The following is a 56,062-nucleotide window of genomic DNA, read 5'->3' as shown; positions in this document are numbered from 1 at the left end:
GGGCCGGGCCGCGTGACTCGCGGGCACTTCCCTGCTAGAAGCGCGTTCGATGACCAAGCGTGTAACACCCACCACGACCACCACCACCCGGCGCGCCCGGGCACGGCAGGTCGTGGGCTGAGACCACGCAGCGCCGTTGCCCGGGCTCGGGCGATGTGGCGTCATTCTCCCGATCCCAAGCCAAAATAGCCGACGCCGGACCTTCCGCGAGGCGTGCGCTTGTGCCAAAGGCCCAAGGCACCGCCCGCGCGGCCCAGGAGCGAAAGACGAGTTCGATGTCCGAGATGTTCAAGATCAGCCTTCCCGACGGTTCCGTGCGCGAGATGCCCGAAGGCGCGACTCCGCTCGACGTGGCCGCGGCCATCGGCCCGGGCCTCGCCAAGGCGGCGCTCGCCGCCCGTGTCGACGGCGAACTGGTCGACCTCACCCGCCCCTTCCAAGGCGATGCGCAGCTCGCGCTGGTGACGGCCAAGGATGAGGCCGAGGCACTGGATCTCGCTCGCCACGACTACGCCCACGTGCTGGCCGAGGCGGTGCAGGCGCTCTGGCCCGGCACGCAGATCACCTTCGGCCCCTCGACCGATGACGGCTTCTACTACGACGTGATGGCGCCTGCAGGCCGCGCGCCCTTCTCGATGGACGATCTTCCCGCCATCGAGGAAAAGATGCGCGAGATCATCAAGGCCGACAAGCCGCTGGTGCGCGAGGTCTGGACCCGCGAGCAGCTGATCGCCAAGTGGACCGCCGAAGGCGAGACCTTCAAGGCGGAATGGGCCGCCGAGCTTCCCGGCGACGAGGACCTTACCGTCTACTGGTCGGGCCAGCCCCATTCCGAAGGCGCCTGGCTCGACATGTGCCGTGGGCCCCACCTGCCCTCCACCGGCAAGCTTGACCCGGCCGCCTTCAAGCTGATGCGCGTGGCCGGCGCCTACTGGCGCGGTGACCAGAAGAACGCGCAGCTGACCCGCATCTACGGCACCGGCTGGCTCAACAAGAAGCAGCTCAACGCCCACCTCACGCGCCTCGAAGAGGCCGCCAAGCGCGACCACCGCAAGCTGGGCGGCGAGATGGACCTGTTCCACCTGCAGCAGGAAGCCCACGGTTCGGTGTTCTGGCACCCCAACGGCTTTACCATCTACCGCGCGCTGGAGGACTACATGCGCCGCGCCATCCACGGCGCCGGCTACCAGGAGGTCAAGACCCCGCAGGTGATGGACGCGCGCCAGTGGGAGCAGTCCGGCCACTGGGGCAAGTACCGCGAAAACATGTTCGTCATTCCCGACGAGACGCCGAACACCGAGGACGAAGGCCCGATCGTTTCCGACGATGCGGACTGGATGGCGCTGAAGCCGATGAACTGCCCCGCGCACGTTCTCATCTTCCGCCAGGGCATCACTTCGTACCGCGAGCTGCCGATCCGCCTCTACGAGAACGGCTGCTGCCACCGCAACGAGCCTCACGGAGCGCTGCACGGGCTGATGCGCGTGCGCCAGTTCACGCAGGACGATGCACACATCTTCTGCCGCGAGGACCAGATCGTCGCCGAAGTGCGCGCCTTCTGCGAACTGGCCGACAAGATCTACAAGGACTTCGGCTTCACCTACTCGATCAAGCTGGCGCTGCGCCCTGAAAAGCGCTTCGGCACCGAGGAGATGTGGGACAAGGCCGAGGACGAACTGCGCAACGCGGTCATCGAGGCGGGCCTTGCCACCGAGGAATACGGCTGGGAGGAACTGCCCGGCGAAGGCGCCTTCTACGCGCCCAAGCTGGAATGGCACCTGACCGACGCGATCGGGCGCACCTGGCAGGTCGGCACGATCCAGTCCGACCGCGTCCTGCCCGAGCGCCTCGATGCCGCCTACATCGGCGAGGACGGCGCCAAGCACCGCCCGGTCATGCTGCACCGCGCGATCTTCGGCTCCTACGAGCGTTTCATCGGCATCCTGATCGAGCACTTCGCGGGCCGCCTCCCGGTCTGGCTCGCCCCCGTGCAGGCGGTGGTTGCCACGATCATCTCGGACGCCGACGACTACGCCAAGGAGGCCGTCGCCAAGCTCAAGGCCGCGGGCATCCGCGTCGAAGCGGACCTGCGCAACGAGAAGATCAACTACAAGGTGCGCGAGCACAGCCTGGCCAAGGTCCCGCACCTGCTCGTCGTGGGCGCGCGCGAGGCCGAGGAAGGCACCGTCGCGATCCGCACGCTGGGCGAGAAGGACCAGAAGGTCATGCCGCTCGACGAGGCCATCGCGATGCTGCGCGAGGCCGCCACGGCCCCGGACCTGCGGTGATCCTCCGGCCGGGCGAGCCCCGCGACGTTTCCCGCGCGCTGGATATCTGGCGCGCGGCCGTCGTGGCCACGCACGGCTTTCTTTCCCCGGACGAGCGCGCGCAGATCGAGGTCCAGGTCGCGGCCATGCTCCCCGAGGTCGCCCTCTGGGTGGCCGAGGACGCCAAGGGCATGGTTCAGGGCTTCCTGGTCTTTGACGGCGACATGATCGAGGCGCTCTTCGTCCACCCCGACGTCCACGGACAGGGTTTCGGCTCCGCGCTGGTCGGCAAGGCGCTCGAGCTGCACCCGGCCCCGCGCGTCGATGCCAACGAGCAGGCCGACAACGCCCTGCCCTTCTACCTTGCGCGCGGCTTCGTGCGCACCGGCCGCTCCCCGACCGACGCCGAGGGGCGTCCCTTTCCCATCGTCCACCTGTGCTATGAAGGCTGAACCATGATCCAGCGCGAACTCCTCGATACGGCATGGGTGCCGGACGGCGAAAAGCTCGAACTCTACCGCCACGACAAGGACTTCATGATCGTCCTTGGCCACAATGAACTCATGTCGACCCGCAAGTGGGGCTCCGAAGAGGCGCTGGCGACGATGAGCTTCGAGCGCATCAAGCACGCCAGGCGCCCGCACATGCTGATTGGCGGCTATGGCATGGGCTTCACCCTGCGCGCCGCGCTGCGGGTCCTGCCCGAGAACGGCAAGGCCACCGTGGTCGAGATCGTGCCCGAGATCATCGAATGGGCGAAGGGCCCGATGAAGGAGCTGGAGGCAGGCTGCCTCGATGATCCGCGCGTCAACCTGATCCTCTCCGACGTGGCCCCCTTCATCGCGGGCGCGGAAGGCGATTACGATGCCATCCTGCTCGATGTCGACAATGGCCCCGACGGCCTTGTGCGCGAGGACAACAATGTCCTCTATTCCAAGTCCGGCCTGCGCGCCGCCAAGCGCGCGCTGACGCCCGACGGCGTGCTCGCGATCTGGTCCGCCGGGCCCGATCCCGACTTCACCCGCCGGCTCGAACGCGCCGGTTTCGCGGTCGAGGAGCGCAAGGTCGCCTCGCGCTCGAACGGCAAGGGGCCCAAGCACGTCATCTGGTTCGCCACGATCCGCGAATAGCCCTGCATCTCGCCATCTTCGGGGCGATGCTGTTGCGCCGATAGAAAGACTTGCACGCCCGCGACGCAACATCGCTGGCAAATCGGCGCAGGCGCATTAGGTTGCCCGGCATGACGCTCAGCGACCTCACCATCCGCGCCATGACCCGCCGCGAAGCCAACCGCCTTGTCGAATGGGCGGCGAACGAAGGCTGGAACCCGGGCCTGCACGATGCCGACCTGTTCTGGGAGGCCGAGCCCAACGCCTTCATCGCCGCCGAGATGGACGGCGAACTGATCGGCGGGGGCACCATCGCCTCCTACGGCGGCGAGTTCGGGTTCATGGGCTTCTTCATCGTGCGCCCCGACTGGCGCGGGCAGGGCCTGGGCGACCGGCTGTGGCAGAACCGGCGCGAGATGCTGCTCTCGCGCCTGAAACCGGGACGCCCCATCGGCATGGACGGCGTCTTCACGATGCAGGACTACTACGCCAAGGGCGGCTTCGTCTTCGCGCACCGCGACCTGCGCTTCCAGTTCACGATCCCCACCGACTGGCCGACAACCGAGGCCGCGATGCGCGCCGATGCCGCCCTGGTCCCGCTGTCCGAAGTGCCTTTCGCCGAGGTCGCAGCCTACGACCGCACCTGCTTTCCCGCCCCGCGCGAGCCGTTCCTCGAACGCTGGATCGCGCAGGAGGGGGCCCTTTCGCTGGGCTATGTGAAGGACGGGAAACTGGCCGGCTTCGGCACGATCCGCCCCTGCCGCGAAGGCACCAAGATCGGCCCGCTCTTCGCCGATGACGACGAGGCCGCCGAAGCGCTCTTCTGCGCGCTGGCCGCACATGGCAAGGACGGCCTCGTCACTCTCGACGTGCCCGAGACGCACCCGGGCGCGATGGCGCTGGTGAAACGCCACGGCCTGCGCGAGGTCTTCGGCTGCGCGCGCATGTACCTGGGACAAGCGCCCGCGCTCGACGAGAAGCGGATCTACGGGATCACGACATTCGAGTTGGGGTAGAAACAGGAAAACCGCTTCAAGGGGCCATCGCTCCTTGACCCCACAAGGGGCAACCTCACCTCTTTCAGCCACCGAGGCGCACGCAAGGTGAGCCAGACAGGTTGGGGAGCCCGAGGGCGATGGCCCTCGGACCGACCTTACTGATCCTGTTCCAGCCGCGCGAGCCAGGCCTGCGCCTGCTTGGGCTCACCCACCGCATGGGAATTCACCGGCCCGCGCGCGGCAAGGAACTCGGCGTGGAGCGCGAAGGGTTCGAGGTCGAGCCGTTCGCGCAGGTCCGCGATCTCGTCGGCCAGCTCCTCCAGTTCGGCAAGCAGCGGCTTGGCCTTGGCCACGTGGGTCTTGTCGCGGGTGTGCCCGAAGAGGCCCCACTGCCCGGCGGCGGTCACCTTGAGCGCGCCAATCAGCGCGGCGGTGTATTCCTCTTCGGCCTCCTCGCGGCGGCGGTCCATGCGTTCAAGACGATCTGCTCGTGCCATGGACCAGCCTATGCGCCGAGGGCCCGCGCAGGGCAAGCGCTTACCAGAGCACGCCGTCCTTCCCCGGCTTGAGCGGCTCGGGCGCCTCCTCGCCGATGCACTGCAGGAGGTCGATCTCGATCGTGCGGCACATCTGGTTGAGCGGCAGGTCGTGGACGTCGTTGGCAAAGGGATCCACCAGTTCATCGCCGATGGTGAGGACGGCAAGGAACATTGCGCCCGCCAGCGTGGAGCCGAGCGGCGTTGCAAACTGCAGCGTCTCGACCAGCCCGATGGGGAGCAGCACGCAGAACATATGCGTGAAGACCGTGGGCAGCCAGCGGTACTGGTGGGGCAGCGGCGTGTTCTTGAGGCGCTCCATGCCCCCTTGCGAATTGGCGATGTCGACCAGAACTGCCTCCATCTGGGCCTGCTGGATGGTGTCGATCCAGCCCTTGCGGCGCGCCTCGTCGATGCGCTGACCAGTGCCATCGAGAATGCCGTTGGCGACGTTGGTGCGCTGGAGCGCTAGGTCCGCCTCGTGCCGGGGAAGGAGGCGGATCACTTCTTCGTCGGGCTTCTGGCGCCTCAGCTGGCAGCGCAGCGCGTGAACATAGGCAATCTGGCGCAGGACAATACGCCGCTTGTAATCCTCCCCTTCCGGGTCGGGCAGGAAGTTGCGGGCCCCGCGCGCGATGTTGCGGCTCGCGTTGATCATCAGGCCCCAGAGCTGGCGGCCTTCCCACCAGCGGTTGTAGGCCGAGTTGCTGCGAAAGCCCAGGAACAGCGCGAGCGCGGAACCAAACAGCGTCACCGGCAGCTCGGGAGCGTCGAAAGGCAGGACGTAGTAGGTGAACGTGACGATCACGTCCCACACGAACAGGACGGCCAGCGGCTTCCAGACTTCGCGGATGATGCGGGCCGGACGGGGGGCCGAAGTAACGATCATGGGTTTCGGACGTCTCCTTTGCGCGGTTCGGCGCGTTCGATCAGGGGCACGGATGCAGGCTTGGCACCGGCCTGCGCCATGGCAGCTGAACTGCCGCTGGCCGGACGGATGCGCAGCCAGTCGACCCGGTCCACCGAGACGAAGAAGGCCAGTACCCCGCACCCGAACAGGAACAGGAGAAAGTTGCCGACGAGCGCTTCGCGCCCTGCGGCGCTTTCGGCTTCACTGAATTGGCGCATGTTCACACTCCCAGATGTGGTGTCGAGGAGGGAAAGTGGGAAGCCTTGGTTACGCCTGCATCAGCCGATTGCGACGAAATCTTGCTGCACTGCGATAGAGAGGTTGTGCAGTGCATCAGACGCGGCCAACAGCGCGCCGGAAGGCCCTGTGCAAAGACCTTCCCCGTCAATCCGATGAAATGTCCGAAAAATGCCGCGGGCTCAGAGCCCGAGATCGACCCCGGCGAGAATCAGCGCGAGCGCACAGCCCGCCACGACCAGGCCGCGCGCCACATCCTGCGCTACGCCCTGCGCCACCGGCAGGGCCGGGCGCCGCGTGAACGGGAAGGCAAGGGCAAGGACTCGGGCCATGACGCTGCTATGCGCCCGAGCCCTTGCAAAAGCGTTAATCACCGCTGGGAAGCGAGGGCATCTGCTGGCTCGAACAGTGGAACGAACCGCCGCCCGCAAGCACCGCATCGGCCATTACGCCGACCGTATCACGGTCGGGGAACAGCTCGGCGATGGCGGTGACGCCTTCCTCGTCGTACTTCGTACCGTAAATGGGCACGACCACCAGGTTCGAGGTGATCGCAAAGTTCATGTAGCTGGCGGGCTCGATCCGCCCGTCCGTTTCGACACGGCCCGGCGAGGGAACTTCGGCCACGCGCACGCCCATCGCCTCGGCGCGGGCCTTGGCATCGGCGTAGATCGCCGCGTTGGGATCGTCCACGCCGGTCGCGCGCGGCAGGGCGAGGACGCCCGGGGCGACGAAGCGCGCGAGGTTGTCGACATGCCCGTCGGTGTGGTCGTTGATGAGGCCATCGCCCAGCCACAGCACCTTGTCGTAGCCCAGATCGCGCTCCAGGCGCAGTTCCAGATCCTGGCGTGTGAGGTGCGGGTTGCGGTTGGGGTTGAGCAGGCACTGCTCGGTCGTGGCGACAAGGCCGGTGCCATCGCCGTCAAGCGCGCCGCCTTCAAGGACCCAGTCCGCCGTCTCGACGGCCAGTCCGGCATCACGGGCGAGCTCGGCGCCGATTTCCTGGTCGCCGTCCATCAGGTACTTGCCGCCCCAGCCGTTGAAGCCGAAGCGCATCGCCTTGCGCGCGCCCTTGGCGTCCATCGTCACCAGAGGCCCTGTATCGCGCAGCCAGACATCGCCGTAGCGGCGCACCTCCAGCGTGACCTTGTCGGAGATGAGCGAAGCCGCACGCGCGCGGTTGGCCTCGTCGCGCACGATCAGACGCACTTCCTGGCCCGCTTCGGCCACGACGCTGGCGAACTGCGCCATCTGCTCCTGCGCAGCCTCCAGGAAGCCGGGCCATTCGACCGGATCGTGCGGGAAGCCGATCCAGATCCAGTCCTGCGGGTGCCACTCGGGGGGAAGGGCGAAAGACAACTCAACAGCCTCCTTGGGATGCCGCGCATGCCTTGTCGCGCACGGCCCTAAATTCATCGTCCTCGTGCCAGTTCGGCCAACTGTCCGAATCGGCGAGATCGCGGCCGAGCCGATAGAAGAGCGACACCTCCTGGACAATGCCATCCCAGTTCCAGTCCGCCGAATATTCGTCGGACGGGGCGTGGTAGCGGTTGGTGACATAGTCTTCGGAAAGCGCATCGCCCGCCGCACGCCCGCCTTCGACGAGGTCGGTGCTGCGCTCGAAGTTGAACATCGGCACGCCCCGCTTGGCAAAGGAGAAGTGGTCCGAGCGGTAGTAGCTGCCCCGCTCCGAGTGGTCTTCGGGCACTTCGCCCAGCCCCTCATCAGCCAGCGCTGCGCGGAACAGCGCGGTCAGGTCCGACTTGTCGCCCCCCACCATCGCAAAACTGCGCGCACGGGGGCCGGGCAGCAGCGCGTCCATGTTCACCCCGCCCACCGTATGATCGAGCGGGAAGACCGGGTTGGCCGCATAGTATTCCGAGCCCAGCAGCCCCGATTCCTCCAGCGTCACGGCGAGGAACACCTGACTGCGCGCGGTGGCCCCTGCCTCGACGTTGGCATTCGCCAGTGCGGTCAGCGCGCCAATCCCGGTCGCGTTATCGACCGCGCCATTGCAGATGTCGTCCCCGCTCGCATCGGGCGTGCAGTGGCCTAGGTGATCCCAGTGCCCGGTATAGAGCACGTATTCATCCGGGCGCTCGGTGCCGGGGAGCACGCCCACCACGTTGTGCGAGGAGGACTTGCGCACCGTGTTGTCGAACCCGAAGCGGACCTTGAGGCCCAGCGGCACCGGCTTGAAGCCGGGCCGCCTCGCCGCTTCGCTCAGTGCCGAAAGGTCCTGCCCCGCGCTCTTCAGCAAGGTCTCGGCGACCGCCTTCTGGATCCAGCCGTTGGCCTTCGTCGCGCTCGCCCCGTCGTCCGGGGTCTGGACGTAATACTGCGCGCCGGTCCAGCTGGAGTTGACGACGTTCCAGCCATAGGCGGCCGGGAAGGTGTCATGCACGATCAGTGCGGCATCGGCGCCCTGCCGGGCCGCTTCCTCGAACTTGTAGGTCCAGCGCCCGTAGTAGGTCATGCGCCGCCCCTTGAAGAGCCCGTCCTCGGTTTGCGCAGCGTAATCGGGATCGTTGACGAGGATGACCGCGGTCTTCCCCTTCATGTCGATCCCGGCGTAGTCGTTCCAGCCCAGTTCGGGCGCGTTGATGCCATAACCCACGAAGACCAGTTCGCTGTCCGCGATGCGCGTCTCGGGCACGACGCGGTAGCTCGCCGCGACGTAGCCATCGCCGTAGCCGAAGGTCTGCGAGGTGCCCTTGCCCGTCACCGCCATCGGGGTGGGATCGGTCGCGGTGATCTCGACCGTGGGGACCTCCTGCAGCCACTCGCCGTGATTGCCCGGCTGCAATCCGGCGGCCTTGAAGCGGGTGATGATCGCATCGAGCACCTTGGGCTCGATCGCGGTGCTGGGCGCGCGGCCCTCCAGCGCATCGGAGGAGAGCGTGGCGGTCACCTCCGCCATGATCGCCCTGGCCTTGCTCGGCAGCGCGTCCGCCGTCTCGTCCGCGACAGGCCGCTCGGGCGGGGGCAGCGCGGTGCCCTTGGGCATGTCGGGCCCGGAGTAGGACGTGGAGGAGCAGGCCGAGAGGCCCAGCGCGGCAAGGAGGAGAAGGCGGTTCTTCACGGGAAGTCCCCTGGATTGGCAATATGGCGCCCCGGCGGCGCCCCTGGCCCAGAGGTGCCAGAGGCGCGCGCGGTGAACAAGGCGCTTGCCCGGCCCAGTCCAAGACGGCAGGACAGGCACCATGACGACGACGACCGGAGAGGACTGGAGCGGCGCGCTCGCGCGTGCACGTGCCCATGCACCGTTTCTTGCAACGCTGCTCGAGCGACGCCCCGAACTGGCCGACGTGCTGGCTGCGGGCGATGGCGAGGCCGCGCTGGCGATGGCGCGCACGGCCGGGGACGGCGCGCCCTCGGTGGGCGCGGCGCTGCGGCGCGAGCGTCAGGCCCTCGCGCTGACGCTGGCGATCGGCGACCTGGCCGGTGCCTTCCCGCTCCTGAAAGTGACGGGCGAGCTGTCCGCCTTTGCCGACCGCGCGCTCGACGCCGCCATCGCCGATGGCATCCGCCGCCGCGCGCCCGACGCCGAGCCCGGCGGATTTCTGGCCCTGGCGCTCGGCAAGCACGGCGCGGGCGAGTTGAACTACAGCTCGGACATCGACCCGATCCTGCTGTTCGATCCCGAGACCCTGCCCCGGCGCGAGCGCGACGATCCGGGCGAGGCCGCCCAGCGCGTCGCGCGCCATGTCGTCCAGACGCTCTCGAACGTCGATGGCGAGGGCTATGTCTTTCGCGTCGACCTGCGCCTGCGCCCGGCCTCGGAAGTCAGCCCGCTTGCCATCTCGATCAACGCCGCGCTCACCCATTACGAAAGCTCGGCGCTCGCCTGGGAGCGCGCCGCCTTCATCCGTGCGCGCGCCTGTGCGGGCGACATCGCGGCAGGCGAGCAGTTCCTCGCCGCGATCCGGCCCTTCGTGTGGCGCAAGAGCCTCGACTTCGGGGCCATTGCCGAGATCGGCCGCCTCACCCGCCAGATCCGCGCCAGCGCACGCGGCACAGAAGCTGTCGGCCCCGGCTTCGACCTCAAGAAAGGCCGCGGCGGCATTCGCGAGATCGAGTTCTACGCCCAGACCCACCAGCTGATCCACGGTGGCCGCCAGCCCGCGCTACGCCTGCGCGGCACGCGCGCGACGCTCGATGCGCTCGCCGGGGCTGGCCTTGTCCCGCCCGAGGACGCGCGCCTCCTGGGCGAAAGCTACGACCGCCTGCGCACCATCGAGCACCGCCTGCAGATGCTGCGCGACCATCAGACGCATTCGCTGCCCACCGACCCCGACGCGCTCGACGCCGCCGCCCGGCTCGATGGCCTTGCCGATGGCGCCGCGCTGGTGGAGGAAGTCGCCGCGATCACGCAGGAGGTGGGCGCGCGCTACGACGCGCTGGTCATGGCCAATACGCCGCTCCAAGCCGACGCGGCCGTTGCCATGCCCGCCCAGGCCAGCCTTCGCGACGAGCTGGAGGACCTGGGCTTCGCCGATCCGGCCGCGCTGGCCGAACGGATCGAGGGCTGGCTCTCCGGGCGGGTGCGCGCCCTGCGCTCGGACGCAGCGCGCGCCGCGTTCGAGGCAATGCGCCCTGAACTCATGGCCGCGCTGGCGCAGGCGCCCGAGCCCGAACGCGCGGTGCTGCGCTGGGAGCAGCTTCTGGGCAACCTGCCCAGCGCCATCAACCTCTTCCGCCTGCTGGAGGCGCGCCCCGCGCTGCTGGGCGTCCTGGTCAACATTCTCAGCCTCGCCCCCCCGCTCGCCGATGCCCTTGCCCGCCGGGCAGACCTCCTCGATCCGCTGATCGACGCCAGCGCCTTCGAGCTTCCCGGCGACGTCGACAGCCTCGTCGCCAATTTCGCGCGCCTTGAGCCGGGCAGCGACTACGAGCGCATTCTCGACACGGTGCGCCGCCGGGTCAGCGAGGCGCGCTTCCGGCTTGGCGTCCAGCTGATCGAAGGCGTCAACGATCCCATCGCCATCGGCCAGGGCCTCGCGCGCATCGCCGAGGCCGCCAGCCTCGTCCTCACCCGCGCGGCGAGCGAGGAGTTTGCCCAGCGCCACGGGACAATCCCCGGGAGCGAAATGGTCGTGCTCGGCCTCGGTCGCTTTGGCGGCGGGATCCTGACCCACGCCTCGGACCTTGACCTCATCTACCTCTTCACCGGCGATTTCCAGGCCGAGAGCGACGGCGAACGCCCGCTGGGCGCCACGCTCTACTACAACCGCCTGTCCAAGCGCGCGATCGCCGCGCTCTCGGTGCCCACCGCCGAGGGCGCGCTCTACGAAGTCGACACGCGCCTGCGCCCCTCGGGCGAACAGGGCCCGCCCGCCGCCTCGCTGGAAAGCTTCCGCCAGTACCAGGGCGAGGACGCCTGGACCTGGGAGCACATGGCGCTGTGCCGCGCGCGCGTCCTCATCGGATCTCCCGAAGCGCGCCTTGCCGTCGAGCACGAGATCGCCCGCGTCCTCACCCGCCCACGCGATCCCGAGGTGCTGCGCGGCGAAGTGCTGGAGATGCGCACCCGCATGGCCGGGCACAAACCCGCCAAGGGCCCGCTCGATGTGAAGCTCGCGCGCGGCGGGCTCGTCGACCTCGAGTTCCTTGTCCACCACGCCCAGCTTGCCAGCGGGCGCGGGCTTGTCCCGGATCTCGGGGCCGCCATCGCCGCGCTCGCGACGCACGGCCTGTTGCCGCAGGACCTGGGCCCCGCGCACGACACGCTCACCCGCTTCCTCGTCGCCGCCCGCCTGCTTGCCCCCGATTCGCAGCTGCCTGTGCCCGCCGCACGGCTGGCCCTCGTGCGCGCATGTGGTTATGGGGACTGGAGCGAACTCGAAACCGCGCTGGCGGGCGCACGCAGCTGCGTGGCCCAGGCCTGGCGCGACGCCTTTGGCGAAGAACTGGAGATTGAGACACCATGACCGAACGCCCCGGCCCCGGCGACGCCTTCCCCGACATTGCCATGGAGACGCCCGAAGGCGGCAGCGTGAAGGCCTCGGACTTTGCGGGCCAGAAGCTCGTCGTGTTCTTCTACCCCAAGGACAACACCCCCGGCTGCACGACCGAGAACATCGACTTTTCCGCGCTCAAGCCGGAGTTCGACGCGGCGGGCGTGGCGCTGCTGGGTGTCAGCAAGGATTCGGCCAAGAAGCACCAGAACTTCATCGCCAAGCATGACCTGAAGGCCCCTCTCGCCACCGATGCGGAAGAGAACGGCCTCTCCGATGCGCTGGGCATCTGGACCGAGAAGAAGAACTACGGCCGCACCTACATGGGCATGGTGCGCACCACCTACCTGATCGACGCCGACGGCAGGATCGCCCAGGTCTGGGACAAGGTGAAGGTCAAGGAGCACGCCAAGGCCGTGCTGGAGGCCGCCAAGGCCCTCTGAACGCCATGACCTGCGACATGTCGAACCCGCCGCCAACGCTGGCGCGCGCGATCCGGGCAGCCCTGCTCGAGCCCCACCCGCGCACCAAGGTCATGGCGACCCGCAAGCTGGTGCGGGAGTGGCGCCAGGGCCGCCTTGCGCCGGTCTTCGACGTGGCCATGCCCGATACCCCGGGCCGCCCGGCCCATCCCGAGCTGCTCCCTCCGCGCGATATGCCCAAGCGCCGCAAGGCCGGCTCGGAGCGCGGGCGCATCGCCCTGTGGCATTCGCTCGCGCACATCGAGTTCGTGGCGATCGACCTTGCGCTCGACATGGCCGGGCGCTTCGGGGGCGAGATGAGCCGGGAGTTCATCGACGATTTCCTGGGCGTCGCGGCCGACGAAGCGCTGCACTTCGCTCTCATCGAGCGGCACCTCGCGACCATGGGCAGCCACTACGGCGCGCTTCCCGCCCATGGTGGGCTGTGGGACGCGGCAAGCGAGACCCGCCACGACGTCGCCGCGCGTCTTGCCGTGGTGCCGATGGTGCTCGAAGCGCGCGGGCTCGACGTGACTCCGGGCACCCGCGATAGGGTTAAAGCCCTAGGCGATGCGCGCGGCGCCGTTATCCTCCAACGAATCCTTGACGATGAAATCCGGCACGTCCGGTACGGCGCAACTCATTTCGACGCGGAGGCAAAGCGCCGAAATGCGGCGCCTGCGATTCTCTGGAAAACCTTGGTTTCCCGCCATTTCCACGGGGTCGTTAAGCCACCGTTCAACGACTCGGCGCGCTCGGCTGCCGGTTTATCGCGCGAATTCTACGCCGCCCTTGTTTGATTAACATTCCCGGTCATAACTGAAACTCGAGAGACGGCGGGGGGTTCCGACCATCTCCGAAATCAAGGTTCGACACGGTCCGCATCCCAGGATCGCGGTCGAAGGGTTCAAGCGCCTTGCCCCAAGGGGTTCGGCGGATAACAAGGTATTGCGAGTGGTCGTAACGAAAGTCTTCGCCAAAATCCGCGCAGTGGCCGGTGCCGCCGTGATCGCGGGCAGCGCTATCGCCGCCCATCCGGCCATGGCCAACTCCAGCGCGGCGTCTGCCGACATCGCCGCCCCGCTGCGCGCGGCACAGTCGGCCGGCCAGTCGGCCTCGGGCAACGAAGACGCCCAGTTCCGCACCCTGTTCAGCTCCTGGCAGAACTTCGAGGAAACCGGCCTGGCCGCCGCCAAGCCCGCGGCCAAGGTCGGCGCCATCGCCCCGGTTTCGATCCCCTCGCGCAACCCCCTCGAACATTCGGTTACCACCAGCAGCTACGGCATGCGCAACCACCCGATTCTCGGGCGCCGCCAGGGCCACAAGGGCATCGACCTCGCCGCGCCGACCGGTACCCCGGTCTACGCGCCCGCCGACGGTATCGTCAGCCGCGCCTCGATGTTCAGCTCGTATGGCCTCTACATCTCGCTGGAGCACGGCGGCGAACTGCAGACCCGCTACGGCCACCTCTCGCGCCTGAACGTTGCCGAAGGCCAGACCGTCCACAAGGGCGATCTCATCGGTTTCGTGGGCTCGACCGGCCGCTCGACTGGCCCCCACCTGCACTACGAAGTCCGTGTGGACGGTGCCGCGGTGAACCCGGTTCCCTACATGCAGTCGGGCCTCGCCGCGAACGAGAGCGACGCCAAGGGCGGCTGATACAGATTTGGACGACAGGCAGCGCCGATTGGCGCTGTTTTCGTTTCCCGGTTCGGAGAGGGAAAGGGCGGCCGCAGAGCCGCCTTTTCTATGTCCGCAGCTTCAATTTGCGGGCCGCTGCACGGTGCCCGAGCGATCAGTCCAGCTTGGCAAAGACCGCCGCCCCACCGCGCCGCCGCAGCGCCGCCGTGTCGCTGCCGTCCTGCGTGTTGGCCGGCAAAGGCTGCACCGAGGTGACCGCACCGCCCGTCAGCTTGGCGACGATCCGTCCCTGGAACTCGGCCGGGCAGATCGCCTGGAAAGCCGAACAGACCTGTTCAAGCGCCTCGGCTTCGACCGCGTAGAACACCAGCTTGGCCTCGCGCCGCGCCGAAACGAGCCCTGCGTTGCGCAGCACCGAGAGCTGCTGCGAGAGCGTGGGCTGGCCGATCCCCGTGGCGGCCTCGATCTCGCCCACATTGCGCTCCCCGCGCGCGACACAGGACAGGATCTCGTAGCGCAGGGGATGCGCGATCGCCTTGATGAGCTCGATCGGGGCGCCGTCCCCTCCGGACGGCGAAGGCGGGGTGGATGCACTGGCCATCATTCACACTCCTTCAGAAACCAGCCGACCGGGTTGTCGGCCGACAGCACGCTGTCCATCGTCGGCTCGGGATGGGCAAAGAGCGGCTTGCCCGGCTCCCAGCCTTCCGGCGGCAGCCCCTTGCCGGCATCGGCGACCTGCAGTGCCGCGACAATGCGCAGCACTTCCTCCACCGAGCGCCCGATCTCGACCGGGTAGGTCACGATGGCCCGCACGACCTGCGCGGGGTCGATGATGAAGACGGTGCGCACGGTCCCGGCATCGTGAGCGTCGTTCGCCACCATACCATAGGCGCGGCCGATCACCAGCGTGGGATCCTCGACAACCGGAAAGGTCACTTCGACTTCGTAATGGTCACGGATCGCCCGCAGCCAGGCGAAATGCGCGTAGAGACTGTCCACCGAAAGCGCCATCAGCGCGCAGTCCAGTTCGGCAAAGCGTTCAGCCGCGCGCGCGAAGGCGACGAATTCGGACGTGCATACCGGCGTGAAATCGGCCGGGTGCGAGAAAAACGCCAGCCAGCGCCCCTCAAAATCCTTCATCGCCACAGGGCCTTGCGTGCTGCGCGCGGTGAACGCGGGCACGGCATCGCCGATACGCAAGGGACAACAGTGTTTGCGGGTCTCGTCTTCCATGGAAAAGTTCTAGCGCAAGATGCCTCTTGACGCAAGACAGTTACATAATTACATTAAATCAAAATTTGGAGAACGACATGCCTGACGCACCAGCCCCCCACACGGCCCTGAGCCAGGCCGCCACCCAGATCAAAACGGCGCGCGGCGACAGCGCCAAGCGACCTGAAATTGCAGCATTTTTCGATGAAACGACCTTCACCGTGACGTACGTGGTCCACGACCCGGCCAGCGGCGAAGCAGCGATCATCGACTCGGTCCTCGATTACGAAGCCTCTTCGGGTCGCACCTCGAGCGCTTCGGCCGACCGGGTCCTTGCCTACGTGATTTCAAAAAATCTGAAAGTCGCATGGCACATCGAGACCCACGCCCACGCCGACCACCTTTCCGCGGCGCCCTATCTCCAGGAAAAGCTGGGCGGCAAGCTCGCCATCGGACGCGAGATCGTGCGCGTGCAGGAGGTCTTCGGCAAGATCTTCAACGCGGGCACGCGCTTTGCCCGGGACGGCTCGCAGTTCGACCACCTCTTCGCCGATGGCGAGACCTTCACGCTCGGCACGCTGAGAGGCACCGCGCTCCATGTCCCCGGCCACACGCCGGCCGACATGGCCTACGTGATCGGCGATGCGGCCTTCGTGGGCGACACGCTGTTCATGCCCGACTACGGCACCGCGCGCGCGGATTTTCCGGGCGGCGATGCCCGCCAGCTCTACCGCTCGATCCGCCGCCTGCTGACGCTCCCGCCCGAAACCCGGCTGTTCCTGTGCCACGACTACAAGGCACCGGGCCGCGAGGAGTTCGTCTGGGAGACCACGGTGGCCGAGCAGCGCGCCGCCAACGTCCACGTCCACGACGGCGTGAGTGAGGACGATTTCGTCGACATGCGCACCCGCCGGGATGCGACGCTCTCGATGCCCAACCTCATCCTGCCTTCGGTCCAGGTCAACATGCGCGGCGGGCACTTGCCCGAGCCCGAGGACAACGGCGTGCGCTACCTCAAGATTCCCGTCAACGCCCTCTAAAGCAGCCTTTTTTCCAGAAAGACAGAAAGCCCCCCTCATGTTCGACTGGTTCATGCAATCGTTTCCAGATGCCCAGCCGCTTCACGGACTGGCCGGCGGCGTCCTCATCGGCCTTGCGGGCGCCGTCATGCTCCTGGGCCCCGGCCGCATCGCCGGGATCAGCGGAATGACCGCGCGCGTCGCGGGCCTTTCGGGCGGCGCGCCCTGGCCGCTTGCAGCCCTGTTCCTCGCCGGACTTCCGGCAGGCGCACTGGCCGTAGCGGCCCTGACCGGCGGCATCCCGGCGCAGTTTCCGCCCTCGCTCCTTCTCCTGGCCATCGCGGGCCTGGTGACGGGCGTCGGCACGCGGCTGGGCAGTGGCTGCACCAGTGGCCACGGCGTGTGCGGCCTCTCGCGCCTCTCACCCCGCTCGATCGTCGCCACCCTCACCTTCATCGCGACCGGCATGGTGACCGTCGCGCTGGTCAACGCTCTGGGAGGAGGTATCTGACATGCGCAACCTCATGGCCCTTCTCTCCGGCCTGCTGTTCGGCGCCGGACTTGCCCTTTCCGGCATGATGGACCCGGCGCGCGTGCGCGGCTTCCTCGACATTGCGGGCGACTGGGACCCCACGCTCGCCTTCGTGATGGGCGGCGCGGTCCTCGTCATGGCGCTCGCCTGGGCGCTCCAGCGCCGCATGCACCGCCCGCTCGCCTGCGAGGACTTCGCCCTGCCCGGCACGCGCCTCATCGACGCACGTCTCATCGGCGGCGCCGCGCTGTTCGGTGTGGGCTGGGGCCTTGGCGGCCTGTGCCCGGGCCCCGCGATCGCCTCGCTCGTCTTCCACCCCGTCTCCGCCGGCGTCTTCGTCGCCGCCATGCTGGCAGGCATGCTCGCCTTCCGCCTGGTCGACACGCGCCGCAGCTGATTCCCCCCCACCTCAGAAGTACGCATATTCCAGGAGAAGCGCGCATGCAGACGCGGCACATCGAAGGTCAGCTCCACGTTTCCGGGCAGGTTCGCCCGCAGGACATCGACGGTCTCGTCTCCGCCGGCATCACCACGCTGATCTGCAACCGCCCCGACAACGAAGAGCCCGGCCAGCCGAACTTCGAGGAGCTTGCGCAGGCCGCGCGGGCGCGGGGTATCGCGCCCTTCTACCTGCCCGTCGGCGGCAAGATCGCGCCCGAGGACCAGGCCGAGGCATTCGCGAAGATCCTCGCGGAAAATCCCGGCCCGACCCTCGCCTTCTGCCGCACCGGAAACCGCTCCGAGAAGGTCGCCTGCGCCGCGCGCAGCCGGTCTGCAGCCAATGGGGCCACGAACGGACGCGCGCTCCACCACAAGGTGGTGATCGTGGGCGGCGGCTCGGCGGGGATCGCGGCGGCGGCCTCGCTCCTCAAGCGCAGCCCCGCGCTCGATGTCGCCATCGTCGAGCCCAGCGAGGACCACTTCTACCAGCCCGGCTTCACCATGGTCGGCGGCGGCGTCTTCCAGCAGCCCGACACCGTGCGCAAGACCCGCGAGGTCCTACCCAAGGGCGCAAGCTGGATCCGCGCGGCGGTCAGCGGCTTCGCGCCCGACAGCAACACCGTCGAGCTGGAAGGTGGCGCAGCCGTCACCTACGACGTGCTTGTCGTCGCGCTGGGTAACCGCCTCGCCTGGGACAGCATCGAGGGACTGGAGGCCGCGCTCGGCCAGAACGGTGTGACCTCCAACTACCGCTACGACCTTGCCCCCTACACCTGGCAGATGGTCCAGAAACTGGCCCGCACGCCCGGCCCGCGCCGCGCGCTGTTCAGCCAGCCGCCGATGCCGATCAAGTGCGCGGGCGCGCCGCAAAAGGCCATGTACCTCTCGTGCAGCGAGTGGGAGGAGCGCGGCGTCCTGGGCGATATCGAGGTCGAGTTCCACAACGCAGGCGGCGTCCTGTTCGGCGTGCCCGACTACGTGCCCGCGCTCATGGAGACGGTCGAGCGCTACGGCATCGGCCTGAAGTTCGGCTCCACCCTCGTCGCGGTCGACGGCCCTGCGCGCGAAGCGACGTTCCGCACCGAAACGGGCGAGATCACCCGCAGCTTCGACATGCTCCACGCCGTCCCCCCGCAGGAGGGCAACCCGATCATCGCGAACAGCCCGCTTGCCGATGCAGCCGGCTACGCCGAGGTCGACCAGGTGACGCTCCAGTCGCTGGGCTGGCCCAATGTCTTCGCGCTGGGCGATGGGTGCAGCACCCCCAACGCCAAGACCGCCGCGGCCGCGCGCAAGCAGGCGCCCGTGGTTGCCGTCAACGTGCTCGCAGCCCTCGACGGCAAGGACCCGGTCGCGGCCTACGATGGCTATGGCTCGTGCCCGCTGACGGTCGATCGCGGCCACATCGTCCTGGCCGAGTTCACCTACGGCGGCAAGCTCGCCCCCTCTCTGCCCAGGTGGCTGATCGACGGGACCAGGCCCTCGCGCGTGGCCTGGCACCTCAAGGCCGACGCCCTGCCCCCGATCTACTGGCACGGCATGCTCAAGGGACGCGAGTGGCTGGTGCCGCCCGCCCCGCTGCTCTGAACGCCTGATCCCTCCCCCAGCTGAACCGGTCCACTGCCATGCCCGACGCCTCCCACATCGACCTCGCCTACCTGCTCCTCGGCGCCTTCTCGGGCGTTCTCGTGGGCTTCACCCTGGGCCTTGTCGGTGGGGGCGGCTCGATCCTGGCCGTGCCGCTGATGGTCTATCTTGTCGGCGTGCCCAGCCCCCACGTCGCCATCGGGACAAGCGCCTTTGCCGTGGCGATCAACGCGGCAACCGGGCTCATCCAGCACGCGCGCTCGGGCAACGTGAAGTGGCGCTGCGGGGGGATGTACGCCTTTGCCGGGATCTTCGGCGCCTTCCTCGGCTCGACCCTGGGCAAGGCCATCGACGGGCAGAAACTGCTCTTCCTCTTCGCGCTCGTGATGATGGTGGTGGGCGGCCTGATGATCCGGGGACGGCGCAACATGGGCATCCCCGGCGCGCAGTGCAATCGCGAGAACGCCCCCAAGGTGCTGGGCTTCGGACTTGGCACCGGAGCCTTCTCGGGCTTCTTCGGGATCGGTGGAGGCTTCCTCATCGTGCCCGGCCTGATCGCCTCGACCTCGATGCCGATGATCAACGCGGTGGGCACCAGCCTCGTCGCGGTAACCGCCTTTGGCCTCACCACCGCGGCCAACTACGCGCTCTCGGGCCTCGTCGACTGGATGCTGGCCGCCGTTCTCATCGCAGGGGGCGTACTCGGCGGCTTTGGCGGCACCTGGACCGCCCGGCGCCTCTCCGGCCAGGGCCTGCTCACCACGGTCTTTGCCGTCCTCATCTTCGTCGTCGCCATCTACATGCTGCTGAAGTCCGGCGGCGTCCTGTGAGCGCGATCCCCGACAAGGAGGCCAGGTGCCAGGCGATCCTCGCCCTCATCGCGCAGGGCAAGGGCGTGGTCGAAAGCTGCCGCGAGGTCGGCGGCATCTCGGAAAAGACCTTCCAGAGGTGGCGCAAGGCGCGGGCGGAAACGGCCGCCACGCACTGAGGCGCGTTACCTGAGAGAACATGATCCCGGCCTCGGCCGGGATCTTTGTATCTGCCAGCTTGGCGAACAGGGCAGGACGACCAGGACAGGATTCCGAGGGCCATCGCCCTCGGGCTCCCCATACCGTCTACCTCACCTCCCACGCGCCGCCGTGGCCGAATATGGTGAGGTCGCCCGGTATGGGGTCAAGGGGCGATGGCCCCTTGGAAAAAGACGTCCTCCTCCCACACGAAAACGCCGCCTGCATCCCTCGGGACACAGGCGGCGTTCTGGTCAGGCAAACCCGCGCTCAGTCGAGGACGGTACGGTCCTCGGACGGGTCGGAGTGGAACTCGTGCCACACGCCGTTGATGACGCCGAAGCTGACGGCAAGGCCCACACCCAGGATCCAGGCAAAATACCACATGGGTCGAACTCCTCAGTAGAAATCGGGGTTGAGACGGACTTCCTCATCGGTCACGCGGCCGAACATCACCTTGTAGGCCCAGGCGGTGTAGAGAAGCACGATCGGCAGGAAGATGAGCGTGACGAGCAGCATGATGAACAGCGTGCCCTGGCTCGAGGAGGCGTTCCACAAGGTCAGGCTCGAGGCCGGATCGATGGAACTGGGCAGGATGAAGGGGAACATCGAGAGCCCCACGGTGGCGATGATGCCCACGTTCGCCAGCGTCGAACCTGTAAAGACCAGCACGTGCTTGCGCCCCGAAATGCCGAGGAACGCGAGGATCGGGCCAAGGAGGCCCAGCACGGGGGCGATCAGCATCCAGGGGTGCGCGGCGTAGTTGTCGAGCCAGGCACCCGTTGCGGCCACCGCGCCCGTCAGGTGCGGGTTGGAGGGGCCAGCCGGATCGGCCTCGGCGGCAAGGCGGTAACCCATGTCGCCGTAGGCCACGAAGACGCCGCCCAGCACGAACAGCACGAGCGAGGCAAGCGCAGCGATCTTGCCGAACTTCAGGGCTCGGTCGAGCACCGGGCCCTCTTCCAGCTTGAGGCTGAGCCAGCCTGCGCCATGCAGCACCAGCATCGTCACCGACAGCAGGCCCGTCAGCAGCGAGAAGGGGGTGAAAAGCCCCAGCAGCGAGCCTTCGTAGAACGTGCGAAGGTCGCTATCGAGCCGGAAGGGCGCGCCCAGGAGCACGTTGCCAACCGCCACGCCGAAGACCAGCGCGGGCACGAAGCCGCCCACGAACAGCGCCCAGTCCCAGCGCGAACGCCAGGCCGGATCGGCCTTCTTGGAGCGGTACTTGAAGCCCACCGGACGCAGGATCAGCGCGGCCAGCACCAGGAACATGGCAAGATAGAACCCCGAGAAGCTCACCGCGTAGACGAAGGGCCAGGCCGCGAAGATCGCGCCGCCCGCGAGGATGAACCAGACTTGGTTCCCCTCCCAGGTGGCGCCAATGGTGTTGATCACCTGGCGCCGCTCGACATCGGTCTTGCCCACGAACGGCAGGAGGGCAGCCACGCCAAGGTCAAAGCCATCGGCAATCGCAAAGCCGATCAGGAGCACGCCCAGGAGCAGCCACCAGATCAGGCGCAGGGTTTCGTAATCGAGAGGTACGAAAGGCATTTCATCTGTCCTTTCAGATCATTCCGCGGGGACGGCGGTGTAGGCCGTCGCGACTTCGGCGGGCTCTTCGCGGCCCGGGCGCCAGGGGCGGTATTCCTCCGGCCCCTTGCGGATCGAGGCGAGCATGAGGCGCACCTCGATCACCGCCAGCGCGCCATAAAGGAGCGTGAAGCCGGCAATCGTGGTCCACAGTTGCGGCACGGTCAGGCTGGAGTTGGCGAGGAACGTCGGCAGCACTCCGTCGACCGCCCAGGGCTGGCGCCCGACTTCGGCGACGATCCAGCCCAGCTCCGCAGCCAGCCAGGGCAGCGGCATGACGAAGAGAGCCGCGCGCAGGAACCAGCGCTTGTCGAACCGACGCGTCGAGGAGAGCGCGAAGGCGGTCGCAAAGAAGGCGATGAGAACGAAACCGATGCCCGCCATGGCGCGGAAGCCCCAGAACAGGACGGGCACTTCGGGCACGGTGTCCCAGGCCGCCTTGTCGATGGTCACCGCATCGGCCGTGCGCGGATCGGCGACGTAGCGCTTGAGCAGCATCGCGTAACCAAGATCGTTCTTGGCGGTCTCCCACTGCGCGCGCGCGGCGGTGTCCCTGGGATCGAGCTTCAGCTTCTCGACCGCATCATAGGCGACAAGGCCGTTCTCGATGCGGTCACGGGCCTCGGCGACGAGGGGATAGATGCCCTCGACCTGGCCGGTCAGCGAGCGCGTGGCGATCAGGCCCAGCACGTAGGGTACCTTGACCTCGAAGAGCGTCTCACGCCTTTCCTGCGAAGGGTAGGCGATGACCGAGAGGCCTGCGGGGCTGGCCTCGGTGTGCCACATGCCTTCCATCGCGGCGAGCTTCATCTGCTGGTTGTCGCCCAGCGCATAGCCGCTTTCATCGCCCAGCACGACGACCGAGAGCGAGGAAGCCAGGCCGAACGCGGCGGCCACGGTGAAGCTGCGCTTGGCAAGCTCCAGGAAGCGGCCACGCAGCAGGTAGTACGAGGAAACGCCCAGGACGAAGACGCTGGCGGTCACGTAGCCCGCGCTCACGGTGTGGACGAACTTGGCCTGCGCCACCGGGTTGAAGACGACGTCGAAGAAGCTCGTCACCTCCATGCGCATGGTGTCGGGGTTGAAGCTCGAACCGGTCGGGTGCTGCATCCAGCCGTTGGCGATGAGGATCCACAGCGCCGAGAGGTTGGAGCCCAGCGCCACCATGATCGTCGTCAGCAAGTGGCCGCGCTTGGAGAGGCGATCCCAGCCAAAGAACATGAGGCCCACGAAGGTCGCTTCCAGGAAGAAGGCCATGAGGCCCTCGATCGCGAGCGGCGCGCCGAAGATGTCGCCCACGTAGTGCGAGTAATAGGACCAGTTGGTCCCGAACTCGAACTCCATGGTGAGGCCGGTGGCGACCCCCAGGACGAAGTTGATGCCGAACAACTTGGACCAGAAGCGCGTGATGTCGCGCCAGATCGGCCGTCCGGTGATGACATAGACGCTCTCCATGATGACCAGCATGAAGGAGAGGCCAAGGGTGAGCGGGACGAAAAGGAAGTGGTAGAGTGCCGTGAGGGCGAACTGAAGGCGTGACAATTCGACGACAGCGAAGTCGATCATGGGGGGTCACCTTTGCATTTCTGGTGCGATCCGTGCGTAGCCCCTTGGAGTGCAAAGGCATTCCGGGCATTGATCGCAGTCAATCCCAAGTAGCGGCGTGCTCGAACGCGGCACTTGCGTCACGCGCTTGCACTCAATAGCCCCCGCCTAGGCCTCGCCAGGTCTCGAGTCAATATCACTTACACAGTTGCCGATTTATGAAACCCAAAAGAGCCGGGCAGTTCTGCGCCCTCGATATCCTCGGTGCGGCCCTGTTTTCCTGGGGAATTTCCGGCGGCGTGGAAGCACTTGTGGCGGGTACGGCCCTCTTTGGCTGGCTCGTCTGCCTTGCAGGAGGAGCGCTCCTGCGCGCCAGCAGCGTCCTCCTCGTGCACCATTTCGCAATGCCTGGTGCGCAAATCGGTGCAAACCTTTGGCGCCGCGCCGCGATGTCGCGCCTGCTTGGGGGGCGCCTCCCCGCACCGGTCAGTGCGGGAACCAGCGCGGCGCTGGCCATCGACCACGTCCAGGCCATCGAGGAGCACGGTGCCCGCTTCCAGCCGGCCCGCGTCTCGGCGGTGGTCGGCCCGCTCCTTGCCATCGGCCTCATTGCCCTGGCGAGCTGGTTCTCCGCGCTGATCCTGCTCGCCACGCTGCTGCCCTTCGTGGTCGGCATGATCTTTGCCGGAACCGCCGCGCGGCGGGCCTCGGAACGTCAGCTCGACGCGCTGGCCGCGCTCTCCGGCCTCTTCGTCGACCGGGTCCGGCATCTTCCTCTCATCCGGCACTACGGCGCGCAGGCCCGCATCGCCCGCCAGGTCGAGGACGCCACCCACGGCGTGGCGACCCGCACCGTCGCGGTGCTGCGCGCCGCCTTCCTGTCGAGCGCGGTGCTTGAATTCTTCGCGGCCATCGCGGTTGCGCTCGTGGCGATCTACTGCGGCTTCGCGCTGCTGGGCCTCCTGCCCTTCACCCCGCCCGAGCCGCTGACGCTGGGCCGCGCCTTCTTTGCGCTCGCCATGGCGCCGGAGGTCTACCTGCCCATGCGCCGCCTTGCCGCCGCCTACCACGAGAAGCAGATGGGCGAGGCCGCCGAGAGCGCGCTGGCCGAGTATGCGCCCGGGCAGGACGAGGTGGAGGAAGCGTCCAGCACGCCCACCGCGGCGCCCTCTCCCTTCGACGGCCTCGTTGTCGAAGGGCTGATCCTGACCTGGCCCACCGTCTGCATCGGGCCTGTCGACCTGCGCCTGCCACGCACGGGCATCGTGGCCTTGAGCGGCCCCTCGGGCAGCGGCAAGACCAGCACGCTGGCCGCCATCGCCGGGCAGATCGAGGTCCCCTCGGGCCGGATCACGACCCTTGCCGGACATCCTCTCGATCGCGCCGACGTGGCCTGGGCCGCGCAGCGCCCGCTGCTGCTGCCCGGCTCGCTGCGCCGCAATCTCGCGCTTGCCGCGCCTGAGGCCTGCGATGCCGCCGTCCTGGTCGCCGCCCGCAGGGTCGGCCTTGGCCCGCTGCTGGAGAAGCGCGGCGGGCTCGACCTTGTCATCGACCACAAGGGCTCGGGCCTCTCGGGCGGCGAGCGACGCCGGATCGGGCTGGCCCGCGCGCTGCTTTCAGGCCGCCCGCTGCTCCTGTGCGACGAGCCCACCGCCGACCTCGATGCCGCCAGCGCCGCGCAGATCGTGGCCGTGCTGCAGGAACTTTCCCGCGAGCGGGCGCTCCTTGTCGCCACCCACGATGAAACCGTCCGGGCCATCGCCCAGCAGGAGATCGCCCTGTGAGCCGCCCCGCCTCCTCGCATCCGGTCGAACTGGCCCGCCCGACAGCCCCTGTCCGCCGCGTCCTGCGTCTGGGCACCCTCTCGGCCGTGGTCGCGGCGCTGAGCGGCTTGCTGCTGCTTGGGGTCTCGGGCTGGTTCCTGACCGGCGCGGCCATCGCGGGCGCCTCCGGCCTCCTGGCCGTGCAGGCGTTCAACTACCTGATCCCCAGCGCCGCGATCCGCCTCCTGGCCATTCTGCGCACGGTCAGCCGCTACGGCGAGCGCATGCTCTCGCACAAGGCCGCCTTGACCGCGATGGCGGACCTGCGCAGCCGCCTCTTCCGCCTGCTCGCCGCGCAGGACACCCGCCGTGCCCCCGATGTCTCGGCAGGCGAGGCGAGCGCGCGGCTGATCGGCGACATCGAATCGCTTGAAGACCTCATCGTGCGCCAGCCCACGCGCCCGGGCAGCCTGGCCGCCGCGCTGGCGGGCGTGGCCCTCGCCGCCCTTTCGGGCTGGCTACCCGCGCTGCTGCTGGCAGGGCTGCTCGTTGTCTTTCCCTTCGCCGTGACCGCGCTGTCGCGCCGCCTCACCGCCGCGCCTGCCCGCGCGGCCGCCGAAGCGCTGGGAGAGCTGCGCGCCCGCTATGTCGACATGGCGCAGGCCCGCGCCGAGATCGCAGCCTATGGCCTTGTCGAGACAGTTCTCGACGAGCTGGCCGAGCCCATCGCGCGCCTCGATGCCGCGCGCCGCTCGCTGTTCCGGGCGGAAGCCGGTGTTGCGGCCTTCCAGCTCCTCTACGGCGCGCTGGCAGCCATCGCCGTCCTTGCCACAGCCTCGAGCGGCCCCGCGCTTGCCGCGCTTGGCCTGCTCGCCGCCACCGCGGCCATCGAGGCGCTCGCCGCGATCTCGCGCACTGCGCTGCGCCAGGCCCGCGTCGAGGAAGGCCTGCGCCGCCTGGAAAGCCTCCTGGACCTTGCCGAGCAACCTTTGCCGGCAGCGCCAAGCGAGCCCCCCCTCGCCGCGCCCTTGCGGCTGGGAACCCACGACTTTGCCCCGGGCAGCCACATCGCCCTGCTGGGAACATCCGGCTCGGGCAAGACCCTTGCGCTTGAGGCGCTCGCCGGGCTTCGCGCAAGTACCGCGCCGATCTCGGTCGACGGTGCCCCGCTGGCCGAATGCACCGAGGATACCTTGCGCGGCCAGTTTGCGCTGAGCGCGCAGGACGCGCCCTTGCTCGCCGGATCGATCGCCGACAACCTGCGCCTCGCCCGCCCCGGAATCACCGAGGATGCGATGCGCGCCGCGCTCACCATTACCTGCCTCGACGAAAGGATCGCGCGCCTGCCCGCAGGCCTCGACACCATGCTGGGCGAGGACGGCGCACCGCTTTCGGGCGGGGAACGCAAGCGCCTCTCGCTGGCCCGCGCGCTGCTGGCCGGGCGTCCCTGGCTGCTGCTCGACGAACCCACCGAAGGGCTCGACGGTGCGACCGAACGCGAACTGGTACGCCGCCTTGGCGAATGGCTGCAAAGCACGGGCACGGGCCTGGTGCTGGTTTCCCACCGTCCGCATCCGCTTTCGCTGGCGCAGCACAGCCTGCCCATCGAAGCCCTGACCCGCGCCTGAGAGCAGGCACCGCGCAGACAAAAAACAGGCGGCCCGTCACGAGGTAGGGCCGCCCGAAGGTGGGGAGAAGCGGTTCGCACCGGGGCCAGAGACAGCCAGCGGTGCGCGACCGGCAACTCTCTTCTCGCAGATGCGGCAGGAACCGGCTTTGATCATGGTCAAATCGCAGTTGCGTTGATCACAATTCTTGACGCGCCCCACTCACGCGTGGAGGTGCTGCGAACATCTTTCGCGAAGTTCTTCGCAGAAGCCTTAATTCGCGCTCCCCTGCGTCGTTCTGGTCTTGGATGGGACATGACCGCTTTCGACCGACCCCGACCCCGCGCGAACGGCGGCTGCGCCAGTGCGCGCGCTTTGCGCTCACCGACGCCTGTGGCCAGCCGATCGAGGTAATGGTGCGCGACATATCCTCACGCGGGCTGAGCGCAGCCGCACTCGGCACACCGCCGCCCGCCGAGAGCGTCGTGCGCGCCCGGCTGGAGGACGGTCAGGAGCTGTGGGGCCTGGTGCGCTGGCGCGAGGGCAATCTCTTCGGGGTCGAGTTCGACACCCGCGAGGGCGCGCTCAAACCGCGGAACTGAAGCGCCGCAGCGAATCCTTGCGATAGGGATCGAAACGCGCCGCGATCGAGCGCGCGTAAGGCACGCCGCCCGGTCGGATGACAAGATCCTCGCCATCGATCTCGCACAGGTCCGCATCGAGATAGGGGCGCAGCAGCGGCAAGGCCTCGGCGCGCAGGGTCTCGCCAATCCGCGCGCGGCCCCGGCACAGCAGCGCCTCGATCACCGCGCCGCGGTGCTGGTCCTGCGCCGTGCGCGCGATGCCCCGGTTCACCGGCAGCCGGTCCTGCGAAAGCATCATGCGGTAGCGCCCGGTGTTCTTCTCGTTCTGGGCGAGCAGGCCCGGGAAGCCGCTGATCGCCGAAGCGCCCAGCCCCAGCAGCACTTCGGACGGGTCCTCGGTGAAGCCCTGGAAGTTGCGCCGCAAGGTGCCCTTCAACATGGCCTGCGCAAGACCGTCGCCGGGCAGGGCAAAGTGGTCGAAACCGACCGGCACGTAGCCCGCATCGAGCAGGAAGGAATAGCCATGCGCGGCCATCGCGAAGCGCGCCTGGGCGTCGGGCAGGTCGCTGGCGTCGATCTTGCGCTGGCGCGGGATCATGTGCGGGACGTGGGCATATCCGAACAGCGCGATACGGTCCGCGCCCAGAGCCACGGTCTGTTCGAGCGAAGCGTCAAGATCGGCCATGGTCTGTCCGGGAAGCCCGTACATCAGGTCGAAGTTCAGCGAGGTGATCCCCGCCGCGCGGAGCATCGCGGTCGAATTCTCGATCATGCGGGTCGGCTGGACGCGGCCGATGGCTTCCTGAAGGTGCGGCGCGAACGTCTGCACGCCAAGGCTCGCCCTCTCGATGCCAATGGCTCCGATCACCGAGGCCCATTCCGAGCCCAGCGTTCGCGGATCGAGTTCGATCGACATGACCGGGTTCGTCACCCCGAAATGCACGATCAGCGTGTCGACGATGCGCACGAAGTCGATGGGCGAGATGCCGTTGGGACTGCCCCCGCCAAAGGCGATGCGCGAGACCTTTGCGCCCTTGGGCACACGCTCGGCGACCAGGCCGATCTCGTGGTTGAGGGCGTCGAGATAGCTTGCCACGCGTTCGGCCTTGTTGGCCGCGCTCGTGTTGCACCCGCAGTACCAGCAGATCTTCTCGCAGAACGGAATGTGCACGTAGAGCGATATGTCCCCGCGCACGTCGGCGAGAGCCTGGACGAAGTCGCCTTCGCCCACCTCGTCGCCGAATTCGGCCGCGGTCGGGAAGCTCGTGTAGCGCGGTACCGGGACCGCCAGCAGATCGGGGTGATATGTCCACATGCAGGGGACCTTGGGCGATCCCACCGCGCGCTTCATTGCGATTGATCAAGCCACGCCGACAAGATCGCACAGGGGATGATTGCAGGGCCGAAAGGGCGCCTTGTCCTCACCCCTTCGCGGCGTCGTCGCTGTCATCTTCCTCGTCGATGAGGATGCGGTTGGCCGCCCCGTCGAGGTCCTCGAACTGGCCACTCTTCATCGCCCAGAAGAAGCCGACCAGGCCAACGAGCCCCATGATGAGCGCGAGCGGAATCAGAAAGCCAAGGATCGTCATGGTGCGCGCTTACGCCTGCTCGCTTGCCCGGCCCGCCGCGCGGGCAAGACGCAGCGAATTGCCCACGACGACCAGCGAACTGCCCGACATCGCGATCGCGGCGACGAGCGGGGTCACATGGCCCGCAATGGCAAGCGGCACGGCAAAGACGTTGTAGATCGCGGCCATCGCGAAGTTCTGGCGCACGATCGCCATGGTCCGGCGCGCCACGCGCAGCGCCAGCGCGACCGGCATCAGGCGCTCGCCCACGAAGACCGCATCGGCCGCCTGCTGGCTGACATCACTGGCCCCGCCCGGCGCAATGGAGACATGCGCACCGGCAAGGGCCGGCCCGTCGTTGAGGCCATCGCCGACCATCAGCGGGAAGTGACCTGCGCCCTTCAGCCGCTCGAGCAGCGCCAGCTTTCCGGCCGGCTTCATCGAATGGGTGGCGAACAGCCCAAGGTCCTTGGCGACGGCGCCAACGGAGGTTTCGCGGTCGCCCGAAACGATGGCCGCCGTGACGCCCTGCCCGGAAAGCTCTGCCAGTGTTTCGCGCACATCGGGACGCAGCGGATCGGAGAAGGCAAGGCGTGTACGCGAGCCATCGACAAGCAGGTCAACGGCAAGTCCGCCCACCTCGAATTCGGGGCGCAGCAACGCGACGTCGCGGCCCTGGTAGCGCGCCTGCATGCCCTGCCCGGCTTCCTCGCTGACGCCGTCGAGCACGGCGGGCTCGGTACCTGCGGCACGCAGCGCCTTGGCCAGCCCGCGGCTGAGCGGATGACGGCTCGCCTGCGCCAGCGCGAGCGCCACGCTGCGCCCTTGCGCATCGAGCACGTCCAGGTCCACCGGGCGCGGTTCGCCCAGCGTCAGCGTACCGGTCTTGTCGAACAGCACCTGATCCACCTCGGCCAGACGTTCGAGCGCGGAACCGTCCTTGATGAGCAGGCCCCGGCGCATGAGCGCGCCCGAGGCGACAACCTGCGCCGCGGGCACGGCGAGGCCCAGCGCGCAAGGGCAGGTGATGATGAGCACTGCGACAGCGATGAGGAGCGACTTGTAGACCCCTGCCCCCGCCAGCCACCAGCCCAGGAAGCTGAGCGCGGCGAGGCTGTGCACGGCGGGCGCATAGAGGCGCGAGGCGCGGTCGGCGATGCGCACGTAGCGCGAGCGCGACTGTCCGGCCTCGTCCATGAGGCGCGCGATGTCGGCAATCGCGGTGTCCTGCGCGGCCGCCGTCACCTTGACCCGGACCGGATCGCCCAGGTTGATCATGCCGGCATGAATGGTCTCGCCCTCCAGCACGGGGCGGGGATCGCTCTCGCCCGTCAGCATCGAGGAATCGACGCGGGTGCGCCCTTCCACGATCACGCCATCGGCGGCGAGTGATTCGCCCGCGGCCACCAGCATGACCATGTTGGGCGCCAACCCCTCGGCCGCGACGTAGCGGGTCGAGCCGTCCGGGTTCAGCACTTGCGCGCCCTTGCCCATACGGCCCAGCAGCGCGGCAATCCCCGAGCGCGCGCGGCTGCGCATCATCGCGTCGAGAACGCGCCCTGCGAGCAGGAAAAAGAGCAGCATCACCGCGCCGTCGAAATAGGCGTGGGGGCCGCCGGTCAGCGTCTCATAGAGGCTCATGCCCGTGGCGAGCAGCACACCGATGCTGATAGGCACATCCATGTTGGTGCGCCGATAGCGCAGCGCCATCGCGGCCGAGGCGAAGAAGGGGCGCCCGGCATAGGCGATCACCGGCACCGCGATAAGCGCGCTGATCCAGTGGAACATGTCGCGCGTGATCGCGTCCGCGCCCGACCAGACCGATACCGAGAGCAGCATGATGTTCATCATGCCAAACCCGGACACAGCCAGCGCACGCGCCAATCGGCGCTGTTCGCCATCGTCGCGCGCCAGCGGGTTTTCGGCGGCGCGTTCGGCCTCGAAGCCGAGCTTGCGCAGGGCCTCGATCAGGTCATCGTCGGTGATCGCGGCGGCATGGTGGACGGCGACGCGCTTGGCCGAGAAGTTGACGCGCGCAGCCTCCACCCCTGCGATCGCGCCCAGCCCGCGCTCGACCTTGGCGATGCAGCCCGCACAGCGCATGCCCGGAACCGTGAAGCGGCTGTCGACGAAATCGGCCTCGGGTGTCGCGGCGGTGTCCGGGGACGGCGCCACGAGATCGGTGACGGGCGCGTTCACAGCACGGCCCGCTCTGTCCGCCAGACCGCGCCCTCGGGCGTCTCGACACGCAGGCGCAGCGTCCAGCGCCCTTCGGGCAGGACGGCGTCGCTGGCCCAGGTCCCGTCCGACCCGCGCGTGAAGGTCAGCGCCTGGTCGGGCTTGTGGCCGAGCGGGTGGCGCGCCTCGGCGAGAACCTGCGCGTCTTCGGGCGCGCCGGTGAGCTCGAGCTGGAGGCGGCCATCGCCGCGCCGCGCAACCGCGACCTGCCAGCCCAGCGCTTCCTCGCGGCGGGCCTCGTCGAGCCAGGTGTTGAACTTCTGGCTGGCGACGTAGGAGTTCTCGACGACAATGCCGCCAAAGGTACGGCTCGCCAGCGTGGCCATGAACACGTTGACCCCTACGATGACCGTGAAGCCGGCCACCAGGATCAGGGTCATGTGCTTGCCGGTAAAGGGCTTGCGCGTGGGGCGTTTCGCCATGTTCGTGTCACCTGCCATCATTCATCTCCGGGCGCATCGAACTGCGCCTTGGCGGTATCGCTTTCACGCTCTTCCCCCTGCGCTTCCAGGGTGAAGGCGAAATCCTGGTCGCGGGTGTCCTCTGGCGCCACCACATAGACCCGCACGACCTGCGTCGCATCGGGCGCGACGGTGCGCGTCAGGGTCCGCGAAGCGGCCTCACGGGCCATGTCCTCGGTCCACATCACCGCCCCGGGCAGGCCCTCGATGCCAAGGACCATGTCGCGCGGGCGGTTCTGCATGTTGTGCAGGCGCAGGGTATAGCCGTTGCGCACCGAACCATCGCTCATCAGAATATAGGGCGGGTTGCGGTCCTTGGCGACCGAGACATCGGTGTGGACGCGCGTGCCCAGCATGAAGAGCAGACCCAGTCCGATCCCCGCCCAGACCGCGAAGTAGACGAGCGTGCGCGGGCGCCAGATCAGCTTGGCGTGCCGGGTGGGCGGATGGCCCTTCTTCTCGTTCTCCGCGTCTTCCAGCGTCGCGTAGTCGATGAGGCCGCGCGGGCGGCCGGTCTCGGCCATGACGCGGTCGCAGGCATCGATGCACAGCGCGCAGGTGATGCAGCCGATCTGCGGCCCCTCGCGGATGTCGATGCCGGTCGGGCAGACCGCCACGCACTGGTTGCAGTCGATGCAGTCGCCGTATTCGCCGGGGTTCTTCTGCGCCTTCTTGAGGCTGCCGCGCTTCTCGCCGCGCCACTCCTTGTAGGTGACGATGAGGCTCTTCTCATCGAGCATCGCGGTCTGGATGCGCGGCCAGGGGCACATGTAGATGCACACCTGCTCGCGCATGAAACCGCCCAGCGCAAAGGTGGTGAGCGTGAGGACAAGCACCGTGCCGTAGGCGACGGGCGCGGCCGTGCCGCTCCAGAACTCCTGGTGGAGCGTGGGGGCATCGGCGAAGTAGAAGATCCACGCGCCGCCCGTGGCGAAGGAGATCGCGAGATAGATCGCCCACTTGAACACGCGCCGCGCGATCTTGGCCGGGCCCCAGGGGGCCTTGTAGAGGCGAAACCGCGCGTTGCGGTCCCCGTCGATAAGGCGGTCGACGTGCTGGAACAGGTCGGTCCAGACCGTCTGCGGGCAGGCATAGCCGCACCACGCACGGCCCACCGCGCTCGTCACCAGGAACAGGCCGATGCCCGCCATGATGAGGAGGCCCGCCACGAAATAGAATTCCTGGGGCCAGATCTCGATGCCGAACATGTAGAAACGGCGGTGTTCAAGGTCGATCAGCACCGCCTGGTCGGGCGCATAGGGACCGCGGTCCCAGCGCAGCCAGGGGGTCACCCAGTAGATCGCCAGGCACGCCGCCATGATCGCCCACTTGATGCGGCGAAACTTGCCATCGATGCGCCGGTTGAAGACCGGCTCGTGCTTGGCATAGAGCGAGACCGGAGCCTCGGCGCTGGGGGTGATCGGTTCTGGCTTGTTCATGTCCGTTGTCCGCCCGTCATCGAAATGGGGGGCTGAGCGGCCCGGAAGGTGTGGTCCGGCTTACGCGATGGGGGCGAAAGACCGGGATACGCCTGAAGGGTCGGGCCGGGGTCCTTGCCACCCCGGCCCCTGTCAGTCCGTTGTCAGTCCTGTGTTACTCGCGTGTCTCGGCGGCCTCTTCGGCGATATCCTCGCCTTCAGGTGCCGCATCGGCCACCGGTGCCGCGAACTCCTCGCCGCCGCCCAGCGAGTGGACGTAGGCGGCCAGCATCTTGATCGTGACCGGATCGAGGCGTTCGCCCCAGGCCGGCATCACGCCGTGATGCGGGTGGTGGATCTGCGCTTCGACTTCGGCCTTGCTGCCCCCGTCGAGCCAGATCGCGTCCGAGAGGTTGGGAGCACCCAGATCCCGGTTGCCCTTCGCGTTCTCGCCGTGGCAGACCGCGCAGTTGTCGGCAAAGACCTGCGCGCCGCGCTGGGTGGCCGCGCTCGTCTTCTCCTTGCCCGAGAGGCTGAGGACATAGCCGGCCACATCGCGGATCTGACCAGCATCGAGCAGGCCGTCGCTGCCGAAGTTGGGCATCATCGACTGGCGCGTCATCTCTTCGCCCGGCTGGCGGATACCGTAGATGAGCGTGGTCTCGATGGTCTGGAGGTCACCGCCCCACAGCCAGTCGTCGTCGTTGAGGTTGGGATAGCCCTTCGAACCTGCTGCGCCCGCGCCGTGGCACTGCACGCAGTTGACCTTGAAGGCCGCCGAGCCGCCCGCAACCGCCGCGCGCATCAGTTCGGGGTGCTGGGGCAGTTCCTCGATCGGCATGTCGGCCAGCGAGGCGACGGTCCTGGCGCGCGCTGCGGCGGCCTCGTCCATTTCCTTGGCGAGCTGCCCACGGCTGGTCCAGCCCAGGACGCCCTGCGTGGCCGAGCTGATCCCCGGCCAGGCCGGGTAGGCCACGGTATAGCCGATCGCAAAGACGATGCAGGCGTAGAAGGTCCAGAGCCACCAGCGCGGCAGCGGCGTGTTCAGTTCCTCGATCCCGTCCCATTCGTGGCCGACGGTCTCGGTCTGCGTGGCTTCGTCAAAACGCTTGTCAGCCATCGTTCTCGTCCTTGAAGATCATGGTGGCAGCTTCCTCGTTCCTGGCCCGGTGGCCCGGCCGGAAAGGCCAGGCGACGAGCACGAGGAAGACCAGCATCATGGCGAGGAGCCCCCAGCTGTCGGCGATGTGCCGCAGCGTCTCGTAAGTGGAGTGCGCGTTCATCGCCCCTTCTCCGAAGCGAGTTCCTCCTGAGCCGCCGCGTCGTTGACGTCGACGAGGGTGCCCAGCATCTGCAGGTAGGCGACCAGCGCGTCCATTTCGGTCAGGCGTGAAGGGTCGCCGTCGAAGTCGCGGATCTGCGACTTGGGATAGCGCTCCTCGAGGTCGCCGGCGTCGGCCATCGGGTCGGCCTGGGCCGACAGGTCGGCCATGGCCATCTCGATGTCCTTGTCGGTGTAGGGCACCCCGACATGGCGCAGCGCGGTGAGGTTGGCCGCGATGTCGGGGACGTCGAGGTCGTTCTCGGCGAGGAACCCGTACTTGGGCATCACGCTCTCGGGCACCACCGACTGCGGGTCGGTGAGGTGCTGGACGTGCCAGCTGTCCGAGTAGCGCAGGCCCACGCGCGCCAGGTCCGGCCCGGTACGCTTGGAGCCCCACTGGAACGGGTGGTCGTACATCGATTCGGCGGCGAGGCTGTAGTGGCCATAGCGCTCGACCTCGTCGCGGAAGGGACGGATCATCTGGCTATGGCACACGTAGCACCCCTCGCGCACGTAGATGTCGCGGCCGGCCTGTTCGAGCGGGGTGTAGGGGCGCATCCCCTCCACCTTCTCGATGGTGTTGTCGATCCAGAACAGCGGGGCGATCTCGACGATGCCGCCCACGATCACCGCACCAAAGGCGCAGACGCCGAGCAGGGTGATGTTCTTTTCGAGCTTCTTGTGGCGCTCGGTCATGGAAGTCATTTTACCTGTTCCCTTTCCAAGCGCTTCAGTTGGCCTGCGCGGCGCGGGCGCCGGGCAGCGGCTTGTCGGCCTCGGGATCGTAGGAAGCGTTGTGCATCGGCGCTTCCTCGCGCAGCTGGCCTGCGATGGTCTTCCACACGTTGAGGACCATGATCGCACCGCCCGCGAGGTAGAGCAGGCCACCAAAGGCGCGCATCGCGTACATCGGGTACATCCGGGCGACGGTGTCGGCGAAGGTGTTCACGAGGTACCCGTCCGCGCCGTATTCACGCCACATGAGGCCCTGCATGATGCCTGCGACCCACATGCTCGCGGCGTAGAAGACGATGCCGATGGTCGCGAGCCAGAAGTGCCAGTTGACCATGCGCACCGAGTAGAGCCGCTCACGGTTCCACAGGCGCGGCACCAGGTAGTAGATCGCGCCAAAGGTGATCATGCCGTTCCAGCCCAGCGCGCCCGAGTGCACGTGGCCGATGGTCCAGTCGGTGTAGTGCGAGAGCGAGTTGACGAACTTGATCGACATCATCGGCCCCTCGAAGGTGCTCATGCCGTAGAAGGCGAGCGCCATGACCATCATGCGGATGATCGGGTCGGTGCGGACCTTGTCCCAGGCGCCGTTCAGCGTCATCAGGCCGTTGATCATGCCGCCCCAGCTGGGCATCCACAGCATGATCGAGAAGACCATGCCCAGCGTCTGCGCCCAGTCGGGCAGCGCGGTGTAGTGCAGGTGGTGCGGTCCGGCCCAGATGTAGATGAAGATCAGCGACCAGAAGTGGATGATCGAAAGGCGGTAGGAATAGACCGGACGTTCGGCCTGCTTGGGCACGAAGTAGTACATCATCGCCAGGAAGCCGGCGGTCAGGAAGAAGCCCACCGCGTTGTGGCCGTACCACCACTGCACCAGCGCGCCCTGCACGCCCGCAAAGACGGGGTAGCTCTTCGAGCCGACCAAGCTCACCGGCCAGTCGAGGTTGTTGACCACGTGGAGCATGGCCACGGTGATGATGAAGGAGAGGTAGAACCAGTTCGCAACGTAGATGTGCGGCTCGGAGCGCTTGATGATCGTGCCCACGAAGACCGCGAGGTAGCAGACCCACACGATCGTCAGCCACCAGTCGACGTACCATTCGGGCTCGGCGTATTCCTTGGACTGGCTGATGCCCAGCACGTAGCCGGTGGCCGCGAGCACGATGAACAGCTGGTAGCCCCAGAACACGAACCGCGCGAGGCCCGGGAAGGCCAGGCGCGCCCGGCAGGTGCGCTGCACGACGTAGTAGCTCGTGGCGATCAGCGCGTTCCCCCCGAACGCAAAGATCACCGCCGAGGTGTGCAGCGGACGCAGACGGCTGAAGTTGAGGTAGGGCTCGAGGTTGAGCCAGGGCCAGGTCAGCTGGGCGGCGATGAACACACCCGCCGCAAAGCCCACCACGCCCCAGAACACCGTCGCGATGACCCCCCAGCGCACCGGGTCGTCATCGTAGCGGCCCTCGTCGGGCATCCTGAGGATACCGCGCGCGATCGCGCTGTAATCCGCGCTGCGCACCGTGAACCACACGGCGATCAGCGCGGCCAGCGCGACGATGCTCATGTGAATGGCGAAACCCCCATCAGCCGCGAGCGCGACCCCGATGACGGCAAGGAAGAGCACGGCGAGCCAGAGGCCTGCCCGCGCGAGAACCGTTACCATATCATTTCTCTTTCGAGACTGTTGCTGAACCTGACGAACGCCTTGGAGAGTAACACCTGATCCAGCATTGATAATGATCAAATTGCACGAGCAATGAATTTAAACGCAGCTTTCCGTTGTTTTGCGCGCGATCAAATCAACTTGCTCGCAATTGCCGCAAAGGCATTTCCGCAGCCGCTCAAGAGGGGGGACACGCATGGTGCGGCCCCGGCGGCAATGGAAGAAATGACTATGCGCAAGATGACGATGTTCGTCGCCCTGGCCGCGGCCACTGCCCTTTCCACGCCCGCCATGGCTGGCAGTCCGGACGGCAAGTTCCAGGTCAAGGTGCTCGGCACGGCCGTCCTGCCCAACGGCGAGATCGACAAGATCAAGTACCTCGATGCGGGTCTGGGCGACACGCTTGCCGACATGGGCGTGAGCGACGTCGACGCCAAGGCGAACGACAACGTGGTGCCCACGCTCGCGGTCGAATACTTCTTCAACCAGAACTTCTCGCTCGAGACGATCTGCTGCTTCACCCAGCACCACGTCAACGGCGCCGCCGACCTCTCGGGAACCGAGCTGGTCGACCACGTCCTGATCCTGCCCGCTACGGTAACGCTGAAGGCTCACCTGCCCACCGGCACCCCCTTCAAGCCCTACATCGGCGCGGGCCCCTCGGTCTTCTTCGTGTTCGATGAAAAGCCGGGCGCAACCGCCCAGGCATTGGGCGTGGACCGCGTGAAGATGTCGAACTCGTTCGGCGTGGCGCTGCAGGGCGGTGTTGACATCGCGCTGGGCGACAGCGGCTTTGGCGTCTCGCTCGACGCCAAGAAGTACTTCATGAAGCCGACCGCCAAGTTCTACGTCGAGGACACCAAGGTGCTCGAGACCAAGCACAACCTGGATCCCTGGGTTCTCAGCGCGGGCGTCACCTACCGCTTCTGAGCCCGGGCGAGGCCCAGGGCCTCCACTTCAAGGGACACACGCTGCATGCGAGGAAAGGGGGAGCACACCGCTCCCCCTTTTTTGCGTGCCTGTGCCGGGCCCTTTTACAGCTTCCTGAAATTGACCGTCGCGTTGAACAGGAACACGGCGGTCCCCGCCACCAGCGAGGCTGCGATCCGGGCGGCCAGATAGGGCACGCCCAGGACATCGCTCAGCAGCGTGAACGCCCCCAGGATCAGCCCCAGCCCGACCAGCGCGTTGCCGACGAAAAGAACATAGCCGGACGCCATCCCGCGCGCGCTGCCCCGGAAGATCCAGATCCGCGCGAGAACGTAGTGGAGCGCATTGGCGAGGAGGAAGCCGAGTGCCACCGCCAGCAACCGACCGGCCCCAGCCTTCTCCGCCAGGACCCAGATGAAAGCCAGATCAAGGAGGAATGTCGCGACACTCGCGAGGGCATTGCGCAGATAGAGATCGAGCCCCTTGCGGGTCAGGACGCGGCGCAGAAAACCTCGCCCGCCAATCCCGGGATCAACGCCTTCAGGGGGCACACTCGAGGTCGCCTCGGGCGCAATATCGTACGAATTCGAACGCGGTGGCATGCCTTGCCCAACTCGCTACCCGGCGCACGGTTTCCGATCCGACCATGCGGTCTGTGCACGCGCGCATGCATCGCGTGCGGCACTCCGCCCACGGCACGGTCCAGGTCTTGTGCGAATCAGCCCGCTTCGGCCGCGAGCGCATCCATGTCGCGAATGATGACATCGCGGCGCGAGGGCAGGTCGATGATGCCTTCGTTGCGCAGCCGCGTGAACTGGCGGCTCACCGTTTCGATCGTCAGGCCCAGCACGTCGGCAATCTGCTGGCGCGAGAACGGCAACGTGAGGTGGCGCTCCTGCGGAGCATCGAGCGGGATCTTGCAGCCGCTGCCCCCCAGGCGCTCGGTCATCTCGACCAGGAAGCTTGCCATCTTCTCGGCCGCCGACTTGCGGCCCAGCAGCAGCATCCAGCGGCGCGTGCGGTCCAGTTCGCCCAGCGTACGCTCGAGCAGCTTGTGCTCCAGCGAGGGGTGCTCACGGGCAAAGGCATCGAAATCGCGGCGCGAGAACACGCAGACCTTGGCTTCGGTAAGCGCGGTCACACCGTGCCCACTGGTGCCGCCAAAGGGACGCCCGATAAAGTCGGAAGGGTAGACCACGCCGACGATCTGCTCGCGCCCATCCTCGGTGTTGGTCGACAGCTTGAGGACACCCTCGATCACGTTGGCGACGAGGACCGAATCCTCGCCCTCCCAGATCAGCGATTCGCCCGGCGTGATCTTGCGCGTGCGCCCGATCGCATTGAGGGCCTCGAGTTCGTTGGCGTTGAGAGACGCACAAATCGCCCGGTTCCGGACAACACAAAGGTCACAAGTCGACATGATGTTCCGTTATCAGTGCCTGCAGCTGCACACAAGTTTCGGCAGATACCTCAATCGACTGCACATGAAAAGTAACTAGCATTTGCAAAAGCCGTCAGGTGAACGGCACCGCGCGCTCCAAACTCAGGCTTCGTAACGGACCTCGACAGGCGGCAGGCCCGCGATTTCGCCGCGGAGATGCTGTCCCGGACGGACAGGACCGACCCCGGCAGGGGTTCCGGTAAAGACGAGATCACCCGGTGCCAGGGTCACGTAACGCGAGAGATGCGCAATGATCTCCGGCACCGACCAGATCATCTGCGCGATGTCGCCCTGCTGGCGCACCTCTCCATCGAGTTCGCAGCGGATCACAGCGTCGCGTGGCGGCATCCCCGGCAAGATAGGCCCCAGCGGTGCCGAGGCATCGAAGCCCTTGGCCATGTCCCAGGGACGGCCCTTCGCCTTGGCCTCGGCCTGGAGATCCCGTCGCGTCATGTCGAACCCGACGGCCGCGCCGAAGACAAGCGCCTCGGCATCCTCGGGCGCCAGGTCATGCCCACCGCCCCCGAGCGCGACGACCAGTTCCACTTCGTGATGCAGGTTCTCGGTAAGGGAGGGGAAGGCAAGCACACTGCCGGAAGGCACCACCGCATCGGCCGGCTTGCTGAAGAAGAAGGGGGAGGGACGATCGGGATCGCTCCCCATTTCCCGCGCATGCTCGGCATAGTTCTGCCCCACACAGTAGATCCGCCGCACCGGAAAGACAGCCCCCTTACCCTGCACCTCGGCCAGGACAGGTGCGAATTCAGGCAGCGGCAGAGGGGTTGCGGGCATGACGTTTTCCTTTCCACACGTAGGCCGGGCCTGACTCATCTGGTCCTGCGAACCGGAGCGACATGCTTTGCCCTAAAGATTTGCACCTCAAAGCGAAAGCACACGAACCCGATCACGCCCCCAATCTGGAGGAGGAATTATCCGAGGGCCCTGGCCTTCGTAAGCGTCCGGGCTCGGTCGCGTTGCGAGGTAAGAGCGTGAAGGTGATGGACCTCCAGTAAGGAGTCTCTTTCTGGACTCCAGAAGGAGGCCAAGTGACAGACCGGGTGGAGATCATCGCGCGCACGGAGCGGCGCAGGAAGTATTCGGATGCGGAGAAGGCCGCGATCCTGGCCGAGGCGGATCAGGAGGGCGTTTCTGTTCGCGATGTTGCCAGGCGCCATGAGATTGCGGAGAGCCTGATCTACAACTGGCGTTCGGCCCGCCGGCAGGCAACGGCGATCGCCAGCGAGCCACTGGAGTTCATTCCCTACGGTTCGATCGTGACGACCGAACCCGCGCCCACGGCGCCGGTGCCAGCCCCTCAGGTGAAGGCCGCGCCGTCTAGTACGCCGATGCCGGAAGACCTGGTGCGTCCGCATCCCGGCGCGAGGCCTGGCGCGATAGACATCGATCTGCCCAGCGGGGTCCGCCTGTCCACGGACAGCTACGTCAACGAGAAGGCGCTGGCCCGCGTTCTTCGTGCGCTTCGGGATGTATCGTGATTTCGCTGGCGCCCGGAACGAAGGTCTATCTGGCAAGCAAGCCGGTCAGCATGCGTCTGGGGTTCGATGGGCTGGCCGCGCTCGTTCGGCCGCTGTTCGCGGTCGAGCCATTCGGCGGGCATGTCTTTTTGTTTCGCAGCAAGAACGGCAACTACCTGAAGGCGCTGCACTGGGATGGCAGCGGCCTTTGCCTTTTTGCCAAGCGCCTGGAGCGTGGCCGTTTTGTCTGGCCTCCGCTCATCGAGGGCGGCGTTGTGCTCACCCCGGCGCAGTTTGCACTGCTGATCGAAGCGATGGACTGGAGGCGTACGGTAGCGCCCGACCCGCCGCGCCTGCCGGTCCAGATTTGATGTATAAAATGGCGTATTTCCGGGCTTTTTTCTTGGGTGCTGAACCCGATTCTGCTAATGGGGGGCGTGTCCCCCGACGATCTCGAACTCCCTACCGATCCCGCAGAACTGCGCGCGTTTGCCGAGGCGATGCGCGCACGTCTGGCCGCTTCGGAACAGGCGCTGGAAGCCGAACGCGAAGCGCATGAGGCGACCCGCAACGCGGTCAAGCTGATCACGCTCCAGATCGAGAAGCTCAAGGTCCAGTTGGCCCGGCTCTGGCGCATGAAGTTCGGCCAATCCTCCGAACGACTTACCCTTCAGGCTGATCAGCTCGAACTCACGCTCGAGGATCTCGAGGCCGAGCATGCCCATGCCGAGTGCGTAATTGCAGGTCATGTGCCCGACGATGCTCCCGCCAAAGCGGCGCAGCGCAAACCCCGCCGTGCACCGCTTCCCGAACATCTGCCCCGCGACGAGGTCATGCACGCAGCGCCCGATGCCGAGGGTTGCTCGGCCTGTGGCGGCACGATGGGCAAGCTCGGCGAGGACGTTACCGAAGTGCTGGAATATATCCCAGGTCGCTTCCGCGTCGTGCGTCATGTCCGCCCTAAGCTTTCCTGCAATCGCTGCGATGCGATCAGCCAGGCCCCTGGACCGGCGCTGCCCGTTCCGCGCGGCCGCGCCGGTCCGGGGCTGCTGGCCCATGTCATCGTATCGAAGTTTGCCGACCATCTGCCGCTCTATCGCCAGTCGCAGATCTACGCCCGCGAAGGTGTCGAGATCAGCCGCTCAACGATGGCGGACTGGCTCGGCCAGGCAAGCTGGCTGCTGCAACCGCTGGTTGATCGGATCTCCGATCACGTCATGGCCAGCGTGAAGGTCCATGCCGACGACACGCCCGTTCCCGTGCTGGCGCCGGGGACCGGGAAGACGGCGACCGGGCGATTATGGGTCTACCTTCGCGACAACCGACAATGGAGTCCCTTGGACAAGCCAGCGGCGCTGTTCCGCTACAGCCCAGACCGCAAGGGCGAGAGACCGCGCGAGCATCTCAAGACCTTCACGGGCTTCCTGCAGGCCGATGCCTATGCCGGTTTTGACCGCCTTTATGCGAGTGACCGCAAGCCGGTGCCGATCACACCGGTCGCCTGCTGGGCGCACGCCCGGCGCAAAATCAACGATGTCTACAAGGCGGACCCGCACTCGGCCGCAGGCAAGGGCCTGCTCATGATCCGTGACCTTTACGAGATTGAGCGGCAAATTTCCGGTGAGCCGGCCGATACTCGCTGCAGGGCACGCAAGGCGTCACTGCTCAAGGCGATGGATTTCTTCGCCTGGGCCAATGACGTGCTGTCCAAGGCGTCCGCCCGATCGCCGCTGGCCGAAGCGCTGCGCTATGCCGTGAAGCTCAAGCCGCAATTGCTCGCTTACACCCAAGACGGCAGGCTCGAGATCGACAACAACCCGGCGGAGAATGCCCTCAGGGGCATAGCCGTTGGCCGCAAGAACTGGATGTTTGCTGGCGCGGACTGCGGCGGCGAGCGCGCCGCCGCCATGTATTCGCTACTGGAAACCGCCAAGCTCAACGGCGTCAATCCGCAGGAATGGCTGGCCGATGTCCTCGATCGGATCGGCAAGGGGCATCCCATCAACCGGATCGATGAACTGCTGCCTTGGAACTGGGCCACCTGGCAGGCGTGAACGCGCATTTTGGGTGGATTGTGGTCATTGCCGCAATCGGGAACGAAGGTCTGCTATCCGAGATTTCGGTTCAAAAGCTGCCTTTCCGGACACGCCGACAAAGCTGCCGTTGTTCATTTCCACAGAGCCGCTATGATTACCTCATGTCCGGGTTTCGCCATACCATGGCCTTTGCGGCTCTAGTCATGACAGGGACTGTCTCTTTCGCATCGTCGGTCCATTCAGGACCCTTCTATTTGCAGTTCCAGCCGCACAGCGAGAAGCTGACGGAGCCAAGCACAGGTGTGGATGTCATTGCTGATGCAATGCGAGTCTTGCCATATGCAGCATATCTTTGCTCAACTAGCGGCGATCAGCCCTATAGGCGACAGTGGCAGCGGCTAAGAATAGTTCAGAGCGAGCTTGCTGCCGCTGGAGTGTCACGGCGGAAAATCTACATTGGAACGCTCTGCGACCAGTCAGTCAAGGGCAGAGATGCGAGTCATACTCCCAGAGATTCCGTGTTCGTAGCATTAGGCCCGCCTGAAGCCATCAAACGCCTTGCACGATCAATGTGAAACGTCCGCTCCCCCCGACATTGATGCCATAGCGTCCGAAGCGGGGGCTGCTTGAAAGCGGCCGCTCATTTCTCGCGATTTGACTGGCCGACTTGGGGCGTTTCCTGCCGCCAACGGTCCCGGGCGGACGCTTACTGGCCTTCGTGCCCCCAGGCCTGTGGAGGTTGGCGCTTTTGGCGTGGGTGGGTTGTGATTTTCGGGTGCCTTGAACGGCAAAAGCCCGCCGGGAGGGCGGGCTTTGGAGAGGGGATGTTTTGTATTGGTTGCGGGGGTAGGATTTGAACCTACGACCTTCAGGTTATGAGCCTGACGAGCTACCGGGCTGCTCCACCCCGCGTCACCGATGTTGTGCGTTCCTTTGAGAGACGCAAAAAGGGCCCTTTTTGGGGGCCCTTTTAGAGGCCTTTGGGGCCTTTTGTCATTGTGATGGGTTTTTATGATCTTGCGCTGGCTACAATGCCTGGCGACGTCCTACTCTTCCAACGCTTGAGCGTAAGTACCATCGGCGCTGGCAGGTTTCACGTCCGAGTTCGAGATGGGATCGGGTGGGTCACTGCCGCTATGGCCACCAAGCAATGGAGCGAGCGCAAGATTTTTAATCGATGAAGTCCGTGCAGATTAGTTACTGGCTTTGATTGATCGTCCGATCACCGCCGACGGTCCTTGGCAGGACTGTCATTGATGGTGGGATTCTACAAGCATGAACAGAGTTATTAGGACCAGTTAGCTTCACGCGTTACCGCGCTTCCACACCTGGCCTATCAACGTGATGGTCTATCACGACTCGATGATACCTAATCTCGAGGGAGGCTTCCCGCTTAGATGCTTTCAGCGGTTATCCCTTCCATACATAGCTACCCTGCTGCGCGGCTGGCGCCACGACAGGTACACCAGAGGTATGTTCATCCCGGTCCTCTCGTACTAGGGACAACTCCTCTCAAGTATCGACGCCCACGGCAGATAGGGACCAAACTGTCTCGCGACGTTCTGAACCCAGCTCACGTACCACTTTAATTGGCGAACAGCCAAACCCTTGGGACCTGCTCCAGCCCCAGGATGTGATGAGCCGACATCGAGGTGCCAAACGATTCCGTCGATATGAGCTCTTGGGAATCATCAGCCTGTTATCCCCGGCGTACCTTTTATCCGTTGAGCGATGGCCCTTCCACGAGGGACCACCGGATCACTATGACCGACTTTCGTCTCTGCTCGATTCGTCAATCTCGCAGTCAGGCAGGCTTATGCCATTGCACTCTTGCAGCCGGTTTCCAACCGGCCTGAGCCTACCATCGCGCGCCTCCGTTACTCTTTAGGAGGCGACCGCCCCAGTCAAACTACCCGCCACAGAGGGTCCCTGTACCGGCTAACGGTACTAGGTTAGACATTAAAAAATCACAGGGTGGTATTTCACCTATGGCTCCACACCAGCTGGCGCCGATGTTTCAAAGCCTCCCACCTATGCTACACAATAATTTTCCAATGCCACTCTGAAGCTGCAGTAAAGGTGCACGGGGTCTTTCCGTCTAACCGCGGGTACTCCGCATCTTCACGGAGAATTCAATTTCGCTGAGCATATCCTGGAGACAGTGGGGAAGTCGTTACGCCATTCGTGCAGGTCGGAACTTACCCGACAAGGAATTTCGCTACCTTAGGACCGTTATAGTTACGGCCGCCGTTTACCGGGCTTCAACCCGAGCTTGCACTCCTCCTCTTAACCTTCCGGCACCGGGCAGGCGTCAGACCTATACGTCGTCTTGAAGCCGACTTAGCAGAGCCCTGTGTTTTTGCTAAACAGTCGCTACCCCCTGGCCTGTGCCCCCCGACAGTGCTTGCGCATAGCCGGGGCCTCCTTCTTCCGAAGGTACGGAGGCAATTTGCCGAGTTCCTTCAGGATACTTCTCTCAAGCGCCTTGGTATACTCTACCTGACCACCTGTGTCGGTTTCGGGTACGGTCTATACGGTGGGGCTATTTCGACTGCTTCGAAGCACGTTCAATCCGATAAGAACGTACAACACACGCAATCCGTCACACACCACCAGGCCCACGAATATTAACGTGGTTCCCATCGACTACCCCCTTCGGGCTCGTCTTAGGGGCCGGCTTACCCTGCTCAGATTAGCTTTAAGCAGGAACCCTTGGTCTTTCGGCGAGAGGGCATCTCACCCTCTTTGTCGCTACTCATGTCAGCATTCGCACTTCCGATACGTCCAGAGTCGGTTACCCTTCTCCTTCACTCGCTTACGGAACGCTCCGCTACCGCTCAGAACAAAGTTCTGAACCCTAAGCTTCGGTGCATCACTTTAGCCCCGTTACATTTTCGCCGCAGGAACCCTTATTTAGACCAGTGAGCTGTTACGCTTTCTTTAAAGGATGGCTGCTTCTAAGCCAACCTCCTGGTTGTTTTGGGATTCCCACATGCTTTCCCACTTAGTGATGACTTGGGGACCTTAGCTGTAGGTTAGGGCTGTTTCCCTTTTGACGACGGACCTTAGCACCCGCCGTCTGTCTGCCGAACAAGACTCGTTGGTATTCGGAGTTTGGTTAGAATTGGTAGATCTCGCGACCCCCGCATCCATCCAGTGCTCTACCCCCAACGGCATACATTCGACGCTCTACCTCAATAGATTTCGCGGAGAACCAGCTATTTCCCGGCTTGATTGGCCTTTCACCCCTAAACACAACTCATCCGAGAATTTTTCAACATTCAACGGTTCGGTCCTCCAGTGCGTGTTACCGCACCTTCAACCTGGTCATGCCTAGATCGCCGGGTTTCGGGTCTAATACACCATACTCAGTCGCCCTATTCAGACTCGCTTTCGCTGCGCCTACACCTAACGGCTTAAGCTTGCATGGTACATTAAGTCACTGACCCATTATGCAAGAGGTACGCTGTCACCCCCTATGGGGCTCCAACTGCTTGTAAGCATCCGGTTTCAGGTACTGTTTCACTCCCCTCATCGGGGTGCTTTTCACCTTTCCCTCACGGTACTGGTTCGCTATCGGTCATGTACGAGTATTTAGGCTTGGAGGGTGGTCCCCCCATGTTCAGACAGGATTTCACGTGTCCCGCCCTACTCAAGTCCTGGAACCTCACTTTTGCATACGGGGCTGTCACCCGCTATGGCCACTCTTTCCAAAGTGTTCTGCTAGTTTAGTTCCAGGCACTGGCCTGGTCCGCGTTCGCTCGCCACTACTAACGGAATCTCGGTTGATGTCTTTTCCTCTGGTTACTTAGATGTTTCAGTTCACCAGGTTCGCTTCACCAAGCCTATATATTCAGCTCGGTGATACCTTATCCACCTCACTCAAAAGCTGCCGAAGCAACCATCGAGAGAAATGGTGAAGGTGGGTTTCCCCATTCGGAAATCGCCGGATCAAAGTTTGCTCACAACTCCCCGACGCTTATCGCAGCGTGCCACGTCCTTCATCGCCTGTACATGCCAAGGCATCCACCAGATGCTCTTACCTCACGCTTGAGAATCCACACCATCAACGACAGCCCTGCATAGAGACTGCGTCGTAATAGGTGCGGACGATTTATCTCAGCCAGATAATAAAATCTGTTGTAACGCATGGTTGATTACCCAACGTCTGGATAATCCATGCGCCACGGCATCGATTAAAAAACCCATTCACAATGTCAAAGATCTGCGGGCAAATCCCGCTAACCGGTCCGAAGACCGGAACTGTTTCGCTTCATCGCTGGAGTACTGTTCGTGTGTACGGCTGGTGGAGCCTATCGGGATCGAACCGATGACCTGATGCTTGCAAAGCAACCGCTCTCCCAGCTGAGCTAAGGCCCCGTATTTGCCAGCCTCAAGCGCCGGCGTCGACATGCGTCGACTTGGCTATCCTCGCATAAGCTCGGACGGCCGTTCGGCCTTGCGAACCTGACGGTTCGGTTAGCTTGCCCTGCCTGGCACGTGGTGGGCCTGAGTGGATCTGAACCACTGACCTCACCCTTATCAGGGGTGCGCTCTAACCAACTGAGCTACAGGCCCACGTGCCTGCCATCGCTGACCCTGTGGGCCGCGGGCGGCGTGAGCCAGCTCAGGCGTACAACGCTCATCTGAGCGTTATCTCCAGTGATGAAGGGACATGAGGACGACGGCATGTTCTTTGGAAGAAGCGAAGCTCTTCCCGGCTCAAGGCCAGGCGCTTTCGTTTCAATCCTTAGAAAGGAGGTGATCCAGCCGCAGGTTCCCCTACGGCTACCTTGTTACGACTTCACCCCAGTCGCTGATCCCACCGTGGTTAGCTGCCTCCTTGCGGTTAGCACACTACCTTCGGGTGAAACCAACTCCCATGGTGTGACGGGCGGTGTGTACAAGGCCCGAACGTATTCACCGCGGCATGCTGATCCGCGATTACTAGCGATTCCGCCTTCATGCTCTCGAGTTGCAGAGAACAATCCGAACTGAGACGGCTTTTGGAGATTAGCTTGTGCTCGCGCACTTGCTGCCCACTGTCACCGCCATTGTAGCACGTGTGTAGCCCAGCGTGTAAGGGCCATGAGGACTTGACGTCATCCCCACCTTCCTCCGGCTTATCACCGGCAGTTTCCTTAGAGTGCCCAACCAAATGCTGGCAACTAAGGATGAGGGTTGCGCTCGTTGCGGGACTTAACCCAACATCTCACGACACGAGCTGACGACAGCCATGCAGCACCTGTCACTCATCCAGCCGAACTGAAGAAATCCATCTCTGGAAATCGCGATGAGGATGTCAAACGCTGGTAAGGTTCTGCGCGTTGCTTCGAATTAAACCACATGCTCCACCGCTTGTGCAGGCCCCCGTCAATTCCTTTGAGTTTTAATCTTGCGACCGTACTCCCCAGGCGGATAACTTAATGCGTTAGCTGCGCCACCCAAATTCCAAGAACCCGGACAGCTAGTTATCATCGTTTACGGTGTGGACTACCAGGGTATCTAATCCTGTTTGCTCCCCACACTTTCGCACCTCAGCGTCAATACTTGTCCAGTCAGTCGCCTTCGCCACTGGTGTTCTTCCGAATATCTACGAATTTCACCTCTACACTCGGAATTCCACTGACCTCTCCAAGATTCTAGTCACCTAGTTTCAAAGGCAGTTCCGGAGTTGAGCTCCGGGCTTTCACCTCTGACTTGAGTAACCGCCTACGCGCGCTTTACGCCCAGTAATTCCGAACAACGCTAGCTCCCTCCGTATTACCGCGGCTGCTGGCACGGAGTTAGCCGGAGCTTATTCTCCAGGTACTGTCATTATCATCCCTGGTAAAAGAGCTTTACAACCCTAAGGCCTTCATCACTCACGCGGCATTGCTGGATCAGGCTTTCGCCCATTGTCCAATATTCCCCACTGCTGCCTCCCGTAGGAGTCTGGGCCGTGTCTCAGTCCCAGTGTGGCTGATCATCCTCTCAGACCAGCTAAGGATCGTCGGCTTGGTAGGCCTTTACCCCACCAACTACCTAATCCTGCGCGGGCTCATCTCTTGGCGATAAATCTTTGGACCGAAGTCATCATCCGGTATTAGCAGTAATTTCTCACTGTTATTCCGAACCAAGAGGCAGATTCCCACGTGTTACGCACCCGTGCGCCACTAACCCCGAAGGGTTCGTTCGACTTGCATGTGTTAGGCATGCCGCCAGCGTTCGTTCTGAGCCAGGATCAAACTCTCAAGTTTGTGAAACAACATTCACGGCACAAAGCCTAAGCCTTGCCAGCCGCAAACATCGAAACCTTCGGGAGCCGATACCTGCACTTGTCAAACGTATGGAAACGAAGGACATATAAGGCATCGGCTTGATTTAAACTGCACCATAGAGCCCGAAGCTCCCAAGGCGCAGGCGCCGTCGCCCACATGTCCCTTCATCTAAAAACCAACAATGTCAAAGATCCAACCACACCCGTCCGAAGACGGAAACAACCGGACAACCATCCATCCCCGCTTCCTAAGACCCGGGGAACAAGCTGTCCGTCTATCGTGGCGACCACCCCGAAGCGCCGTGTTTGGCGGCGTGCTTCGCTGCGGTGAGAGGCCCTCTAAGTGAGCCCTGCGATTCGGTCAAACCCTTTTTTTTCAGTTTTTTGAATCTTTGTGCGTGAGAGCCGAACGCCGCTCATCGCCCCCATGTGTCCCCGAAGCCACTTCTCCGGGATGATGACACTCGCGCCGACCAAACAGGGCTCGTTCAGCTCCCGCCGAAATCTCCGCGCGCATTTCCCGCCCCACAGCCAGGGATGCGATGGCGTAGATCCACCCCGCCCCTTGAGCGTAAAGCGCAGCACAAAATACACAGGCTCACAATGCGCCGATAAACTTCACCTTTTAATTCAGCATTACTTGAATATATAAAACATCATTCGCGACATTGAGAAATATAGATTCATGTAGATTATATTTTTACTTGACGAAAATAGCCCTGATCATATTCTTAGCGGATAGTTAACGGCGTTTTGAGCCTCGCGTATGATGGCTGGAGGGTGGGAAGATGCGTGCACAGCCGAAATGGAACGGGCCGGATGAGGTCAGTGTCATGTCTGCAACGCCGACGCCGGCACCCCACCCCGAGAATGATGTCGAAACGCATGAGCCGGGTCCCGATGCAGCTGGCGAAACCAGCGATCTGCAGGCGATCAAGTTGTGCGCCATGAAACGCTCTTTCGACATACTCTTTGCGGTGAGCCTGATCGTCATCTTCCTCCCGCTGTTCGCCCTGCTGTGCCTCGCGGTGAAGCTGTCGAGCCCGGGACCGGTGATCTTCGCACAGCGCCGCATCGGCAAGGATGGCCGCCTGTTCCTATGCTACAAGCTGCGCTCGATGGTCACCGATGCCGATGTGCAACTTGCCCGTCTGCTGGCGGAGAATCCGGCGGCACGCGCAGAATGGATGCGCGACCAGAAACTGCGCAACGATCCGCGCATCACCTCTGTCGGCGGTTTCCTGCGTTCGTCGAGCCTCGACGAGTTGCCCCAGCTCTGGAACATCCTGAAGGGGGACATGTCCGTGGTCGGTCCACGCCCGATCGTCGAGGCCGAAGCGGTGCGCTATGGCGATCACTTCGCGCATTACTGCGCCCTGCGCCCGGGACTGACCGGGCTGTGGCAGGTGAGTGGGCGCAACGATGTCAGCTACGAGGAGCGTGTCCGGCTCGATGTTCGCTATGTCGAGGACCGCAGCTTCCTGGGAGACCTGGGTATCTGCCTTCAGACCATCCCGATGATGATGAGCGCAAAGGGGTGCTACTGACCTCCCGTTGCGCGGTCAGGAGACCATGAGCGATCACAGGACCTGGAAGATCACCCCCCAGAGCCCGAGGCTGACCAGTGCGGCAACGAACCACACCCACGGCTTGATCCGCGCCTTCCCGGCTCCAGAGACCAATCCCGGCGCAACGCGGGGCGCGCCCAGCCTTCCCTGGCCCCATCGCCCCTGGCCTTGCCGTCCCTGGCCAGGGCGTTGTTGGTCCTGTCGTCCTTGATCGCCAATCATGTGCCCAACGCGAAGTCGCAGTTCGTGGCCATTCCATCACCGCGATGGAGCCTGACGAAACTGTCCCACGAGGGATAATCGAATAGCGCGTGCGGGACAACCAGCGCCTTGGGCGCGCGAAGCACCCAGGGCCGCGTGGACAGGGGGCAGCTCTCCGGGTGTGTTCAGGCGCGGCGGGCTGCGGACCAGCGCTTGAGGAAACGCAGGCTGTGCGCCGCTTCGAGCAGCGCCAGTCCAAGCCGTCCGGTCCGGCGATAGCGCTGAACCACGGCCCCTTCGCGCCAGAGACTGGAGGTAATCGCCCCGCCCTCCGGAAACTGGTGGACCGCTTCGATCCGACCGAAGTCGCGCGCGCGCGGTGACAGGGAGAGAACCGCAAGGTCCTGCCGGCCTGGCCAGATGATCGCCTGACGCAGCCGTTCCCATGCCTCTTCGGCGGCGGTTTCGATACCAGGCAGCTGCTCGGGCGAGAGGCCGCCCAGGTAGGTGAGAACGCCCGTGAAAAGCCCCTGCGTGTCCTCGCCGATCCGCTCCTGCCAGCCCGGCTCCTCGAGATTGGAGCGCGGCACCGGCTCGTTGGAAAAGGACTTCACGCTGGTCAGGTCCGGCTCCAGCACGGACTCGATGAGATGCCAGAAGCGCAACACACAGGTGCGCGCATTCCAGGGGCAGTAGCCATCCTGCTCGACGCTGAGGCCCACCGTCACGTCGAAGTGGGGCGTGGCAAAGCGCTTGTAGTTGCTGCGCGCGAACTGCGCCGCGAACCACTGCATCTGGGGGACGCCCTCCTGAAGCAGACGGATAGTACTTCCATAAAGGCCGGTGTCGCACAGGATCGCGCGCGCGCGTCCCTGGCTGACCTGATCCAGGTGGCGACGGAACGCGCCGTCGAGACGCGCGACGACCTGACGTACCAGGCGCCCCGATTCGCCTTCGAGCAGGGCCGTGAAGGTGTCGGCTTCGAACGGGTGATGCCATTCCGGCCCGAGCCGGATCGACGGATCCTGGGTAAGCGCCAGGACCACCTCGGCCATGGTCTGGCCCTCGAATTCACGGCCGAGTTCCTCGATCAGCGCCGGCCCCGGTCCGGCGAGCCCGGTGCGCGCGGCGACCAGCCGCGAAATCATCAGATCGGCATGGGGCAAGGGCGCGGACAGACCGCTCGCGGCCAGGAACGCCTCGTAGATCTGCCGCAGCCGCAGCCCTCCGCGGGCGCAGAACAGCAGGCACGTGTCGTCCTTTTCCGGCATGTAATACTGGAACGTCCAGAGGCGCTGCGCGAACTCGGCGAAGATCGGCCCCAGGACCTCGCAACCGAAACGTTCGGCTGCGAGGTCGCCGCGGGGAAACAGGGGAAGGGCAAAGTTCATGGTCAGCGTTCCGGCATCTTGCGGGCCAGCCGCGCGCGCGCGGCATCGAGACGGCGCTCGAGAATGACGAGCCGCGGGGGAAAGATACGATGGGGACGAAGCCCGGCGCTGCGGGCCATGCGCTCATCGGCCTGGGCATCATCGCCTATGTGCAGGAAGGCACCGGCAGGCACGTCCTCGGCGTCAACCACCTTGGGGAAGATGGCCGCGGTCCGCTTGGTCGCGCCGAGGTCCGCGCTGGTATAGACCTTCGCAATGGGGTGCCCCTCGGCCAGGTCGTCCAGCAGACCGCGAATGGTCGCTGCGGTGTGCCAGGTGTCGCTCACCGCGATGATCCGGATGCCCTCGCAGGCGCGCCGGTTCAGCCAGGTCAGCAACGAGGTGTTCGGCGCGAGCTGCGTGCGCTCGACCTCGATCTCCGCCCGCGCGAGGACCTGCGCCTCGGCCGGGCCAAGCCCGAGCGAAAGCGCCATGCCCTGAACCAGGGCATCGAAGGTCACTTCGCCTGTCGGATCGGCCATGTCGAGCGCGCGGTAGGCGAGGTGCTGGACGTTGCGACGCGCGCGCCACAGCGCTTCCTTGCTCACCAGCAGGCCGCGCTCGCGAAGGAGCATGGCAGCGGCCCGCTCGGCGACGTGACGCACCCGCCCCGGCTCGGCCGTGGCGTTGCGCCGAAGCAGGGTGTCGAAGACATCGCACGAGATCACGCGTATGCCTTCCAGATCGACGCCCTTCATCCTCGTCCTCCTCCCGTTTTCGCAATTCCATCCCGAGGCAAGGCGCGCCGCGGACGCACCGTGGGCGCCTGCTCCTCAGCCTCCCGCAGCCTCGGCGGCAGCGTCTCGCGGTAGACAGCCAGGGTCTCCTGCGACATGCGCCGCACCGAAATCTCCGCGATGTTCTCGCGCGCGGCACTCGAGAGCGTCTCGCGCAGGCGCTCATCGCCGAGGAGACGTGTCATCTCGCGCGCCAGCGCATCGCTGTCCGCCGGGGGCACCAGCACCCCGCGCTGGCCATGACCGAGCGCGGCCGGGATCCCGTCGACGGCGCTGGCGATGATGGGATTGCCCATCTCGCGCGCCTCGAAGATGACGAGCGGGCAGGGATCGCGCAGCGAGGCGAGCACGAAGAGGTCCGCGCTGGCGAGCACGTCGCGCGGATCGTCGCGGTAGCCCATGAAATGGATATGGTGCCCGCTGCCCGACGCCTCGGCTCGCGCCTCGAAATCGGCCTGCTCGGGCCCGCCCCCCACGAGGTAGAGATGCGCGCCGGGATAGCGCTTGCGCACAGTGGCGAAGGCATCGATCAGGTAATCGACCCCCTTGCGCGAATGGAGGCCGCAGACCGTCACGATCGCGGGATGCTGCAGCGAGACCGGCGCGCCGAAGAACACGGGGCGGCGTACCCCCCCGACCGTACCATTGGTGACGGTGCGCAGCTTGGCCCGGGGGATGCCGCGTGCGTGCATGTCCTCGCCCACCGCCTCGCTGACGGTGATCACCCGGTCGCCCACGCGCATGAGGTTGGCCTGTTCGTCGAAGGAATTGTGGACCGTCGTGACCAGCCCGAAGCGCTGCCACAGGCTTACCATGCGCGCGGAAAGCGCGGCGTAGACCATGTGCGCGTTGACCACGTCGGGCTTGATCCGGCGTACCGCGCGCCAGAACCGCCAGGCCATGATCCCCAGCTTGAGGGGCCCCTTCGAATCGCCGAACTGGATGACCTTCACCCCGTTGCGCACGAGCAGAGCATCAAGGTCGCCATAGCCGCTGACGACATAGACATCGTGCCCGGCATTGACCTGGTCGCAGGCCAGGTCGACCGCGACAGCGACATGCCCGTTCCCCAGGCACGTATGATTGAGATAGTGGACTATGCGCATGCAACGTCTCGCCAACCGAGGAGAAAATCGAGCTGTTCGTAAGGCGCCGTCATGATCCCGCCTCGTCCTTGGCGCGGTACACGCGGACATAGTCGACCTGCATGCGCGAGGGGCTCTTCATGCCCTCGATCGGCCAGCCGCCGCCTGCAGCCAGGTTCACCATCGGAAACATCGGCTGCAGGTATTCCGCGCGTGTCGGCTCGGTCGCGACAACCTTGCGGTCGAGGTAGAAGGTGACGAAATCGCGGTCTATCGCGACCCCGAAGGTGTGGAATTCCTGCTCCAGGGAATGGGCCGGAACATCGACGCGATAGGTTTCGCCCGCCTGTGACTTTCCGTCCTGCCAGACATGCGTGGTCGCGAGGTAGGCATCGGGGAACTGGCCGTAATATTCCAGCACGTCGATCTCGGGATTGGGCCTGCCTCCTTGCGCGTTCGAGCCCAGCCAGAAGGCGGGCCACACCCCCGGTCCGCCGGGCAGACGCGCGCGCATCTCGAAATAGCCCCCGGATTGGAGAAACCCGCGCGAGGCGCTGTCGGCGGCCGAAAGCAGACCCGATTCCCAGCGCCCCTCATGCTCGCGCATCTCGATGGTGAGCATCCCCGCCTCGACATGGAAGGGCCCGTCGGGCTGCGGATCGCGGAACACCGCATCGCCAAAATCCCCGGCCCAGGGCGTATGCGCGATCCAGCGCGTCCCCGGCCCCCAGGCCGAGACGTCGAGCTCGTCGAAATTCTCCTCGAACGTGAGCGTGAAGCGCTCGAGCGCAAGGGCCTCTCCCAGCCGCGGCGCAGCGCCTGCGGCCACGTCGCCGCGCCCTGCTCCTGTCACGAGGAACGCACCGGCGAGCAGAACGGCAAGCCCCCCCAGCCCGAACCGGCGATGCCGCACCCCAGACACAGGGGCGACCTTGGGAAGCACCTCCATCATACCCCCGGGCACCGCGCCTGCGCGATCCGCCGAAGGTTCTGCAGAATTCCAAAAGAACGATCCCAAGACACCGGACCCTCCCAACAGCTCAAGACCGCTTAATTAATTTACTCTCTATTTCTATAATTGCAAATACAATAAATATGGACCAATAAAGGCAATACTAAATATTACTACTTCGCGCCGAAGTTCATCGTGCTGGAGCAAATAAGAAATCCGCAGTAAATGCTGATTGCAGCTATTTGGCACTTGGGACCGGCGCCGGGGAAAAGCGAATCCGCGGCAGGCACTGGAGACGAGATCATGATGCTGAGTGAACAACTGGCCGCGACACGCGGGCGTCCGGCGGGATTCGACTACCTGCGTATCGGGCTCGCGGCGATGATCGTGGTCTGGCACACCGCGATCACGTCCTATGGAACCGAGACCCAGACCGCGCTCGCGCTGGGCCCCAGCCGCCCGATCTGGGCCGCAATCCTGCCGATGTTCTTCGCGCTCAGTGGGTTCCTGGTGTCAGGAAGCCTGGAGCGCTCGCGCACGCTGATCAGTTTCCTGGGCCTTCGCGTGTTGCGCATCTTTCCCGCACTGGCGGTCGAGTCGCTGATCGCCATGCTGGTGATCGGCCCGCTCTTCACCGCCTATGCGCTTGACCTCTACGTCACCGATCCGGTGTTCCAGCGCTATGCGCTCAATATGCTGGGCATCGTCCAGTACGACCTGCCCGGCGTCTTCCTGACAAATCCGGCGACGCAGGTGAACGCGCAGCTCTGGACCCTGCCCTTCGAGCTCAAGTGCTACATCGCGATCGCGCTGTTCTACATCTTCCAGATGTACCGCGTGCCCGCGCTGTTCGTGTTCGGCTGTATCGCCCTCCAGATCGCGGCGAGCGCCTGGATCGTCCTCGATCCCCAGCAGGACGAGGGGATCCTGCGCGGCCCGGTGCTGGTGCTTGCCTTCCTCTACGGTTCCTTGCTCTACCGCCTGCGTGACCGCCTGCCCTGGAGCCCGGCGCTATGCGTGGCGGCCGCCCTCGTCAGCCTGGTCCTGCTCTACATGCCGCTTGCCAATTCGCTGGCCGCGCTGCCGCTGGCCTATGTCACGGTCTATCTTGGCCTCACCAATCCCCCGCGCTCGTCGCTGGTGTCGAGTGGGGACTATTCCTATGGCATCTTTCTCTACGGCTTTCCGATCCAGCAGGCGGTTTCGGCGACGCTGCCGGACTTGCGCTTCTGGTGGGTGAACCTGTTCGTCGCCACGCCGATCATCTGCTTCGTGGCCTATGGCTCCTGGCACCTGATCGAGAAAAAAGCCCTGCGCCTGCGCGGGTACCTCACCCGCTTCGAGGACTGGTGCCTGCCCCACCACGACCGCATCGCGGGCTTCTATGGCCGCACCATCGCCGCCAGCCTGCAGAGCCGCTGGGTCCCGCGCCGCCTGCAGCAGACCAACCTCGTACGCGCCTTGTGCGAGACGGGCCGCCCGCTTCCCGCCGAGTGACCCTTGCACGAACGGCGTGATCCGGGTCGTCCCGCCCGGGTCAC

50 protein-coding genes, 3 tRNA genes and 3 rRNA genes are annotated in these 56,062 nt (G+C 65.4%); 23 read left to right on the top strand and 33 right to left on the bottom strand.

Annotated features, from left to right (window positions below):
• The first annotated feature begins 275 nt into the window (after nt 1–275).
• The 4 genes from thrS to HT578_RS13965 all read left to right on the top strand — a co-directional run bounded on the left by thrS (nt 276) and on the right by HT578_RS13965 (nt 4,392).
• The gene (gene thrS, locus HT578_RS13980) at nt 276–2,288 is read left to right on the top strand and encodes a threonine--tRNA ligase (RefSeq protein ID WP_213500127.1); all 2,013 of its coding nucleotides are present in this window, start codon (nt 276–278) and stop codon (nt 2,286–2,288) included.
• Complete coding sequence (locus tag HT578_RS13975; protein ID WP_213500124.1) at nt 2,285–2,719, top strand: acetyltransferase; 435 nt, start codon at nt 2,285–2,287, stop codon at nt 2,717–2,719. The genes thrS and HT578_RS13975 overlap by 4 nt, the downstream gene beginning before the upstream one ends.
• Nucleotides 2,720–2,722: 3 nt before the next feature.
• Nucleotides 2,723–3,397, top strand: a complete 675-nt coding sequence (locus HT578_RS13970) for a spermidine synthase (protein ID WP_039389643.1) — start codon at nt 2,723–2,725, stop codon at nt 3,395–3,397.
• A 110-nt stretch (nt 3,398–3,507) separates the two neighbouring features.
• Nucleotides 3,508–4,392: a GNAT family N-acetyltransferase gene (locus tag HT578_RS13965; RefSeq protein ID WP_213500122.1), complete on the top strand. Its 885-nt coding sequence runs from the start codon at nt 3,508–3,510 to the stop codon at nt 4,390–4,392.
• Between the two features lie 137 nt (nt 4,393–4,529).
• Here the strand turns inward: HT578_RS13965 and HT578_RS13960 are convergent, their stop codons facing one another.
• From HT578_RS13960 to HT578_RS13935, 6 genes are all read right to left on the bottom strand, one after another.
• Nucleotides 4,530–4,871 carry a hypothetical protein gene (locus HT578_RS13960; protein ID WP_213500120.1) on the bottom strand — a complete coding sequence of 114 codons (342 nt, stop codon included), beginning with the start codon at nt 4,869–4,871 and terminating at the stop codon, nt 4,530–4,532.
• Nucleotides 4,872–4,911: 40 nt separating this feature from the next.
• On the bottom strand, nt 4,912–5,799 hold the full coding sequence (locus HT578_RS13955; protein ID WP_213500118.1) for a bestrophin family protein: 888 nt from the start codon (nt 5,797–5,799) through the stop codon (nt 4,912–4,914).
• On the bottom strand, nt 5,796–6,038 hold the full coding sequence (locus tag HT578_RS13950; protein ID WP_213500116.1) for a hypothetical protein: 243 nt from the start codon (nt 6,036–6,038) through the stop codon (nt 5,796–5,798). The genes HT578_RS13955 and HT578_RS13950 overlap by 4 nt, the downstream gene beginning before the upstream one ends.
• 201 nt (nt 6,039–6,239) lie before the next feature.
• Nucleotides 6,240–6,389 carry a hypothetical protein gene (locus HT578_RS13945; protein ID WP_159108025.1) on the bottom strand — a complete coding sequence of 50 codons (150 nt, stop codon included), beginning with the start codon at nt 6,387–6,389 and terminating at the stop codon, nt 6,240–6,242.
• A 34-nt stretch (nt 6,390–6,423) separates the two neighbouring features.
• A complete protein-coding gene (locus HT578_RS13940; RefSeq protein ID WP_239026295.1) occupies nt 6,424–7,416 on the bottom strand; it encodes an agmatine deiminase family protein in 993 nt (330 codons plus the stop codon).
• Nucleotide 7,417: 1 nt separating this feature from the next.
• Nucleotides 7,418–9,139: a M28 family metallopeptidase gene (locus HT578_RS13935; RefSeq protein ID WP_239026294.1), complete on the bottom strand. Its 1,722-nt coding sequence runs from the start codon at nt 9,137–9,139 to the stop codon at nt 7,418–7,420.
• A gap of 121 nt (nt 9,140–9,260) precedes the next feature.
• On the opposite strand from HT578_RS13935, the gene HT578_RS13930 reads away from it, so the two are divergent.
• The 4 genes from HT578_RS13930 (at nt 9,261) to HT578_RS13915 (ending at nt 14,134) form a co-directional block, all read left to right on the top strand.
• Nucleotides 9,261–11,987, top strand: a complete 2,727-nt coding sequence (locus tag HT578_RS13930) for a bifunctional [glutamine synthetase] adenylyltransferase/[glutamine synthetase]-adenylyl-L-tyrosine phosphorylase (protein WP_213500114.1) — start codon at nt 9,261–9,263, stop codon at nt 11,985–11,987.
• Nucleotides 11,984–12,457, top strand: a complete 474-nt coding sequence (locus HT578_RS13925; RefSeq protein ID WP_213500113.1) for a peroxiredoxin — start codon at nt 11,984–11,986, stop codon at nt 12,455–12,457. Before HT578_RS13930 ends, HT578_RS13925 begins: the two co-directional genes overlap by 4 nt.
• Before the next feature lie 5 nt (nt 12,458–12,462).
• Entirely contained in the window at nt 12,463–13,275 is an 813-nt protein-coding gene (locus HT578_RS13920) for a ferritin-like domain-containing protein (protein ID WP_239026293.1), read from the top strand.
• Between the two features lie 154 nt (nt 13,276–13,429).
• Nucleotides 13,430–14,134, top strand: coding sequence for a M23 family metallopeptidase (locus tag HT578_RS13915; protein ID WP_039389656.1), 705 nt, complete (start codon nt 13,430–13,432; stop codon nt 14,132–14,134).
• Nucleotides 14,135–14,270: 136 nt separating this feature from the next.
• On the opposite strand, the gene HT578_RS13910 is transcribed toward HT578_RS13915, so the two are convergent.
• Together HT578_RS13910 and HT578_RS13905 are read right to left on the bottom strand one after the other, a co-directional pair.
• Nucleotides 14,271–14,720, bottom strand: coding sequence for an ArsR/SmtB family transcription factor (locus tag HT578_RS13910; RefSeq protein WP_338422138.1), 450 nt, complete (start codon nt 14,718–14,720; stop codon nt 14,271–14,273).
• Nucleotides 14,717–15,352 carry a peroxiredoxin gene (locus HT578_RS13905; protein WP_039389658.1) on the bottom strand — a complete coding sequence of 212 codons (636 nt, stop codon included), beginning with the start codon at nt 15,350–15,352 and terminating at the stop codon, nt 14,717–14,719. Before HT578_RS13905 ends, HT578_RS13910 begins: the two co-directional genes overlap by 4 nt.
• Before the next feature lie 77 nt (nt 15,353–15,429).
• On the opposite strand from HT578_RS13905, the gene HT578_RS13900 reads away from it, so the two are divergent.
• From HT578_RS13900 to HT578_RS13875, 6 genes are read left to right on the top strand one after another with little or no spacing between them, the layout of a single operon-like run.
• Complete coding sequence (locus tag HT578_RS13900; RefSeq protein WP_213500112.1) at nt 15,430–16,371, top strand: MBL fold metallo-hydrolase; 942 nt, start codon at nt 15,430–15,432, stop codon at nt 16,369–16,371.
• A 52-nt stretch (nt 16,372–16,423) separates the two neighbouring features.
• Nucleotides 16,424–16,861 carry a YeeE/YedE family protein gene (locus HT578_RS13895; protein WP_213500111.1) on the top strand — a complete coding sequence of 146 codons (438 nt, stop codon included), beginning with the start codon at nt 16,424–16,426 and terminating at the stop codon, nt 16,859–16,861.
• 1 nt (nt 16,862) lies between these two features.
• Nucleotides 16,863–17,279: a DUF6691 family protein gene (locus tag HT578_RS13890; protein WP_213500110.1), complete on the top strand. Its 417-nt coding sequence runs from the start codon at nt 16,863–16,865 to the stop codon at nt 17,277–17,279.
• Nucleotides 17,280–17,323: 44 nt separating this feature from the next.
• Nucleotides 17,324–18,910 (top strand): bifunctional protein tyrosine phosphatase family protein/NAD(P)/FAD-dependent oxidoreductase, encoded by a 1,587-nt coding sequence (locus HT578_RS13885; RefSeq protein WP_213500108.1) that lies wholly within the window; start codon nt 17,324–17,326, stop codon nt 18,908–18,910.
• 38 nt (nt 18,911–18,948) lie between these two features.
• Complete coding sequence (locus tag HT578_RS13880) at nt 18,949–19,740, top strand: sulfite exporter TauE/SafE family protein (RefSeq protein ID WP_213500105.1); 792 nt, start codon at nt 18,949–18,951, stop codon at nt 19,738–19,740.
• Nucleotides 19,737–19,898, top strand: a complete 162-nt coding sequence (locus HT578_RS13875) for a helix-turn-helix domain-containing protein (RefSeq protein WP_144400865.1) — start codon at nt 19,737–19,739, stop codon at nt 19,896–19,898. The genes HT578_RS13880 and HT578_RS13875 overlap by 4 nt, the downstream gene beginning before the upstream one ends.
• Nucleotides 19,899–20,187: 289 nt before the next feature.
• On the opposite strand, the gene cydX is transcribed toward HT578_RS13875, so the two are convergent.
• Genes cydX through HT578_RS13860 form a run of 3 tightly spaced genes read right to left on the bottom strand, consistent with a single transcriptional unit; the run spans nt 20,188 to nt 23,070 of the window.
• Nucleotides 20,188–20,304 (bottom strand): cytochrome bd-I oxidase subunit CydX, encoded by a 117-nt coding sequence (gene cydX / locus HT578_RS13870; RefSeq protein WP_039389664.1) that lies wholly within the window; start codon nt 20,302–20,304, stop codon nt 20,188–20,190.
• Nucleotides 20,305–20,316: 12 nt separating this feature from the next.
• Nucleotides 20,317–21,468 carry a cytochrome d ubiquinol oxidase subunit II gene (gene cydB, locus HT578_RS13865; RefSeq protein WP_213500103.1) on the bottom strand — a complete coding sequence of 384 codons (1,152 nt, stop codon included), beginning with the start codon at nt 21,466–21,468 and terminating at the stop codon, nt 20,317–20,319.
• An 18-nt stretch (nt 21,469–21,486) separates the two neighbouring features.
• On the bottom strand, nt 21,487–23,070 hold the full coding sequence (locus HT578_RS13860) for a cytochrome ubiquinol oxidase subunit I (RefSeq protein WP_213504339.1): 1,584 nt from the start codon (nt 23,068–23,070) through the stop codon (nt 21,487–21,489).
• A gap of 200 nt (nt 23,071–23,270) precedes the next feature.
• Here HT578_RS13860 and HT578_RS13855 point away from each other — a divergent pair, with 200 nt between their 5' ends.
• The 3 genes from HT578_RS13855 to HT578_RS13845 all read left to right on the top strand — a co-directional run bounded on the left by HT578_RS13855 (nt 23,271) and on the right by HT578_RS13845 (nt 27,024).
• Entirely contained in the window at nt 23,271–24,836 is a 1,566-nt protein-coding gene (locus tag HT578_RS13855) for an ABC transporter ATP-binding protein/permease (protein ID WP_213500101.1), read from the top strand.
• The gene (locus tag HT578_RS13850) at nt 24,833–26,443 is read left to right on the top strand and encodes an amino acid ABC transporter ATP-binding/permease protein (protein WP_239026292.1); all 1,611 of its coding nucleotides are present in this window, start codon (nt 24,833–24,835) and stop codon (nt 26,441–26,443) included. Before HT578_RS13855 ends, HT578_RS13850 begins: the two co-directional genes overlap by 4 nt.
• A 287-nt stretch (nt 26,444–26,730) precedes the next feature.
• Nucleotides 26,731–27,024, top strand: a complete 294-nt coding sequence (locus tag HT578_RS13845) for a histidine kinase (protein ID WP_213500099.1) — start codon at nt 26,731–26,733, stop codon at nt 27,022–27,024.
• Here the strand turns inward: HT578_RS13845 and hemN are convergent.
• The 9 genes from hemN to ccoN form a co-directional block, all read right to left on the bottom strand.
• Complete coding sequence (hemN, locus tag HT578_RS13840) at nt 27,008–28,321, bottom strand: oxygen-independent coproporphyrinogen III oxidase (RefSeq protein ID WP_213500097.1); 1,314 nt, start codon at nt 28,319–28,321, stop codon at nt 27,008–27,010. The genes HT578_RS13845 and hemN overlap by 17 nt on opposite strands.
• A 106-nt stretch (nt 28,322–28,427) precedes the next feature.
• Nucleotides 28,428–28,595, bottom strand: a complete 168-nt coding sequence (gene ccoS / locus HT578_RS13835) for a cbb3-type cytochrome oxidase assembly protein CcoS (RefSeq protein WP_039389675.1) — start codon at nt 28,593–28,595, stop codon at nt 28,428–28,430.
• Between the two features lie 9 nt (nt 28,596–28,604).
• On the bottom strand, nt 28,605–30,773 hold the full coding sequence (locus HT578_RS13830; protein WP_213500094.1) for a heavy metal translocating P-type ATPase: 2,169 nt from the start codon (nt 30,771–30,773) through the stop codon (nt 28,605–28,607).
• A complete protein-coding gene (locus HT578_RS13825; RefSeq protein ID WP_039391919.1) occupies nt 30,770–31,234 on the bottom strand; it encodes a FixH family protein in 465 nt (154 codons plus the stop codon). The genes HT578_RS13830 and HT578_RS13825 overlap by 4 nt, the downstream gene beginning before the upstream one ends.
• A gap of 17 nt (nt 31,235–31,251) precedes the next feature.
• Nucleotides 31,252–32,712, bottom strand: a complete 1,461-nt coding sequence (ccoG, locus tag HT578_RS13820) for a cytochrome c oxidase accessory protein CcoG (RefSeq protein WP_213500092.1) — start codon at nt 32,710–32,712, stop codon at nt 31,252–31,254.
• Nucleotides 32,713–32,866: 154 nt separating this feature from the next.
• The gene (ccoP, locus tag HT578_RS13815; protein WP_213500090.1) at nt 32,867–33,811 is read right to left on the bottom strand and encodes a cytochrome-c oxidase, cbb3-type subunit III; all 945 of its coding nucleotides are present in this window, start codon (nt 33,809–33,811) and stop codon (nt 32,867–32,869) included.
• A complete protein-coding gene (locus HT578_RS13810) occupies nt 33,804–33,974 on the bottom strand; it encodes a cbb3-type cytochrome c oxidase subunit 3 (protein ID WP_213500088.1) in 171 nt (56 codons plus the stop codon). Before HT578_RS13810 ends, ccoP begins: the two co-directional genes overlap by 8 nt.
• Nucleotides 33,971–34,720 carry a cytochrome-c oxidase, cbb3-type subunit II gene (gene ccoO, locus HT578_RS13805; protein ID WP_039389679.1) on the bottom strand — a complete coding sequence of 250 codons (750 nt, stop codon included), beginning with the start codon at nt 34,718–34,720 and terminating at the stop codon, nt 33,971–33,973. Before ccoO ends, HT578_RS13810 begins: the two co-directional genes overlap by 4 nt.
• A gap of 25 nt (nt 34,721–34,745) precedes the next feature.
• Nucleotides 34,746–36,407, bottom strand: coding sequence for a cytochrome-c oxidase, cbb3-type subunit I (gene ccoN / locus HT578_RS13800; protein ID WP_213500087.1), 1,662 nt, complete (start codon nt 36,405–36,407; stop codon nt 34,746–34,748).
• A gap of 231 nt (nt 36,408–36,638) precedes the next feature.
• On the opposite strand from ccoN, the gene HT578_RS13795 reads away from it, so the two are divergent.
• The gene (locus tag HT578_RS13795; protein WP_213500086.1) at nt 36,639–37,337 is read left to right on the top strand and encodes an OmpW/AlkL family protein; all 699 of its coding nucleotides are present in this window, start codon (nt 36,639–36,641) and stop codon (nt 37,335–37,337) included.
• Between the two features lie 104 nt (nt 37,338–37,441).
• Here the strand turns inward: HT578_RS13795 and HT578_RS13790 are convergent, their stop codons facing one another.
• The 3 genes from HT578_RS13790 to HT578_RS13780 form a co-directional block, all read right to left on the bottom strand.
• Nucleotides 37,442–37,939, bottom strand: a complete 498-nt coding sequence (locus tag HT578_RS13790) for a GtrA family protein (protein WP_213500085.1) — start codon at nt 37,937–37,939, stop codon at nt 37,442–37,444.
• 116 nt (nt 37,940–38,055) lie between these two features.
• The gene (locus HT578_RS13785; RefSeq protein WP_039389681.1) at nt 38,056–38,757 is read right to left on the bottom strand and encodes a Crp/Fnr family transcriptional regulator; all 702 of its coding nucleotides are present in this window, start codon (nt 38,755–38,757) and stop codon (nt 38,056–38,058) included.
• Between the two features lie 123 nt (nt 38,758–38,880).
• Nucleotides 38,881–39,570, bottom strand: a complete 690-nt coding sequence (locus HT578_RS13780; RefSeq protein ID WP_213500084.1) for a fumarylacetoacetate hydrolase family protein — start codon at nt 39,568–39,570, stop codon at nt 38,881–38,883.
• 254 nt (nt 39,571–39,824) lie between these two features.
• Here HT578_RS13780 and tnpA point away from each other — a divergent pair, with 254 nt between their 5' ends.
• The 3 genes from tnpA to tnpC all read left to right on the top strand — a co-directional run bounded on the left by tnpA (nt 39,825) and on the right by tnpC (nt 42,307).
• The gene (tnpA, locus tag HT578_RS13775; RefSeq protein WP_213500083.1) at nt 39,825–40,274 is read left to right on the top strand and encodes an IS66-like element accessory protein TnpA; all 450 of its coding nucleotides are present in this window, start codon (nt 39,825–39,827) and stop codon (nt 40,272–40,274) included.
• Entirely contained in the window at nt 40,271–40,624 is a 354-nt protein-coding gene (tnpB, locus tag HT578_RS13770) for an IS66 family insertion sequence element accessory protein TnpB (RefSeq protein ID WP_021243391.1), read from the top strand. The genes tnpA and tnpB overlap by 4 nt, the downstream gene beginning before the upstream one ends.
• A gap of 66 nt (nt 40,625–40,690) precedes the next feature.
• On the top strand, nt 40,691–42,307 hold the full coding sequence (tnpC, locus tag HT578_RS13765) for an IS66 family transposase (RefSeq protein WP_239026291.1): 1,617 nt from the start codon (nt 40,691–40,693) through the stop codon (nt 42,305–42,307).
• An 817-nt stretch (nt 42,308–43,124) separates the two neighbouring features.
• Here the strand turns inward: tnpC and HT578_RS13760 are convergent.
• From HT578_RS13760 to HT578_RS13735, 6 genes are all read right to left on the bottom strand, one after another.
• Nucleotides 43,125–43,201 (bottom strand) — tRNA-Met (locus HT578_RS13760).
• Between the two features lie 121 nt (nt 43,202–43,322).
• Nucleotides 43,323–43,437: ribosomal RNA gene (rrf, locus tag HT578_RS13755) — 5S ribosomal RNA — on the bottom strand.
• Between the two features lie 120 nt (nt 43,438–43,557).
• A 23S ribosomal RNA gene (locus tag HT578_RS13750) occupies nt 43,558–46,342 on the bottom strand.
• A 251-nt stretch (nt 46,343–46,593) separates the two neighbouring features.
• A tRNA-Ala gene (locus tag HT578_RS13745) sits at nt 46,594–46,669 on the bottom strand.
• A 121-nt stretch (nt 46,670–46,790) separates the two neighbouring features.
• A tRNA-Ile gene (locus HT578_RS13740) sits at nt 46,791–46,867 on the bottom strand.
• Between the two features lie 176 nt (nt 46,868–47,043).
• Nucleotides 47,044–48,528 (bottom strand): 16S ribosomal RNA (locus HT578_RS13735).
• The 16S, 23S and 5S rRNA genes sit together here with 3 tRNA genes alongside, the layout of an rRNA operon.
• Before the next feature lie 967 nt (nt 48,529–49,495).
• Between HT578_RS13735 and HT578_RS13730 the strand changes: the two genes are divergently transcribed.
• Nucleotides 49,496–50,095, top strand: coding sequence for a sugar transferase (locus tag HT578_RS13730; protein ID WP_039391926.1), 600 nt, complete (start codon nt 49,496–49,498; stop codon nt 50,093–50,095).
• A gap of 407 nt (nt 50,096–50,502) precedes the next feature.
• On the opposite strand, the gene HT578_RS13725 is transcribed toward HT578_RS13730, so the two are convergent.
• From HT578_RS13725 to HT578_RS13710, 4 genes are read right to left on the bottom strand one after another with little or no spacing between them, the layout of a single operon-like run.
• Nucleotides 50,503–51,708: a hypothetical protein gene (locus tag HT578_RS13725; protein ID WP_213500082.1), complete on the bottom strand. Its 1,206-nt coding sequence runs from the start codon at nt 51,706–51,708 to the stop codon at nt 50,503–50,505.
• A 2-nt stretch (nt 51,709–51,710) separates the two neighbouring features.
• The gene (locus HT578_RS13720; RefSeq protein WP_213500080.1) at nt 51,711–52,445 is read right to left on the bottom strand and encodes an HAD family hydrolase; all 735 of its coding nucleotides are present in this window, start codon (nt 52,443–52,445) and stop codon (nt 51,711–51,713) included.
• Complete coding sequence (locus HT578_RS13715) at nt 52,442–53,590, bottom strand: glycosyltransferase family 4 protein (RefSeq protein ID WP_213500078.1); 1,149 nt, start codon at nt 53,588–53,590, stop codon at nt 52,442–52,444. The genes HT578_RS13720 and HT578_RS13715 overlap by 4 nt, the downstream gene beginning before the upstream one ends.
• A 49-nt stretch (nt 53,591–53,639) precedes the next feature.
• Entirely contained in the window at nt 53,640–54,521 is an 882-nt protein-coding gene (locus HT578_RS13710; protein ID WP_213500076.1) for a glycoside hydrolase family 16 protein, read from the bottom strand.
• A gap of 303 nt (nt 54,522–54,824) precedes the next feature.
• Here HT578_RS13710 and HT578_RS13705 point away from each other — a divergent pair, with 303 nt between their 5' ends.
• The gene (locus HT578_RS13705) at nt 54,825–56,018 is read left to right on the top strand and encodes an acyltransferase family protein (protein WP_213500074.1); all 1,194 of its coding nucleotides are present in this window, start codon (nt 54,825–54,827) and stop codon (nt 56,016–56,018) included.
• Nucleotides 56,019–56,062: the final 44 nt, after the last annotated feature.

Origin of the sequence: Novosphingobium decolorationis, from assembly GCF_018417475.1 — a bacterium.
GTDB classification, from domain to species: Bacteria; Pseudomonadota; Alphaproteobacteria; order Sphingomonadales; family Sphingomonadaceae; genus Novosphingobium; species Novosphingobium decolorationis.
This window is presented reverse-complemented; position numbering and strand designations above follow the sequence as displayed.

Excerpts from the sequence above, each read along its gene's own strand:
- HT578_RS13710 (WP_213500076.1), bottom strand. The coding sequence starts at position 54,521 with ATGATGGAGGTGCTTCCCAAGGTCGCCCCTGTGTCTGGGGTGCGGCAT.
- HT578_RS13795 (WP_213500086.1), top strand. The coding sequence starts at position 36,639 with ATGCGCAAGATGACGATGTTCGTCGCCCTGGCCGCGGCCACTGCCCTT.
- HT578_RS13930 (WP_213500114.1), top strand. The coding sequence starts at position 9,261 with ATGACGACGACGACCGGAGAGGACTGGAGCGGCGCGCTCGCGCGTGCA.
- HT578_RS13880 (WP_213500105.1), top strand. The coding sequence starts at position 18,949 with ATGCCCGACGCCTCCCACATCGACCTCGCCTACCTGCTCCTCGGCGCC.
- HT578_RS13900 (WP_213500112.1), top strand. The coding sequence starts at position 15,430 with ATGCCTGACGCACCAGCCCCCCACACGGCCCTGAGCCAGGCCGCCACC.
- HT578_RS13730 (WP_039391926.1), top strand. The coding sequence starts at position 49,496 with ATGAAACGCTCTTTCGACATACTCTTTGCGGTGAGCCTGATCGTCATC.
- ccoO (WP_039389679.1), bottom strand. The coding sequence starts at position 34,720 with ATGACTTCCATGACCGAGCGCCACAAGAAGCTCGAAAAGAACATCACC.
- HT578_RS13920 (WP_239026293.1), top strand. The coding sequence starts at position 12,463 with ATGACCTGCGACATGTCGAACCCGCCGCCAACGCTGGCGCGCGCGATC.
- HT578_RS13910 (WP_338422138.1), bottom strand. The coding sequence starts at position 14,720 with ATGATGGCCAGTGCATCCACCCCGCCTTCGCCGTCCGGAGGGGACGGC.
- HT578_RS13845 (WP_213500099.1), top strand. The coding sequence starts at position 26,731 with ATGGGACATGACCGCTTTCGACCGACCCCGACCCCGCGCGAACGGCGG.
- HT578_RS13715 (WP_213500078.1), bottom strand. The coding sequence starts at position 53,590 with ATGCGCATAGTCCACTATCTCAATCATACGTGCCTGGGGAACGGGCAT.
- HT578_RS13965 (WP_213500122.1), top strand. The coding sequence starts at position 3,508 with ATGACGCTCAGCGACCTCACCATCCGCGCCATGACCCGCCGCGAAGCC.
- ccoN (WP_213500087.1), bottom strand. The coding sequence starts at position 36,407 with ATGGTAACGGTTCTCGCGCGGGCAGGCCTCTGGCTCGCCGTGCTCTTC.
- HT578_RS13970 (WP_039389643.1), top strand. The coding sequence starts at position 2,723 with ATGATCCAGCGCGAACTCCTCGATACGGCATGGGTGCCGGACGGCGAA.
- ccoP (WP_213500090.1), bottom strand. The coding sequence starts at position 33,811 with ATGGCTGACAAGCGTTTTGACGAAGCCACGCAGACCGAGACCGTCGGC.
- HT578_RS13905 (WP_039389658.1), bottom strand. The coding sequence starts at position 15,352 with ATGGAAGACGAGACCCGCAAACACTGTTGTCCCTTGCGTATCGGCGAT.
- HT578_RS13890 (WP_213500110.1), top strand. The coding sequence starts at position 16,863 with ATGCGCAACCTCATGGCCCTTCTCTCCGGCCTGCTGTTCGGCGCCGGA.
- HT578_RS13785 (WP_039389681.1), bottom strand. The coding sequence starts at position 38,757 with ATGTCGACTTGTGACCTTTGTGTTGTCCGGAACCGGGCGATTTGTGCG.
- HT578_RS13720 (WP_213500080.1), bottom strand. The coding sequence starts at position 52,445 with ATGAAGGGCGTCGATCTGGAAGGCATACGCGTGATCTCGTGCGATGTC.
- HT578_RS13925 (WP_213500113.1), top strand. The coding sequence starts at position 11,984 with ATGACCGAACGCCCCGGCCCCGGCGACGCCTTCCCCGACATTGCCATG.
- HT578_RS13955 (WP_213500118.1), bottom strand. The coding sequence starts at position 5,799 with ATGATCGTTACTTCGGCCCCCCGTCCGGCCCGCATCATCCGCGAAGTC.
- HT578_RS13780 (WP_213500084.1), bottom strand. The coding sequence starts at position 39,570 with ATGCCCGCAACCCCTCTGCCGCTGCCTGAATTCGCACCTGTCCTGGCC.
- HT578_RS13895 (WP_213500111.1), top strand. The coding sequence starts at position 16,424 with ATGCAATCGTTTCCAGATGCCCAGCCGCTTCACGGACTGGCCGGCGGC.
- cydB (WP_213500103.1), bottom strand. The coding sequence starts at position 21,468 with ATGCCTTTCGTACCTCTCGATTACGAAACCCTGCGCCTGATCTGGTGG.
- HT578_RS13885 (WP_213500108.1), top strand. The coding sequence starts at position 17,324 with ATGCAGACGCGGCACATCGAAGGTCAGCTCCACGTTTCCGGGCAGGTT.
- HT578_RS13950 (WP_213500116.1), bottom strand. The coding sequence starts at position 6,038 with ATGCGCCAATTCAGTGAAGCCGAAAGCGCCGCAGGGCGCGAAGCGCTC.
- cydX (WP_039389664.1), bottom strand. The coding sequence starts at position 20,304 with ATGTGGTATTTTGCCTGGATCCTGGGTGTGGGCCTTGCCGTCAGCTTC.
- HT578_RS13945 (WP_159108025.1), bottom strand. The coding sequence starts at position 6,389 with ATGGCCCGAGTCCTTGCCCTTGCCTTCCCGTTCACGCGGCGCCCGGCC.
- ccoG (WP_213500092.1), bottom strand. The coding sequence starts at position 32,712 with ATGAACAAGCCAGAACCGATCACCCCCAGCGCCGAGGCTCCGGTCTCG.
- HT578_RS13725 (WP_213500082.1), bottom strand. The coding sequence starts at position 51,708 with ATGAACTTTGCCCTTCCCCTGTTTCCCCGCGGCGACCTCGCAGCCGAA.
- HT578_RS13960 (WP_213500120.1), bottom strand. The coding sequence starts at position 4,871 with ATGGCACGAGCAGATCGTCTTGAACGCATGGACCGCCGCCGCGAGGAG.
- hemN (WP_213500097.1), bottom strand. The coding sequence starts at position 28,321 with ATGTGGACATATCACCCCGATCTGCTGGCGGTCCCGGTACCGCGCTAC.
- ccoS (WP_039389675.1), bottom strand. The coding sequence starts at position 28,595 with ATGACGATCCTTGGCTTTCTGATTCCGCTCGCGCTCATCATGGGGCTC.
- HT578_RS13810 (WP_213500088.1), bottom strand. The coding sequence starts at position 33,974 with ATGAACGCGCACTCCACTTACGAGACGCTGCGGCACATCGCCGACAGC.
- HT578_RS13855 (WP_213500101.1), top strand. The coding sequence starts at position 23,271 with ATGAAACCCAAAAGAGCCGGGCAGTTCTGCGCCCTCGATATCCTCGGT.
- thrS (WP_213500127.1), top strand. The coding sequence starts at position 276 with ATGTCCGAGATGTTCAAGATCAGCCTTCCCGACGGTTCCGTGCGCGAG.
- HT578_RS13790 (WP_213500085.1), bottom strand. The coding sequence starts at position 37,939 with ATGCCACCGCGTTCGAATTCGTACGATATTGCGCCCGAGGCGACCTCG.
- HT578_RS13825 (WP_039391919.1), bottom strand. The coding sequence starts at position 31,234 with ATGGCGAAACGCCCCACGCGCAAGCCCTTTACCGGCAAGCACATGACC.
- HT578_RS13705 (WP_213500074.1), top strand. The coding sequence starts at position 54,825 with ATGATGCTGAGTGAACAACTGGCCGCGACACGCGGGCGTCCGGCGGGA.